The organism is Stenotrophomonas sp. MYb238 (assembly GCF_009496535.1).
Classification (GTDB): domain Bacteria; phylum Pseudomonadota; class Gammaproteobacteria; order Xanthomonadales; family Xanthomonadaceae; genus Stenotrophomonas.
The window spans coordinates 1-56,560 of the sequence record NZ_WIDL01000012.1; the positions used below are offsets into that span (position 1 = coordinate 1).

Here is a 56,560-nt window from a genome sequence, read left to right on the forward strand (position 1 = left end):
CAGGTAACAACGTCGCCAGCAGCGAAGCCAGAAGAGGGAGCGGGCGAGGACAGATCCTTTGTTTGCTCATGTCCTGGATCCTTCAGGGAGATGGGGCGCTGGACTGCGTGACATTTATCGGACGGGCTAAACTGTCGAAGTTCTGATTAAGTGTCCGGAAGATCACGCCATCACGCGAAGTAGTTGTCTCGACGACGGGGCGAAGGTACTCCGCGATATAACCAGCAGCACGCGGTTGCTGCGTACTACCCAGGCGAGTGGCAAACTGGGTTCCGGGCAGGGGCCACTGGTACCGATGCCGGGTAGTTTGCAGGATTTGCTGCGGGCCGCTTCCCTTCTCCACAGTGAGCAGCTTGCCTTCGTTATAACGGTAGCTGTTGCCATAGGTGTATCGCGTCCAGCGGCCTTCCGGCTCTGTGATAGTGGCAACTGCAATGCCGGCACAGTTGTCGTCCAGACAGATGGGTGCCGCACAGTCACCACTGGTGCACACCGGACCAGTTCCCGGCGCCCAGGAAATCGTACCGCCATAGCTGTAGTTCCACTCGGCCGGTTCCATGCCAGGGCCAGAAAGCACTTTCTTACGTAGTACCACGCTATGGTAGGCCAGTGGATACTGCGCAACGTCGTCGTTCGGGTTGTTATAAGGCGTGGTATAGCCGCTGCACACCTTGGGCACGTTGCTTCTGCCCCGCAGACCATAACCCACGGTGAATTGCCCCACTGCACCGGACGGATGCACAAGGCGGGCCGTCGCGCCGGGTTCGTTCACCATTGGGCCGGGATATCCGCAGGTGCGCAGAACGTCCTCGGGGCCGGATGAGCGTTCATACTGGAACTCAATATGGCTCATCGCATAGGCATCGATAGACCAGCTGCTTCCATCGGGCAAATCCACGCCGATCAAAGTGCCCTTCCCAGCAGCCGGATAGGCATAACGATACCGCCATGTTCGTGTGCCGTTGCTGATCTGTGTGACATGCCCTTGAGTGTTGTAGCTGAAAGACAGCGATCTGCCATCGCTGGCCGTGATCGCCTCCAGTCGCACTGGCATGTTGGCTGCATTGCTGTAGCGGTAGGCAATCCAGTTTCCAAAGTGATCTTCGACGCGAGTGGCATACAGTTCGGCTCGGCGTCGGGGCTCGGTTATGGTATCCAGCGTGTTGGACCAAGCTACCGCGGGCTCGAAGAAGCCAGCCTCCCAGTCGAAGGTGTAGCGCTTGCCGTCCGGCGCATGTGCTACGAATCCTTCGCCGGTGCTGTTCTGTCGCGATGACTTACAGGAGAACCAGGTCAGATCCTGGGTCAGCCATGGATAGGGGCCACCTGTACCAGGCCTTGGTACGTTATTGGCTTCCGCCACCAGCATGTCCTGACTTCCACTGCCGGGCAGGATCATTCGATTGCCTTGCCAATAGTCAGAAGATCGGAAGGTATGTCCACTGACGACAACCGGTGGCGGCGCACCCAACCCATTGTTGTTGCAGGTGCTGGCCCAGCCTGTACTGGCCAAGAAAATACCCGACAGGCGAGGTAATTCCAAATTCCAGTCGGCCATGGGCAGGTCGTCGTAGCGGTATTCGGCCCTGTTGCCAACCGACATCGTGCGCGACAACTCAATGGACATGCCAATGCCGGGCAAAATGATGTCGGCAGTGGAAAACCCAGGGGCTCCGGTATACAAATCCACACTATCACCGAACAGGTCCGCATCCATGGCGGTGAGATCAACCTGCCGCTTGATGAGTTTGTCGTACTCCTCCCAGGGATAGCGAAATGTTTGGGAGTTGCACACTACAGGCATCAACATGGTGAAAAGAACAAAGATCCGCAAGAACATGTTCACTCCATTGATAGCGGGCAGATCATAGGCCCCGCAATGCCGAAAGCAACGAGGCCATACTCATGGAAACGCTTTTTTCGCAAGAAGCCAAAAACCGGGAATCTCTTCAACTCCCGTTCTACGGCATGCCATTTCCCCCAGAGGCATGCCTTGTTGAGTATCGCCATATGATCTGGCCCCCGTCAATTCTTTAGCTCAATGATTCGTAGAGCGCCGATCTGGCCCGTCGAAGGCCAAACAGGCTTGCGCTTGCGGCAACGGTCATACTGCTCCGCGAAACACATGAAGCCGGGCACAGGTCTGGGGCATTCAAAATCGAAAGCTCGCTGCATCGCACGCTGTAGCGACCAACCTGAGCCACATCAAGTTGGGATTGTCCAATTTCTTCATCAAGTGGATATCTCCAATAGCAACCGATGAGGAGGTGGCGATGGAACTTGATCGGAGCTTGCTCCGCGCCCAGACCTACTGACTGGATCGAACGGTGATGCAGCTTGAAGAGGCAGGCCATCACTTCGACGCCATTAGCGGGCCCACTCGACAACTTCGCCAGATGCTAAAGATCAACAACGGGTTCGACCTTATTCTACGGATTAGGGCCTGAAGCTGTCCGTTCCCACCAGATGCCTTAGCTTCGAGGTGAAAGCAGGTGGCATCACACAACGTCAGGAGGGAATGGGGAGTCAGCGTACTAAGTAGCGGCAGGCGTGGGCGTCGGCTCCCTGATCATGTGCTCGAGGCTCTCAGGCTTCCGCCAGGCAGCGCGAAGAGTTAAGTGCGCACTCCGGTTTGATGCCGCTCATACAGGCCACGATCTCTTAGCCGTCGTTGAAAATCTTAGTTAAAAAAGAATAGCGAATCTATTTGATATGAAATCAATAACACGCATGGGATCGTTGACTGAAGATCATCCCAAACATGGACGTAATGGGTCAATTTCTATCCGGTTCGATCAGGCAGCCACAAGCACACGCCTGCCGCACCTTGAATAGCTAAGACCTTGGACAAGAATCTTCCCTGACAGTTTCCATTTTGAGTGTCAGCAAGGATGGCACGAACTGCTGGACATGTTTTTTGACCGCCCACACACACGGACTGATCTGCACGGAGACCCACAGGTCACCGCTCAGCAAATGAAGGAGAAGTACGGCACGCTGCGGTTCTACATGGGCGCAGCCAACGATGAGCAATTCGCCTTGATTAACAAAGCGGAAGAAAACTCAGTTCGGGCCTGCGATGTCTGCGGCGTACGAGGCAATTGCACCGTTTCAATGGCGACCGACGCCATGGTATGGCACCGCTCGCTGAATAATCCGTCTGCCGCGACGAGGCGTGAAAACTCAGCGCCTGCCGAACAACTGCCCCCGCTCCTCCTCGCTCAACGGCTTGCCCGCATCCGGGTTGACGGTCGGGCCCAGCGCGTAGGCGCGCTGGGTGGCCGGGCGCATGGCGATGGCCTGGTGCCAGCGGTGCAGGTGCGGGAAGGCGTCGAAGTCGGCCGGCAGCTTGCTGTAGGCGCCGATCCACGGGTAGCTGGCCATGTCGGCGATGCCGTATTCGTCGCCGGCCAGGTACTGCGATTCGGACAGGCGCTTGTCCATCACCCGGTGCAGGCGCCGCACCTCGCTGTCGTAGCGCTCGATGGCGTAGGGGATGCGCTCGGGCGCGTAGACGTTGAAGTGGCCCATCTGCCCGCTCATCGGCCCCAGCCCGCCCATCTGCCAGAACAGCCACTCCAGCGTGGCGGCGCGGCCGCGCAGGTCGGCGGGCAGGAAGCGGCCGGTCTTCTCGGCCAGGTACAGCAGGATCGCGCCGGACTCGAACACGCTCAGCGGCGCGCCGCCGTCGGCCGGGGCGTGGTCGACGATGGCCGGCATCTTGTTGTTGGGCGAGATGGCCAGGAAATCGGGCTGGAACTGGTCGCCCTTGCCGATGTTGACCGGATGGATGCGGTACGCCAGCTCCGCCTCCTCCAGGAACAGGGTGATCTTGTGGCCGTTGGGGGTGGGCCAGTAGTAGAGGTCGATCATGAATGCGTCTCCGTGGGGACCGTCACCGGGGACCGATACGGTAGCGCTTGGCAGCCTACCGGACGACCGTTAACCTGCCGCCTTTCCGCAACGCAGCATCCCTGCCATGTCCGAACACAAACCGCTCAGCCCCCTCCCGGCCCTGATCTTCGCCTCGCGCTGGCTGCAGTTGCCGCTCTACCTGGGGCTGATCGTCGCCCAGGGCGTCTACGTCTATCTGTTCGGCCACGAGCTGTGGCACCTGATCACCCATGCCGCCAGCTGGACCGAGCAGCAGATCATGCTGATCGTGCTCGGCCTGATCGACGTGGTGATGATCTCCAACCTCCTGGTGATGGTCATCGTCGGCGGCTACGAGACCTTCGTCTCGCGCCTGGGCCTGCAGGGCCACCCGGACCAGCCGGAGTGGCTCAGCCACGTCAATGCCTCGGTGCTGAAGGTGAAGCTGGCGATGGCGATCATCGGCATCTCCTCGATCCACCTGCTCAAGACCTTCATCGAGGCCGGCCAGCTGGGGCTGCCGCTGTGCGGGCCGGACGTGGCCGCGGGCGCGACCTGCACCAAGTTCACCTCCACCGGCGTGATGTGGCAGACCATCATCCACTGCGTGTTCATCCTGTCGGCGGTCGGCATCGCCTGGACCGACAAGCTGATGTCCAACGGCCATTCGAAGCCGAACGCGCATTGACCCGGCCGATGGCCGCCGTACCCCGGCGGCCATCGGCTTTCGCCGCCGCCCTCGCCCCGACCTCGTGCTGGCGCGGCGGCAATGCTAGATTCGCCCTTCGCCCCGGGTCCGGCCGGCGTCGGGAAACGCCGCGCATCATGACGGCCCGGGCGAGCAACCATTCGCGTTCGTCGATTCAAGGGGAAGATTGATGTCGTACGTCACGATCCACGGCAAGACACGCCTGCTGGCGCCCGCCCTGCTGGCCGTCGCGCTGGCCGCCTGTTCGGGCAAGGACGATTCCGCCCCGGCCGCCGCCGGCACCCCGGCCACGCCCGCGGCGCAGGCGCCGGCTCCCGCGGTTTCGGCCAAGGTGCAGTCGATGGGCACCGACCAGCTGCGCGATTCGGCCAGCACCGCGCTGCGCGAGAACCGCATGTACGCGCCGGCCGGCGACAACGCCATGGAGTACTACCTGGCCCTGCGCGACAAGCTGCCCGACGACGCGGCGGTCAAGAGCGCGCTGACCGACCTGCAGCCCTACACGCTGATCGCCGCCGAGCAGAGCCTGGCGCGCGAGGACTTCCCCGAGGCCCAGCGCCTGGTCGCGCTGATCGAGAAGGTGGACCCGACGGCGCCGGCGCTGCCGCGGCTCAAGCAGGGCATCTCCCGCGGCATGGAAGTGGCGGTCAAGCGCACCCAGGAGGAGACCGACAAGGTCAAGAAGGACGCCGAGAACCGCGCCAAGCAGCTGGTCGAACAGCAGCGCCTGGCCCAGCAGCAGGCGGCCGAGGCCACCGCCGCGCAGCAGCTGGCCGCGCGCCAGGAAGCGGCGCGCAAGGAAAGCGAGCGCCTGGAGGCCGAGCGCCAAGCCGCCGCCAAGCGCGAGGCCGACGCCCGCGCCGCCGCGCAGCAGGTCGCCGCTGCGCCGAAGCCGGCCGCGGCCGCGCCGACCCTGCGCGCGGTGAGCACGCCCGCCCCGCGCTACCCGGCCGACGCGCTGCGTTCGGGCACCTCCGGCGAGGTACTGGTGGAACTGACCGTCGGCACCGACGGTTCGGTCACCGAGGCCCGCGTACTGCGCGCCAACCCGCCCCGCGTGTTCGACCGCGAGGCATTGAACGCAGTCAGGCGCTGGCGCTTCGAGCCGATCTCCAGCCCGACCACTACGCGCCGCACGCTGGCGTTCCAGCCGAACCAGTAGATGCGGGGCTAGGCCGGCGAAAGCGTGCGCGGCAAGCCGCGCACCTGCGACGACGGAAGGCCCGGAGCGCTCCGGGCCTTTGTTTTTGTTGCAGCTGCGGGTTTTTCCCCTCTGAAGCCATGTTGACGGGGTCCTGCGCCGGGCAAGCCCGGCACCTGCGGATGCATTGGCCCAGTCCGACCAATATCTGCCGCACGCTGGCGCTCCAGCCGAATCCGTAGCGGCGAGGCTCGCCTCGCAGAGGGCTTGTCGGCGAAAGTGTGTCCGGCGAAGCGTGCGCAGCACGCTACGCATCTGCAAAGACGAAAGGCCCGGATCGCTCCGGGCCTTCGTTTCCCATGCGGCAATGCGAGCTCAGCCCGAGATCGCCAGCTTCTCCTGCCTGTAGCGCCACACCGCCACCGCCCACAGCAGCACCGCCAGCAGCAGCGACGCCGCCAGGTAGACGCCCCATTGCTCGGCACCCGGCATCTCGCCGCGGGTCACCTTCACCAGCATCTGGTTCTGCGACAGGAACGGCACCGCGTACTGCCACAGCTGGGTGTCCTTCAGCGGGTAGGCCATCAGCGCGTAGCCGGGCATCATCGCCAGCATCATCAGCCAGACGATGTGGCTCTGTGCCTCCTTCATGCTCCTGGCGCCGGCCGCCAGGCAGGTCAGCAGCGCGGTGCCGAGCAGCACCAGCGGCAGCAGCACCAGCAGCAGCTTGCCCATCGCCATGAAGCTCACGTCCAGCGAAGCGCCCACGCCACGGCCGATGCTGGCGCTGAACTTGAACGACAGCAGGATCAGCAGGATCGCCGTCAGCCCGACCAGCGTCGACGCCAGCATCTTGCCGCTGACCAGGGCGCCGCGCGGGGCCGGGGTGGCCAGCAGCGGTTCCAGCGACTGCCGCTCGCGCTCGCCGGCGGTGGTGTCCATGACCAGGTGCGAACCGCCGATGAAGGCGAACATCATCAGCAGCATCGGCAGGATGACGGACAGGAAGATGCCGCGTTTGGCTTCGGCGGTGGCCAGGTCGCGCGTGCCCACGCTCACCGGCGCGGCCACCATCGGGTTGACCCCGCGCGCCAGCAGCCGCAGCGCACCCACCGACTGCCCGTAGGCCGTCAGCACCGAACGCACGCGCGCCACCTGCACGTCGCTGGTGCGGCGCGTGGTGTCGGCGACGATCTCGACCTTGGCCGGCTTGCCGGCATGCCAGGCATCGGCGAAGTCCGGCGCGATCACCAGCGCCACGTCCTCGCGCTGGGCGCGGATGCGGGCCTCGTAGTCGTCCGGCGCGGCGCTGGCGGTGATGCCGTGGCTGGCCAGGAACGCCACCAGGTTGGGCGCGCGCTCGATGCCCACCACCGGCAGCGCCATGTCCTTCTCCAGCTGGTTCTCCACCCGCAGGTTGCTGAGCTTGTCGATGCCCAGGAACAGCAGCGGGTACAGCAGCGGCGCGGTGAACAGGGTCAGCAGGAAGGTGCGGCGGTCGCGGGCGAAGTCGCGCAGCTCCTTGCGCATCACCGTGAGCATGCTGCCAATGAATCCGGTCTTGTTCATGCGTGCAGGCCCTCCTCGCTGCCGATCAGCTTGACGAACGCGTCTTCCAGGTTGGTTTCTCCGGCGTGTGCGCGCAGTTCGTCGGGCGTGCCCTGCGCCACCACGCGGCCGTGCGCGACGATGACGATGCGGTCGCACAGCGCCGCCACCTCCTGCATGATGTGGCTGGAGAAGATCACGCAGCGGCCTTCGGCGCGCAGTTCCTTGAGGAAGCCGCGCAGGCCGCGGGTGGTCATCACGTCCAGGCCGTTGGTGGGCTCGTCGAGGATCACGTTCTTCGGGTCGTGCACCAGCGCGCGGGCGATGGCGGTCTTGGTGCGCTGGCCCTGGCTGAAGCCTTCGGTCGGGCGGTCGAGGAAATCCTCCATCTGCAGCGCCGCGGCCAGGCGCGCGATGCGCGCGGCGATCGTCGCCGCGTCCATGCCGTGCAGCTGGCCGAAGTACTCGATGTTCTCGCGCGCGGTCAGGCGCTTGTACACGCCACGCGCGTCGGGCAGCACGCCCAGGCTGCGGCGGACCGTGTCGGGGTCGGCCGCGGCGTCCACGCCATCGACCAGGACCTTGCCGGTCTCGGGCGTCATCAGCGTGTAGAGCATGCGCAGCGTGGTGGTCTTGCCGGCACCGTTGGGGCCGAGCAGACCGGTGATCTGGCTGTCGTGGGCGGTGAAGCCCACTTCGTCCACGGCGATCACCGGCGTCTTGTCCCTGCCCTTGCCGGGAAAGGTCTTGCGGAGTCGTTCTGCGACGATCATGGAAGCGGATTCCTCAGTGATGCGTGGACGGTCACGGTTCCCAGCCATTGAAGCTGGTGAACGGCGGCACGTAGTTCAGTTTTTCCAGGCAGGCGCCGTCGAGCTTGGCGGCGTCGGTGTTGTCGATGAACTGGGCGAACAGCTTGGGCATGCAGCCGGCGCCGATCACCGCGTGGCCCTGGCCGCGCAGCACGAACAGGCGGCCGTTGCGCAGGCCCTTGACCACTTCCTCGCCGTAGCGCGGCGGCGTGACCGGGTCGAACTCGCCTTCCAGCACCAGCGCCGGCACGGCGCTGGACAGCGCGGCGTGGAAGTCGGCCGGCACCTGGCCCTTCGGCCATGCCCTGCACATCGCCGCCAGCCCCTCGGCCATGCGGTTGCCGAGCACGGTGCCCTCGTCCTCGTCGCGCGCGGTCATGCCGGTGTCGTCCTCGCTGCAGATCACCGACAGCTGCATGCCCATGGCCATGGCGTCCTTCATGTCGCCCTGCATCATCCGCGCCAGCGCCATCAGGTCGCCGTAGCGTCCGTTGCGCGCCTCGTGGATCAGCTTGGGTAGCAGCGCCGCGGCCTGCGGCATGTAGGCGTACATGCGCACCAGGCCGGCGACGGTGTCGGCGCGCAGCACGTCCTCGCGCTCCTGCCCGGTGTTGGCGTCGCGGTAGCGCACCGTCACCGGGTTGGCGCGCAGCGTGGCCAGCAGCGCGTCCAGCTCGGCGCGCGGATCGCCCAGCGCCGCCTTGCATGCGGCGTTGCCGGTGCACTGGGCGAACTGCAGCGCCAGCGCGTCGTCCAGGTTGCGGGCGAAGATGTTGCCCAGCTGCAGGGTGTTGGGCACCACCGAGTCGAGCACGATGCTGCGCGTGCTCTGCGGATGGCGCATGGCGTACTGCTGCGCCACGCGGGTGCCGTAGCTGACCCCGAGCAGGTTGATCTTCTCCGCGCCGATGGCCTGGCGCACGGCATCCAGGTCGGCGACGGCATCGGTGGTGGTGTAGTGGCGCAGGTCGGCCTTCTTGGACAGCGTCGCCGCGCAGGCGGCGGCCGCGGCCTCCATCGCCTCGACGCCGGCCTCCTCGCCCTCGGGCGCCTCGCAGGACAGCAGGTTCGATTTGCCGGTGCCGCGCTGGTCCAGGAGGATCACGTTGCGGCGCTTGCGCACGTCGGCGAAGGCGGCGTCGATCTGCGGATAGCTTTCCACCGCCGACTGGCCGGGGCCGCCGGCGAGGAAGAACACCGGATCGGGCAGCACGCCGTCGGGCTTGTCCGGCGCCAGCAGCGCGATGTTCAGCGCGATCTTGCGGCCCTGCGGGTTGCCGCGGTCCTCGGGCACCTCGAAGGTGGTGCACTGCGCTTCCAGGCTGTCACGGCTGAACGGCGAGTCCAGCGAGCACGGGCGGAACGCCAGGCTGCCGAGCATCAGCGGCCTGGCCTGCACGGCGGTCGCCGGAACGGGGGCCGTGTCGGCCTTGGCCTCGTCGGGCGCGGGCTTGAATGCGCGGTAGCCGAGCACCGCGACGAGCGCGGCCACCGCCAGGAGGGTACGGGTCTTGCGGGACATCATCGGAACAGCCCCTTGTGGTTGATGGAACGGATCTGGATCTGCCAACCCATGACGCGGCTGGCGGCGTTATGTGACGTCGGGAAAGAAGATGTCCTCGATCCTGGCGTCGAACAGGCGGGCGATGCGGAACGCCAGCGGCAGGCTGGGATCGTACTTGCCGGTCTCCAGCGCGTTGACGGTCTGCCGGGAGACTTCCAGCCGTTCGGCCAGTTCCCCCTGCGACCAGCCCCGGGCTTCGCGCAGATCGCGCAGGCGGTTGTCCATGCGTGCGCGCTCAGCTGTAGCGGCGCGAAACGACGGTCTTGGCCAGGCCGTAGGCCAGGCATACCAGCGGGAAGACCCAGATCATCGCCGCGCTGGCCGGTACGTCCAGCACCTTGGCGGCCTGCAGCAGGCCGGCGGTGAGGTAGAGCAGCGACACGAAGGCCGCGGCGAAACTGACCGCCTGCAGTTCGATGCGCTGCTGCAGCTCGTCCACGTCGCGGATGTAGCGGATCATCGCGCGCAGGGTCATCGCGATCGGCGGCACCGGCAGCAGGGCGATGCAGGCGCGCAGCGCGGTGCCGTCCACGCGCTTGAGCAGCGTGATCGACAGCACCAGCAGCACCACGTAGGCGCCCATCGCGATCATCATTTCGCGGCTGTAGCGCCGGCGCAGCGCCAACGGCGCGGTATCGCAGGCGTTGGGCAGCTGCCGGCGCAGCAGCGACACGAACGACAGGCCGATGGCCACCCCGATGCAGATGCCGCCCAGCATTCCGGCGCTGTCGCCCGGCATCAGCCGCAGCAGCGCCAGCCCGGTCGCGCCGCTGGCGAGGACGCCGCCGACGATCCAGCGGTCCAGTGCGCGCGCCATGGCTCAGGAACCCCTGCGCGAACGCGCCAGGGAGACGCGGCCCGGCGCGGGGAAGGCCGCGTCCGCGCCGGCTGCCCTGCAGTCGGCACCGTTACCCGGCCGGGCGGTGCCGGCACGGAGCTGGTTTCGCGCTTCGTTCATGACTCTCCCCTGTCAAGCAAGCTTTACAGGAGGATGCAGCGGCCGACCACCAGCTGTCAAGCGAGCTTTACAGCCATGCGCCGTCCGGGAGCCACGGCGTGCATCCCGGCCCTGATGGGCGGAACGCCACCGGCCATTCAGGCAACCGGTCCCGGCTCCACCGCCAGGTCGCAGGCGACGCGGTTGCGGCCAGCGGCCTTGGCCCGGTACAGCGCCGCATCGGCGTGTGCCAGCAGGCGCTCCAGGTCCGGCGTGGCATCGGCGATGGCCACGCCGATGCTGGTGGTGATGACGATCGCGCCGCCGTCCCGATCCAGCGGGCTGGCCTCCAGCGCGGCGCGCAGGCGTTCGGCCAGGGCCAGCGCCTGCTCCATGCCGACGCCCGGCAGCAGCAGCACGAACTCCTCGCCGCCGTAGCGCCCAAGCAGCCAGTCGCGCCCGCGCAGGTTGCGCTGCAGGGTGCGCGCGGTGTGGTGCAACACCTCGTCGCCGGCCTGGTGGCCGCGGGTGTCGTTGATCCGCTTGAAGTGGTCCAGGTCCAGCAGCATCGCCGCGAACGGCTGCTGCAGGCGCACGCACTGCTCCAGCTGCTGGCCGCCGTCGCCAAGCAGCGCGGTGCGGTTGAGCAGGCCGGTCAGGCCGTCGCGGCGCGCCAGCCGGCGCAGGTCCACCATCTGCCGTTCGACGATCAGCAGCACCAGCGCGAAGGTGTGGCCGAGCATCACGAACATGCCGCCGATGTAAGTGACGCTCATCGGCAGGCCGGCACGCAGGATGTCGCCGCCGGCGACCGGCGCGACCGGGAGCAGCGCCCGCACCAGGAACAGCGCCGCATCCAGCAGGAACACCGTGGCCGCCAGCCGGCAGCTGCGGCGGACGTCGGCCGGGGCATGGCGCAGCAGCAGCCAGGCCTCCCAGATCTTCCAGATGATGATCAGCACGCTGTACAGCGCCAGCCGGATGCCGAGGTCAGGCCTGGCGATGGCGAACCAGGCGATGGCCAGCAGGTAGGCGACAGCCAGCGCGGACGCGGGCCGTACCGGCGCGCGGCGGCCCACATGCAGGGCCACGCCGGACAGCAGCAATATGCTGCCCAGCACGGCGAAGGCGTTGCGTACCAGGATGCCCACCGGCTCGGGCAGCGGCAGCGGCACGCTGACCAGCACCGTGCTCACCGCGCCGGCCCACAGGCTGGCGGCCCACAGCCGGGGCACGGGCTGGCTGCGCAGCACCAGCAGGATCAGCGAGAAACCGACCGCCAGCCCGATGTGCAGCAACAGGCCGATGACGGCGATGGTGGGGAAGTCCAGCGAAGCCAAGCCCGGGGGTCCTTGCGTCGAGCGGCGCCGCCACGCGCGGGACGCCTGGCCGAATCATGCAGCATGCGGGGCCGCCCGCGTATGCGCCGTGGGTTTACTTGCTGCTGACGTACTTCTCGCGGCGCACCTGCGGCGGCGCCAGGCCGGCGGCCTTCAGCGCCTCGAAGCAGGCATCGACCATGACCGGGTTGCCGCACAGGTAGGCGATGTCGCGCGCCGGGTCCGGCGCGATCTCGGCCAGCTGCTGCTGCACGTAACCGCTGCGCACGTCCGGATGCGGATCGGCCGGCAGTTCGCGCGACAGGCAGGGCATGTAGCGGAAGCCGGGGTGGGCATCGGCGAAGGCGCGGAAATCGTCGGCGTACAGCAGCTCGGCCGGGGTGCGCGCGCCCTGCAGCAGCACCACCTCGACGCCTCGTTCTTCCATGGCCGTGGCCAGCAACGGCAGCATCGAGCGGTACGGGGTGACGCCGGTGCCGGTGGCGATCAGCAGGTAACGGCCGTTGCGGTCGCCCGGCTGCAGGCAGAAGCGCCCGAACGGGCCGCTGCCGGTGACGTGCTGGCCGATCTCCAGCCCCTCGAACAGCGCGGTGGCGGCGCCGCCGGGCACGAAGCTGACCGCGATCTCCACCGCATCGCCCGGGCCGAGCACGTGGTCGTGGATGGTCGCCAGCGAATAGCTGCGCTTGGCGGCGGTGCCGTCGGCGTACGCGAAGTGCACCTGGATGAACTGCCCGGGCTGGAAATCCAGCGGCTGGCCGTCGTCGCGGACGAACTGGTAGTGGCCGACGGTGGGCGCCAGCATGCGGCGACCGGCCAGTCTGAGGGGGAATTGTGCAGGCACGAGCAACAGTGTGTAACCGGGCCGGGGCCGCGGGGGCACCTATAATACCGGCTCGCACTCATCCGGCGCCGTCACCCCGGCGCGAAGGCCCCGAGCTTGGACTCCCGAATCACTCCCGTCGCGCCCGCGCTGCGCGTGCACGACCTCCGCAAGACCTACGACAACGGCGTGGAAGCGCTCAAGGGCGTCTCGCTCGAGGTCGCCCCCGGCGACTTCTTCGCCCTGCTCGGCCCCAACGGCGCCGGCAAATCCACCCTGATCGGCATCGTCTCCTCGCTGGTGAACCTGAGCGATGGCCAGGTGCAGGTGTTCGGCTCGGACCTGGTGGCCGAGCGCAGCGCGACCATGCGCCTGATCGGCCTGGTGCCGCAGGAGATCAACTTCAACCTGTTCGAGAAGCCCTTCGACATCCTGGTCAACTACGCCGGCTTCTACGGCATCCCGCGCGCCGAGGCCGAGGCCCGCGCCGAGGAGGAACTCAAGCGCGCGCACCTGTGGAACAAGGCGCAGATGATGAGCCGCACGCTGTCCGGCGGCATGAAGCGGCGGCTGATGATCGCCCGCGCGATGATGACCCGCCCGCGCCTGCTGATCCTGGACGAGCCCACCGCCGGCGTGGACATCGAGATCCGCCGCGACATGTGGAAGACGCTGCAGGAGATCAACGCCGCCGGCACCACCATCATCCTGACCACGCACTACCTGGAAGAAGCCGAGCAGCTGTGCCGCAACCTGGCCATCATCAACCATGGCCGCATCGTCGAGCGCGGGCCGATGCGCACGCTGCTGGCCAAGCTCGACGTCGAGGGCTTCCTGCTCGACATCGACGGCGAACTGCCGCCGCAGCTGCCGCGCATCGAGGGCGCGCAGCTGGCCGCGGTCGACGCGCACACCCTGGACCTGGACATGCCGCGCGCGATGGACCTGAACCGCGTGTTCGACACGCTGGGCGCCGCCGGCATCCGCGTGCGCTCGATGCGCACCAAGAGCAACCGCCTGGAGGAGCTGTTCGTGCGCCTCACCGGCAACCTGGAGAACACCGCCGCATGAGCACGCCCGCGCCCGTGAACAACGTCCCCATGACCGACGGCGCCCGCAACCGGGTGGCGCTGGGCACCATCGTCCGCCGCGAGGTCAACCGCATCCTGCGCATCTGGGGCCAGACCCTGGTGCCGCCGGCGATCACCATGACCCTGTACTTCCTGATCTTCGGCGGCCTGATCGGCTCGAAGATCGGCGACATGGGCGGCTACAGCTACATGCAGTTCATCGTGCCCGGGCTGGTGATGATGAGCGTGATCCAGAACAGCTACGGCAACATCAGCTCCTCGTTCTTCGGCGCCAAGTTCGGCCGCCACGTCGAGGAGTTGCTGGTCAGCCCGATGCCGAACTGGGTGATCCTGTGGGGCTACGTCGCCGGCGCGGTGCTGCGCGGGCTGATGGTCGGCGCCATCGTGCTGCTGATCGCGCTGTTCTTCACCCGCGTGCACGTGCCGCACCCGCTGGTGACGCTGAGCACGGTGCTGCTGGGCTCGACGATCTTCTCGCTGGCCGGCTTCATCAACGCGGTGTACGCCAAGAAGTTCGACGATGTCGCCATCGTGCCGACCTTCATCCTGACCCCGCTGACCTACCTGGGCGGCGTGTTCTACTCGGTCACGTTGCTGCCGGCGTGGGCGCAGGCGCTGACCAAGGCCAACCCGATCTTCTACATGGTCAACGCGTTCCGCTACGGCCTGCTCGGCAGCAGCGACGTGCCGCTGTGGGTGTCCTACGCGCTGATGCTGGGCTTCGTCGCCGCGCTCACCGCGCTGTCGCTGTGGCTGCTGCGGCGTGGCGTCGGCCTGCGCAGCTGATGGCGGGCGCGACCCTGCCCCCTTGAGATAAATGGAGCCGGCAACATGCGCATCCTGATCCTCGGCGCCGGCGGTACCGGCGGCTATTTCGGCGGACGCCTGGCGCAGGCCGGCGTCGACGTGACCTTCCTGGTGCGGCCGGCGCGCGCGGCGCAGCTGCAGCGCGATGGCCTGGTGATCCGCAGCCCGCTCGGCGACGCCGCGTTCCCGGTGGCGCACGTCACCGCCGACGCGCTGCCGGCGCTGGCCGCGGCGCGGCCGTTCGACCTGGCGATGCTCAGCTGCAAGGCCTACGACCTGGACGGCTCGATCGACGCCATCGCGCCGGCGGTGGGACCAGGCACGACAGTGCTGCCGATCCTCAACGGCCTGCGCCACTATGGCGCGCTGGATACGCGCTTCGGCCGCGACGCGGTGCTCGGCGGGCTGTGCTTCATCAGCGCGACCAAGGCCGACGACGGCGCCGTCGTGCATCTGGACAAGCCCGCGCGCCTCACCTTCGGCGAACGCTACGGCGCCGCCAGCGCGCGCGTCGCCGCGCTCGCCGCTGCCTGCGAAACCGCGGGCATCGACCACGTCGCCTCGGACGACATCGCCGGCGAGCAGTGGATCAAGTACACCTTCCTGGCCACGCTGGCGGCGGGTACCTGCCTGATGCGCGCCGATGTCGGCCACATCGTCGCCACTGACCATGGCATAGCGCTCATGCGCGCGCTGTACGACGAATGCCTGGCCGCTGCCGCGCACGCCGGCCAGCCGATCCCGGCGAAGGCGCAGGACATCGCCCTGTCCGCGCTGACCAGGGCCGGCTCGCCGATCAAGGCCTCGATGCTGCGCGACCTGGAAGCCGGGCAGCGCGTGGAGGCGGAGCATATCGTCGGCGACATGCTCGAGCGCGCGCAGGCCGCCGGCCAGGCGGCGCCGCTGCTGCGCGCCGCGTACTGCCACCTGCAGGCCTACGAAGCGCAACGCGGCGCATGACCGCCGCCGGCGTCCTGCCGCGGCGGGTGCTGATACTGGGGCTGGGCTACGCCGGACGCGCACTTGCGCTGCACCTCCGGTCGCTGGGCGTCGTCGTGGAGGGCAGCGTGCGCGATCCCGCGGCCACGCCCGGCGACGGCATCGCACGCCATCGCCTGCACCCCGACCATGCCCCCGATGCGGCACTGCTGGCCGCCATCGCGGAGGCCGACGCCGTGCTGTGCAGCGTGCCGCCCGATGCCGACGGCGATCCCGCGTTGCGCCTGCTCGCGCCTGCCCTGCGCGCCAGCCCGGCGCTGCGCTGGGTCGGCTACCTGTCCTCGACCGCCATATACGGCGACCGCGATGGCGGATGGATCGACGAACGCTCCAATGCCGATGCCACCGGCGACACCGCGGTGCGGCGGCTCCTGGCCGAAACCCGGTGGCGCGCGCTGGCGCGCGAACGCGGCATCGCCGCGGCCGTGTTCCGCCTGCCCGGCCTGTACGGGCGCGGCCGCAATGCGCTGGTGCAGCTGGCGCAGGGCCGCGCGCGCCACATCGTGCGGCCCGGCCTGATGTTCAACCGCCTGCATGTCGCGGACCTGGCCACGGCAGTGGCCGCGGCGATGCGCCTGCCCACGCGCGACGCCCTGTACCTGCCCGCCGACGACGAGCCCGCGCCGCCCCAGCAGGTATTGGCCCACGCCGCGCACCTCGGCGGGTTCGCGATGCCGCCGGCGATGGCCTGGGACGATCCCGCGCTCGCGCCGTCGCTGCGGCGCTTCTACGCGGCCAGCAAGCGCATCGACAGCCGCGGTACACGCGCGGCACTGCAATGGCAGCCGCGTTTCCGCACCTATCGCGAAGGACTGGCCGACGCCTGGGCCGCGGGCGACGGCGCGGCACACCCCCGCTAGCGCGCCGGCGGCCCGGAGCGGGCGATGCGACGGAGCGCACGGCGACGCAACGCGTCTCCGTTATGCTCGGCGCTCCCCGACCCAGGAGATCAGCGTGCGCAGGAACTGCAAGGTATTGGGCTACGGCATGGCAGCGCTGCTGCTGGCCGGATGTGGCGCGGCGCCCGAGGGTGGCGAAGCCTCTTCCGCCGCCGGCAATGCGCCGGAGGCCGCCACGCCGGCCGGCGACACCGCGCCGGCAGCGACGGCAACACCGCAGGATGCAGGCGCCATCCACGACCGCGACGGCAAGCCGGTGGCGGTGCTGCCGTTCGACATCGCCGGCGTCCCGCCCAGCCAGGCCACGCTCGGCGCGATGCCGTTCTTCGGCCTGCCGCAGGGCTACGCGCCGCAGAACACCCCGCATCCGCGCGCATGGGCGCGCTTTCCGTTCCGCATCGGCGACGGCATCCACTGGGTGGAAGGCCCGAGCTGGTCGGCGCACATCGTCGCCGAGGGCGACAAGAGCTTTTCCGCGCTGGAACTGCAGCGCAACCTGGAAAACCTGATCGACGCGGCCGGTGGGAAAAAGGTGTTCGAGGGGCCGCTGCACCGCGACATCTACTACGGCCCGCAGCTGGAGGACGAGATCGGCGGCGGCTTCATCGACGCGGTGAACATGGAGCAGGACGCGCCGACCACGGTGTACGTGGTGCGCCAGGCGCAGCGCAACGTCTGGGTGCAGCTGACGATCGACGCCGGCGGCGCGGGCCTGGCGGTGCTGGAGGAAGTGCCGTTCCAGCCCAGCGCGCGCTGGAGCGACGCGTTCCCGCACCTGTCCCTGCCGGCCGGCTACCGCGACCGCAACAAGCCGCAGCAGCGCGACTTCGACCGTTTCCCGTTCTGGACCGGCAACGGCTTCGAGCAGGTCGAAGGCCGCACCTGGGCCGCCGACTTCGGCAAGGACGAGCGCGAGTACTCGATGCACGAGGTGCGCCGCAATCTCGAAGCGATGATGGCCACGGTCAACGCCACCAAGGTGTTCGAGGGCCGCATCCCGAAGGAGCAGGCGGAAACCGTGCCCAAGGCGCTGCTTTCGGCCTATTCGCAGGCGGCCGGCTTCAGCTGGGACGATGCCGACCTGGTCGTCTACCGCGCCGATCTGCCCGATGGCCGCCAGGTCTGGGTACACGCGCGGCTGGAATATCTCAGCGCCGGCTGGGTGGTGGCCGAGCGCACCGGCTTCGTGCAGACCGCCACGCTGCTGCCGGCCGCGGCATTGAAGCAGAAGCTGGACAGCGACGGCCGCGTCGCCATCCAGGTCAACTTCGCCACCGACAAGGCCGACATCCTGCCCAGCTCCGAGCCGCAGCTGGCGCAGGTGCTCGACCTGCTGCGCGCCGATCCGGCATTGAAGCTGTCGGTCGAGGGCCACACCGACAACACCGGCGACACCGCGCACAACCGCACGCTGTCCGAAGCGCGCGCACGCGCCGTGGTCGCGGCGCTGGCCGGCAAGGGCATCGATGCCGCGCGCCTGCAATCGGCCGGCTTCGGTGCCGACAGGCCGGTGGCCGACAACGCCGGCGAGGAAGGCCGCGCGCGCAACCGCCGGGTGGAACTGGTCAAGCGCTGATGCGTTGCCCGCGGCCCGGCCCGGGCCGGGCCGCGACGGCGCCGCCGCTCAGGCGGCGGGATCGGGCAGGCCGAAGAACGCGCGCGTGGCGGCGGTGGCGTTGGCGGCGGTGAGCGCCACCTCCTCGCCGCGGTCGCGCGCCAGCTCTTCGACGATGTGCGACAGGAACGCCGGTTCGTTGCGGCGGTCCCTGGGCAGCGGCCGCAACGTGCGCGGCAGCAGGTAGGGCGCGTCGGTCTCGATCATCAGCCGCCCGGCCGGGATGTGCTTCACCAGCTCGCGCAGGTGCGCGCCGCGGCGCTCGTCGCACAGCCAGCCGGTGATGCCGATGTGCCAGTCGCGGTCCAGGTAGTCGAACAGCTCGCGGCGCTCGGCGGTGAAGCAATGCACCACCGCCGGGCCCAGCCGGCCGTCGAAGTTCTTCATCATCGCCAGGAAGTCGTCGTGCGCGTCGCGCTGGTGCAGGAACAGCGGCTTGCCCACGCCGTCGACGGCGAGATCGGCGGCGATCTGCAGCTGGCGCTCGAACGCCCTGCGCTGCGCCGGGCGCGGCGAGAAATCGCGGTTGTAGTCCAGCCCGCACTCGCCCACCGCCACCACTTCCGGGTGGGCATGCAGCGCGCGCATTTCCGCGTCGCACTCGTCGGTGTATTCGACCGCGTGGTGCGGATGCACGCCGGCGGTGGCGTACAGGAAGCCGGGATGGCGCCGCGCCAGCTCCAGCGCCAGCGGCGAGTGTTCGCGGCTGGCGCCGGTCACCACCATCTGCGCCACGCCGGCGGCGCGGGCGCGTTCCAGCACCGCGTCCAGGTCGCGCGCGAAGGATTCGTGGGTGAGGTTGGCGCCGATGTCGATCAGTTGCATGGTGCGGGGAACGAGGAACGGGGAGGCGGGAATTGTAGGAGTGGCGCGAGCGGCGACCAAATGCGGGGTCGGGCGCGCCGGCTGGCAGCCGTGCCGGACGGCCCCGCACCTACAATGTCGCGATGCGAACCGCCTTTCCCATCACCCCGCTGCTGCCGGCCATCGCCGACAGCCTGGCCGCGCATCCGCGCCTGGTGCTCGAAGCCCCGCCCGGCGCCGGCAAGACCACCCAGGTGCCGCTGGCGCTGCTCGACGCGCCGTGGCTGCAGGGCGGCAGGATCGTGATGCTGGAACCGCGCCGGGTCGCCGCGCGCAGCGCCGCGCAGTTCATGGCCCGGCAGCTGGGCGAACCGGTCGGCGAGACCGTCGGCTACCGCATCCGCTTCGAGAACAGGGTTTCCGCCCGCACCCGCATCGAGGTCGTCACCGAAGGCATCCTCACCCGCATGCTGCAGGACGACCCCTTGCTCGAAGGCGTGGGCGCGCTGCTGTTCGACGAATTCCACGAGCGCCACCTGTCGGCCGACCTCGGCCTGGCGCTGGCGCTGGATGTACAGGCGGGACTGCGCGAGGACCTGCGCATCGTGGTGATGTCGGCCACGCTCGACGGCGAGCGGCTGGCGGGCTTCCTCGATGCGCCGCGCCTGTCCAGCGAGGGCCGCAGCTTCCCGGTGGACGTGAGCCATTTCCCGGCACGGCGCGACGAGGCGCTGGAGGCGCAGGCGCGGCGCGCGGTCGAACTTGCGCTGGCGACGCATCCGGGCGACGTGCTGGTGTTCCTGCCGGGGCAGCGCGAGATCGCGCGCGTGCAGGCCGCGCTGGAGCCGGTGCTTCCCGCCGACACCGATGTCCTGCCGCTGCACGGCGAACTCCCCGTCGAACAGCAGTCGCGCGTGCTGCAGCCCGATCCGGACGGCCGCCGCCGCGTGGTGCTGGCCACCAACGTGGCCGAATCCTCGGTGACCCTGCCCGGGGTGCGCGTGGTGGTCGACGCCGGCCTGGCGCGCGAGCCGCGCTATGACCCCAACAGCGGTTTCTCGCGGCTGGACGCGGTGGCGATCTCGCAGGCCTCGGCCGACCAGCGCGCCGGCCGCGCCGGCCGCGTGGCCGCCGGCTGGGCACTGCGGCTGTGGCAGCAATCGCAGCGGCTGGAACCGCAGCGGCGACCGGAAATGGCGCAGGTGGAACTGGCCGCGCTGGCGCTGGAACTGGCCGCCTGGGGCAGCGACGACCTGCGTTTCGTCGACCCGCCGCCGGCCGGCGCGCTGGCCGCCGCGCGCGAACTGCTGCAGCGGCTCGGCGCGCTCGACGGCAACACGATCACCGCCACCGGCCGGCGCATGCTCGCGCTGGGCACGCACCCACGGCTGGCGGCGATGCTGATCGCCGCGGCCAGCACGCGCGAACAGGCCCTGGCCGCCGACCTGGCCGCCCTGCTGGAAGCGCGCGATCCGCTGCGCCAGGGCGGCGATGCGCTGGCCGCGCGCTGGCGTGCCCTGGCCGCCTTCCGCAACGGGCGCGCGCCGCACGATGCCAGCCGCAGCGCGCTGGCCGCCATCGACGCGGCCGCCCGGCAGTGGCGGCGGCGCCTGCGCTGCGATGCGGCGCCGCCGGCCGACATCGAGGCGCACGAACTCGGCGACCTGCTCGCCCACGCCTTTCCCGACCGCATCGCCGCGCGCCATCCAACCGACCTCCTCCGCTACCAGCTGGCCAATGGCCGCAGCGCGCGCCTGTTCGACACCAGCGACCTGCGCGGCGAACCCTGGCTGGTGGTCAGCGAACTGCGCTTCGAGGCGCGCGACGCCCTGCTGCTGCGCGCCGCGCCGGTGGACGAGGCGCGCCTGCGCGCCGATTTCCCGCGGCGTTTCCACCAGCGCGACGTGGTGCGCTGGAACGGCGAGCGCCGCGCGCTGGAAGCGCGCCGCGAATCCAGCTTCGACCGCATCGTGCTGGACAGCCGCCCGGCCGGGAAGGTCGATCCGGCGCAGGCCGCGCGCGCGCTCACCGATGCCGTGCGCGAACTGGGCCTGGACGCGCTGCCCTGGACCGACGCGCTGCGGCAATGGCGCCACCGCGTGCAGGGCCTGCGCCACTGGATGCCGGAACTGGAGCTGCCCGACCTGTCCGAGGCGGCGCTGCTGGCCGCGCTCGACGACTGGCTGCTGCCGGCCTTCGCCGGCAAGACCCGCCTCGACGCCTTGGGCGAACAGGAACTGGGCGAGGCGTTGAAGTCGGGCATCGACTGGAGCGCGCGCCAGCTGGTCGACCGCCACGCGCCGGTGCGCATCGGCGTGCCCTCCGGCCTGGACCGGGCCATCGACTACGCGATGGACGACGACGGCATCACCCCGCGCCCACCGGTGCTGGCGGTGAAGCTGCAGGAACTGTTCGGCCTGGCCGACACCCCGCGCATCGCCGACGGCCGCGTGCCGCTGCTGCTGCACCTGCTCTCCCCCGGCGGCAAGCCGCTGCAGGTCACTGGCGACCTGCGCAACTTCTGGGAGAACACCTATGCGGAGGTGAAGAAGGAGATGAAGGGCAGGTATCCCCGGCATCCGTGGCCGGACGATCCTTGGAGCGCGACCGCCACGCATCGCGCGAAACCACGAGGGACGTAAATGCCCCGCATCCGCGGGTGAGGGCTGGCTGGACCGCGCCGTGATGCATGGCGTGGCCCGGCAACCCGCAGCATCGTGGCCAGATATCGGCCCGGACCGTGCGGGGCCAGAAGCAGGTGGAACCGTGCGGACCGAAGTCTCCCAGCCGCGATCCGTCCGGCGTGGCGGCCCAATGCCGCGCAGGCATACGAGCGCCCCTGCATCGCAGGGACACGGAGCACCTGCGCCCAGGCAGCCTCATGGCCCGGGATCGTTCTTCAGAAAAGGAGGAGGCTCCCCGCCCGCGAGTAGCGCGGCAAGCGCCTGGTCCGCTTCCACCCGGGGAATGCCTCGTTCCTGGTACCAGCCGGGGTTGTAGTAGCTGTGTGTATAGCGATCGCCGGTATCGCAAAGGATCGTGACGATCGATCCGCGCAGGCCTTCGACCCGCATCCGGTGGGCAGCAGCCAGCACCCCGATGAAGTTGGTGCCGGTCGAGCCGCCGACACGGCGCCCCAGGACCCCGCCGACGTGGCGCATGGCCGCGAACGAGAGTGCATCGGGCACCTTGATCATCGCGTCGATGCAATCGGGCAAGAAGCTGGATTCGACCCGTGGCCTGCCGATGCCCTCCACCCGGCTGCCGCCGCAGGCGGTGACGTCGCGATAGCTTCCGCCGGCCATCGCGGCGCGGTAGCCATCGAAGAACGCGGAAATTTCCGGATCGGCGCACAGGATGCGCGTATCGTGCCCCCGGTAGCGGACGTATCGCCCCAAGGTCGCGGCGGTGCCGCCGGTCCCCGGGCTGCAGACTATCCAGGCCGGTATCGGATACGGCTCCGCTTCCATCTGGCGGAAGATGGATTCGGCGATGTTGTTGTTCGCCCGCCAATCCGTGGCCCGCTCCGCATAGGTGAACTGGTCCATGAAGTGACCGCCCGTCTGGCGCGCCAGCAATACCGAAGTGGCATGAAGATCGGAGGCGTTTTCCACAAGGTGGCAGCGGCCGCCGTGGAACTGGATGGCGGCGATCTTCTCGGGCGATGTGCCGCTGGGCATCACCGCGATGAACGGCAGCCCCAGCAGGCGGGCGAAGTACGCCTCCGAAATCGCCGTCGAACCGCTGGACGCCTCGATGACCGTGCAGCCTTCGTGGAGCCAGCCGTTGGCCAGCGCATACAGGAACAGCGAGCGCGCCAGCCGGTGCTTGAGGCTGCCGGTGGGATGGCTGGATTCATCCTTGAGATACAGATCGACGCCCGGGAAGCCTGGCAGCGGCAACGGGATCAGATGGGTATCGGCCGACCGGTTGAAATCGGCCTCGACGACCATAACCGCATGCTTCGTCCATTCGCGCCTGCTCGATTTCATGCTCTTGCCTCCCGGCATGGCGGGGCACCACGTTGCACGGCGGGCCGTTCCCGGCCATCGCGCCCCGGTGGCGATGGCGCGTCATGGAGCCACGGAACGACTTCCGCCCGGTCGGGCGATCCTTCGGATGCGGCTCCGGCAACCGCCGATGCGGGGCGCGCATGAAGCCCTCCGTTCCCACCGGACCGACGTCCCGCAGCAGCACGTATCAACGCAACTGCCGCTCCAGCTGGTGCAACACGCGATAGCACGGCATCACCTGCGCCACGCTCCCGCTGGGCTCCCTGCCTTCGGCGATTGCGGCGAAGAACTCGCGGTCCTGCAGCTCGATGCCGTTCATCGACACCGCGACCCTGCTCACGTCCACCGCCGTTTCCGGCGCGTTGGCATGGGTGCGCACCAGGTCGTCGTAGCGGGCCAGGTAGGTGCCGGTGTCGCCGATGTAGCGGAAGAACGTGCCCAGCGGGCCATCGTTGTTGAACGACAGCGACAGCGTGCAGATCGCGCCGTTGGCAGCCTGCAGCTGAATGCTCATGTCCATGGCGATGCCCAGTTCCGGGTGCGGCGGCCCCTGCACCGCGTTGGCCTTCACGATCGGGCTGCCGGTCTGCCAGGCGAACAGGTCGACCGTGTGCGCGGCGTGGTGCCACAGCAGGTGGTCGGTCCATGAGCGCGGCTGGCCCAGTGCGTTGATGTTGCTGCGACGGAAGAAATAGGTCTGCACGTCCATCTGCTGGATATTGAATCGGCCGGCGGCGATCTTTTCGTGCAGGTACTGGTGGCTGGGGTTGAAACGGCGGGTATGGCCGACCATTGCCACCTTGCCGGTCCGCCGTTGCAGCGCCAGCACGTCCTCGCCGTCGGCGAGCAGGTCGCACAGCGGGATTTCCACCTGCACGTGCTTGCCCGCCAGTAGGCAGGCCTTGGCCTGCGCGGCGTGCATCTGCGTGGGCGTGCACAGGATGACCGCGTCCACTTCGGGCAGCGCCAGCGTCTGCTCCAGGTCGGTGGTGACATGCCCGATGCCATATCGCACGGCCACCTCGCGGGTCGCCTCCAGTTCGCGCCCGACCAGCGAGACGACCTCGACCCCGGGGATGTTCCTGATGCCGTCCAGATGCTTGATGCCGAAAGCGCCGGCTCCGGCAAGCGCGATTTTCAGGGTCATTGCGGGTTCTCCAGAATGAGGTGGCCGACGGCGGTGTTGGACGCCGGTACGTGATGGAAACGGTGCGCCACCGTGGGCGCGGGGCCGCCGGCGACGTCGGCCATCGCGCCGCGCGCGATCAGCCACATCACCAGCTCGATGCCCTCGCTGCCGGCTTCGCGCACGTAGTCGATGTGCGGCAGGTCGGCCAGCCCGGCCGGGTCGGCGATCAGACGGTCGAGGAAGCGGTTGTCCCACTCGGCATTGATCAGGCCGGCGCGTGCGCCCTGCAACTGGTGGCTCATGCCGCCGGTGCCCCAGATCTGCACGTTCAAGTCCTCGTCGAAGCTCTCCACCGCCTTGCGGATGGCCTGCCCCAGCTGGAAGCAACGCCGGCCGCTGGGTACCGGGTACTGCACCACGTTGACCGCGAACGGAATCACCAGACATGGCCACGCACCCGCCTGCGGGTCCTTCTCACCGCACATCAGCGACAGCGGCACGGTCAGGCCGTGGTCCACGTCCATCCTGTTGACGATGGTCAGGTCGAAATCCTGCTGGATCACGCTGTGCGCAATGTGGCTGGCCAAAGCCGGATGGCCGACCACGCCCGGTACCGGGCGCGGCCCCCAGCCTTCGTCGGCTACCTGGTACCCGGCGGCAGTGCCGATGGCGAAGGTGGGAATCATCTCCAGGCTGAAGGCGGTGGCGTGGTCGTTGAACACCAGAAAGACCACGTCCGGGGTGTTGTCCCGCATCCACTGCCGGGAGAATTCGTAGCCGGCGAACACCGGCTTCCAGTAGTCGTCCTGCGTTCTGCCCGTATCCATCGCCACGCCGATGGCCGGCACGTGCGAGGTATAGACCGATGCGGTGATGCGGGCCATCTTCAATCCTCCTTCCCGTGCGCGGGGCGCGCACCCTGCGGTTGCCGGTGCGGCTGCGCGTCGCCTTCCTCGCCCAGATGGCGGTTGCCGTCGATGCGGCGCCCGCCGGCCAGCATCATGTCGCGGTACTCCTGCTCGCTCATGCCGGTCATGCTGCCGGCCATCTGCTGGAAGCTGCGGCCATCGGTGGCGCCTATCTTGGCGAGGAAATAGATGTTGCCGCCGGCGCGGATGCAGCGGTTCAGGTCACGCGCCAGCACCGCCTGCTTCTGTTCCTCGTCCATCGGCCACCGGTCGAGGTAAGCGCGCTCGTCGGCCTTGAAGCGCTCGCGGTTTTCCGCGCGCATCAGGCTCATGCAGAACTGGTTGAGCCAATAGCCCTTGCGGCTCTGTTCGGCATCGAAAATGGTCGTTCCGGGGATGTCGAGATAGGGTTTTTCCAGCGCCATGGCGTTACCTGCTTACCTTGTTTCCTCAGGCCAATACAGCCGCATCGGGTTGTCCACCAGCAGCTTCCGCTGCAGCTCGGCGGTGGGCGCGATGTGCGGGATGAAATCCACCAGCAGGCCGTCGTCGGGCATGTGGTCCTTCAGGTTCGGGTGCGGCCAGTCGCTTCCCCACAGCACGCGGTCGGGGAACGCCTCGACGATGCGCCGCGCGAACGGCACCACGTCGCGGTAGGCGCGCTGCTCGCCCGCCAACGCGGGGGGGCCGGACAAGGACAGGCGCTCGGGGCAACTGACCTTGCTCCAGACGTTCGGGTGCTCGTGCATGAAACGCTCGAACAGCGCGAACTCCGCGCCCCCCAGCGGTTTGCCCACGTCGGGCCGGCCCATGTGGTCCACCACCACCGTGGTCGGCAGCGCGGTGAAGAAATCCCACAGTTCAGGCAGGTCGGCCGCCTCGAAGTAGATCACCACGTGCCACCCCAGCACGGCGATGCGGCCGGCGATCTCCAGCAACTCGTCCTTCGGGGTGAAGTCCACCAGGCGCTTGACGAAATTGAAGCGCACGCCACGCACGCCGGCCTCGTGCAAGGCCCGCAACTGCGCATCGGTGATGCCGCGCCTGACCGTGGCCACGCCGCGCGCCTTGCCGGCCGCAGCGTGCAGGGCATCGACCAGCGCGCGGTTGTCGTCGCCGTGGCAGGTGGCCTGCACGATCACGTTGCAGGCAAAGCCCAGGTGGTCGCGCAGGGCGAACAACTGCGCCTTACCCGCGTCGCACGGTGTGTACTTGCGTTCGGGCGCATACGGGAACTGCGCGCCGGGGCCGAATACGTGGCAATGCGCATCCACTGCGCCGGCGGGTGGCGTGAAGCGCGGCACGCTGGGGCCTTCGTACCAGTCCAGCCAGCCGGCCGTTTTCATGAAATCGCCTGTCGTCGGCTTGCCCATGTGCGGCCTCAATCGACGTAGCGCAGGCCGGCGACGGCCAGCGGTTCGCGCATGCCATACATGTCCAGCCCCAGCTCGCCGCTGGCGAAGCGTTCGCGCTTGGCTTCCTCGTTGGCCTCGCGCTTCCGCGCCGTTTCCAGCACTTGTGCGGCGCGCGCACGCGGCACGCAAGCTACGCCGTCGTCGTCGGCAACGATCACATCACCCGGCGTCACCCACATGCCGGCGCACACCACCGGAATGTTGACCGAGCCCAGCGTGGCCTTGATGCAGCCCTTGCTGCTGATCGCCTTGCTCCAGACCGGGAAGCCCATCGCGTGCAGGCTGCGCACGTCGCGCACGCCGCCGTCTATCACCAGCGCACGCGCACCGCGCGCCTGGAAACTGGTGGCCAGCAGATCGCCGAAATAGCCATCGCTACATTCGGCGGTGACCGCCGCCACCACGATGTCGCCCGGCTGAATCTGCTCGGCCACCACGTGCATCATCCAGTTGTCGCCCGGATGCAGCAGCACGGTGACGGCGCTGCCGGACACCTGCGCGCCGGGGTAGATCGGGCGCATCCAGGGCTTGAGCAGCCCCACCCGGCCCATCGCCTCGTGCACGGTAGCCGAGCCCAGCGCTGCCATTGCGTCGGCAACGGCGCGGTCGACGCGCTCGATGTTGCGGTGGACCACTCCCAATTCGTACATCGTCATACTCCGGTGTCGTTGCCTGCGGCAGGAAGAAGCTCACCGCCCCTGCGCTTTCAATGCCGCGTCCAGGCGCGGGTACACGCGCCGCGCATTGGCTTCGAAAATCCTGTGCCGGTCGCTCTGGCTGAAGCGCGGGGAGGCATCGACGTACCGCCTGGTGTCGTCGAAGGGATGGCCGCTGTCCGGGTCGATGCCGCGCACCGCGCCGATCATTTCCGAGGCGAAAAGAATGTTGTCCACCGGAATCACCGTGCCCAGCAGGTCGATACCCGGCTGGTGATAGACGCAGGTGTCGAAGAACACGTTGTGCAGCAGCGCCTGGCGCGGCTCGGGCTTGTCCAGCATTTGCGCCAGGCCCCGGAAACGGCCCCAGTGGTACGGCACCGCGCCACCGCCATGCGGTATCACCATGCGCAGTGTCGGGAAATCCTTGAACAGGTCGCCGGTCAGCAACTGCATGAACGCGGTGGTGTCGGCGTTGAGGTAGTGCGCGCCGGTGGTGTGGAAGCAGGCATTGCAACTGGTGGATACATGCACCATCGCCGGGATGTCGTACTCCACCAGCGTTTCGTAGATGGGGTACCAGTGGCGGTCGGTCAGCGGCGGCTCGCGCCAGTGGCCGCCGGACGGGTCCGGGTTGAGGTTCACCGCGACGAAGCCGTATTCCTCCACGCAGCGGCGGATTTCCGGGATGCAGCTGGCCGGGGCCACGCCCGGCGACTGCGGCAGCATCGCCGCACCGATGAAGTTCTGCGGGTACAAGCGCGCCACCCGGTGGCACAACTCGTTGCAGATTGCCGCCCAGGTACTGCTGACCTGGAAATCGCCGATGTGGTGGGCCATGAAGCTGGCGCGCGGGCTGAACACGGTCAGGTCCAGGCCGCGTTCGCGCATCAACCGCAGCTGGTTGTTCTCGATCGACTCGCGCAACTCGTCGTCGCCGATCTTCAGCTCGGACGCCTTCGGCATCAGTGCCGGGTTGGCGATGCCGGCGATCTGGCGGTTGCGCCAGGCCTCGAGCGCGGCGGGCGCGGTGGTGTAGTGGCCGTGGATGTCGATGATCATGTCGTCTCCGATGCGTTCAGGCCGGTTCCATGCCGTGCCCGCGTTTCACCGCGTCATTGGCCGACAGGGCCATGAATGCCAGCAGTGCGCGCGCATGCGCCGGCTGGCGGCTGCACGCGCACACCGCGCCAGCGAACGTCGTCGTCTTGGCGATGGCCGCCGGCAATGGGCCAGCCGCGTCGACGCCTTCGATGCCCTCGATTTCGCTGCGCTGCTGGAACCCCAGTTCAATCTCGCCGCGCGCGATCAACGTCGCCACCGGCATGCCCGGCGGCGCTTGCACGATGCGCGGGGCCACGTGTCCGGCGATGCCCCAACGCTCCAGCAGGGCGTTGATGTGCGCGCCGCTCGGCCCGGTCGAATGGCCCAGCGTCTTTGCACGCAACACGGCCTCGCGCACGGCTGCCTCACTGCCGATATCTGGTCGCGCCGCGCCTTTGCGCACGGCGACCCATGTTTCCGAACGCAATAGCTCCACACGGCTGTCGGCGATGATGCGGCCGGAAGCGGCCAGCTTTTCCAGCGCATCGCTGGCCAGCCACACCACATCGAACGCCTCGCCGGCAGCCACGCGTCTGGCCGCCTCGACGCCGCCGCACGATTCGACCTCGACGTGGATGCCGGTTTCATGCGCGCAGCGCGCAGCCAGCGCGGCCAGCACCTGCCGCGTGGCCATAGACGAGATGCCGGTCAGCATCGGGGCCTGCGTCATCGCATGGCCTCCGTATCTCCTTCGTGACCCGGCCGCTGAAGGTTCATGGCCGCACCGTGCAATAGCCGGTGGTATCCGTGGCGGGAAACGCCTGCGCGCGATCAAGCAGGCGCATCAGGTTGCCGCCCCAGATGCCGGCGATCTGCGCCTCGCTGTAGCCAGCCTGCATCAGCCGTTCGGTGATGCGCGGCAACTGCGCCACGTCCTCCACCCCGACCACCCCACCGCCGCCATCCCAGTCCGAACCGATGCCGACGTGCTCGGGGCCGACCAGTTCCAGCACGTGCAGCAGATGCGTCGTGAAATCGTCGAGGCTGGCCTTGGCCTTGGGATAGCGCCGCTCGACCTCGCCGATCTGCGCGGCCAGCGCCTTGTATTCTTCGGGTTGCAGCGCGGCCATGCGGCGCAGCGGCACGTACAGCGGTTGCAAGGCCGCGGCGCGGCGCGGGTCGTCCTTCTCGAGCGAGAGGTAGCTGCTGTAGAGCGTCACGTTCACCACCCCGCCCTTGCGCGCCAGGCGCAGCAGGCGCTCGTCGTCGAGGTTGCGGGGGTGGTTGGTGATCGCGCGACTGGAAGTATGCGAGAGCACGATCGGCACCGGCGAAATTTCCAGCAACTGGTCGAACACTTCATCCGACGCATGCGAGGCATCGACCAGCACGCCCAGGCAGTTGGCCCGATGCACCAGCTGCCGGCCGGCCGGGCTCAGGCCATGCCATTGGGGCGTATCGGTGGACGAATCGGCCAGGTCGTTGTTGCGCGCATGCACCAGCCCGAGCATGCGCAGGCCTTGGCGCTGGTATGTGTCCAGCAACGCCAGATCGGATGCCAGCGGTTCGGCGTTTTCCATGCTGATGAACACCGCATGGCGTCCTTCCGCGGCCAGGTGCCGGGCGTCCTCGCTGCCCAGGGCCAGACCCAATTGCCGCGGGTGACGCGCCACCATGTCGCGCAGGCGCATCAACTGCGCCAACCCATGTTCGACGGCAGCCGCGCGCCCTTCCAGATCGCGGCTGCCCTGCGGGGTGTAGATCGCCCAGAACGCGCCATCCAGGCCGCCTTCGCGCAGGCGTGGCCAATCCAGTTGCGACAGGTCGCGGGCCGCGTCGTGGCGTTCCAGGACGTTCCAGCCGGGCTGTTCCAGGAACCGCGCGGTATCGATGTGGCTATCCAGCACCAGCACGCGCCGATGCAGCGCCATTGCGGCCTCGGACACTGGCGCGGCGTGCGACGGCATGCCCGCCAGCACCCCAATCGCCACCACGACGGCGCGCAGGTTCATGGTGTTTCTCCGGGTGTGGCAGGTGCGTGCGCCGATGCGGTGTCGATACCGAAGAAATCACGCATCAAGGGAAGTTGATGCGCGGCGATCGTATTGCCGTCGAGCGTCGCGTGACCGGCCTTGCGGCACGCCGCGACCCAGCGCGTCGCGCTCGCGGAGGTCACCGCATCCACGACGATGGCCTGCGGCTGCAGCTGTTCGACCGGCACGGGCAAGGCGTCCTCGGCGCCCATGCCCAGCGGGGAAGCGTTGATTACGACATCGCAGCCGCGCGCGTCCGCCCCAAGTTCGATCTGGCAATCGGCAAAACGCAGGCGCAGCGCGGCGGCCAGTTGCCGGGCGGATTCGGGCCGCACGTCATGCAGGCGCAGGCGGCGCACGCCCTCGCCGCAGGCGCTGAAGGCCATTGCCGAACCCGCACCGCCGCAGCCGGTCAGGTAGACGCTGCGGCCTGCCAGCACAACGCCCATCGTGTGCAGGCCCTGCACCATCGCTGCGCCGTCCAGCATGTCGCCGAACAACTGGCCGTCGGCACAGCGTTTCACGACATTGACGGTCTGCAGCGCGGCGGCCACCGGCGAGGCCGCATGCACGAACGGATAGAGCTTGGCCTTCAGCGGAATGGTCACCACGCAGCCCAGCACATTGCCGGCCTCGCCGAGCAGGCGCGCGAGCGCTGGCACGGCGCTGTCGGGCAGTTCCAGCGGCACGAGCGCGAGGTTCTTGCCGTGTTCACCGAACCATGCATTCAGCAGCGCCGGCGTCCTGGTCTGCGCGACCGGGCGGCCGACCATGAAGATCACCTGCGTGGCGGCATCGACCTTCATGCGCGGCGCTCGTCCTGCTCGCTGGCGATCAGCTCCTGTTCGGCCAACGCCGTGGTGGTCAATGCGCCGCAGACTTCGGCCACGTAGTCCAGGGTGATCTCATGGTCGCGCAGCGAGTAGTCGGCGACGGCGTCCACCACCAGGCTGACCTTGATGTTGCGCATGTAGGCATCGGCGGCGGTCAGCAACACGCCGTGGTGTCCGAAAACACCGGTCAGCAGGATGTGCTTGCGGTTGGTGCGCTGGAGGATGTCGTCCAGGTCCGTCTTGAAAAAGCCGCTGTAGCGGGGCTTGCGGACGACGTAGTCGTCCTCGGCCGGTGCCAGCGCGCTGCAGATGGCGCGGTCATCGTCGCTCAGATGGCCGGCGGCCATGCCCGGTCCCCACATCTCCAGCCCCAACGCCCGTTCGGCCAGTGCCTTGGGCTTTTCGGCCTGGGTGTAGACGACCGGCATGCCGTATTGCTTGCACAGCGCACGCAGCCGCGCCACGTTGGCCAGCAGGATCGAGCAGTCTTCGTAGAAGCCCAGCCAGAAGTTCTGCATGTCGTGGATCACCAGCGCGCAGTCCTGCGCCCGTACCGGCCAGTTGACCTTGTTGCGGGCCAGCGCGCTGGCATCGGGCAGCGCATAACGGGCAATGCGGCGCTTGGTGAGGCGATCTTCCGCGTTCATGTTCATGGTGAAATCCGTCAGCTCTGGAACAACAGGGAAGCGCCGCGCTCCGGCTCGCGCACGAACGCCAGCAGCCGCGCGACCAAGGGCGGTGGACACAGCGCGCCGAGCTTGGCCTCGAACAACGCCTGGCGACCCGCCGCATCCAACCCGTCCTGCGGGCCTTCGCAGGCTTGGGCATCGATTTCGCGGTCGCCCTGGAACAGCCGGACCACGGCGGGAAAACCGCCGGTGGCCCGTTGCTGCGCGCTCAGTTCGGGGCTGGCGTACAACTCCACGCGCTGCATGCAGGCCTGCACCGCCGGGTCGCCCAGCGCCGGCATTTCGAAATCGGCCAGGCCCGAGCGGGCACGCACCAGCGCGCCGCTCACCGCATAAGGCAGGCTGAAGCGCGCGGCCAGCGAGTTGCCGACGTTGCGCGTGGAAAGCGAACTGGCGCTGCCTTGGTTTACCTCGACACGAATCCTGTCGATCTGCGCCAGCGGCACCCGCTCGGCCAGCATCAAGGCGGCGCGGATCGCCGACTGGCAGCCGAAGCAGGCCGGATACGGTTTGATCGCATAGCTGCCCAGGTCGGCCGCGAAGGCGTCGCCGAGCAAGGCCTGCGGCTGCTCGCCGCCGAAGCCGAAGCTGGCCAGCCAGCCATGCTCGCCGGTCAGCGATTGCCGTGGCCCATCGGCACCGGCTTCGGCCAGTTGCAGGGCCTGCACGGCATGGCGCGCGGCGAAGCCGACGGCCAGGTCCTTGTCTATGCTGTAGCTGCCCACCTGCGGCGACAGCCCCGCCAGCAAGCCGGCGTTCAACGCGCTGGCGCAAAGCGCCACGCTGTTCAATGCCAATTCGGCCTCGTCGCTGACCAGTGCCGCCGCACCCAACGCGGCGGCAACCGGCGCGACCACCGAGGTGGTGCGGAAACCGGGGTTCCCGGCGCGATGCCCGCGGCCCAGCGCTTCAGCCAGGCGGATGTTGCCGGCGAAGGCCACCCACAGCGCATGCAGCAAGCGTTCGCCGCCGATGGCGCGTTGCTCGGCCAGTGCCAGCAGCGCCGGCACGATCACCACCGCGGCATGGCCATTGTTGCGCGGATTTATCAGCACTTCCTGAAAATCCAGCGCCTCGGCGGCGCAGCCGTTGAGAAACGCCGCATCGGCCGGAGCGGCGCGGTAGTCCGCGCCCCATACCGCACAACCGCGCGGCTGCGCGGCGACCAGCACGCGGTCGACCTGGGTGCCGCCGATGCCTTCGCGACGGGCATGGCTGGCGATGGCCAGGGTATCGGCGACCAGTATGCCGAGCACCTCGCGCACGCTTTCGGGGAGAGGGGCCCGCAGCAAGGCCAGGTGGTTGTCGATCCACTGCCGTTCCAGCGTCGTCATCACTCCACCCCGTTGGCCATGATGCCGCCGTCGATCACGAAGTCGCAGCCATTGGCGTAGCCCAGCGCCGGCTCGGCCAGCGTGCGGATCGCCCGGCCGATCTCCGACGGTTCTGCCAGGCGCCGTGCCGGTATGCGCGCCAGCAGGCGCTGCTCGTCCAGGCGCCCGGCCTGCAACGCCCGCTCCACCATCGCGGTGCGGGTATAGCCGGGGCTTACCGAGATGGCGCGCACGCCGTGCTCGGCGAAGTCCAGCGCCAGCACCTCGGTCAGCGCCACCACGCCGGCCTTGCTCGCCACGTAGCTGGCGCGGCCGGGGCCGGAACGATGGGCGACGAAGGAGGCGACATTGATGATCAGCCCCGCGCCGGAAGCCTTCAGCGCCGGGAACGCGGCCTGGCAACAGTAGAAGGTGCCGCTGAGGTTGGTGTCGATCACCGCGCGCCAGTCCTCCGCCGCCAGGCTGGCGGCATGGCCGCGGCGGGCGATGCCGGCGCAGTTGACCAGCAGGTCCAGCGGCGGCAACTGCGCGGCGACGGCGTGCACCGCGGCCGGGTCGCGGATGTCCACCGCATGGATGGGGAACGCCTGCCCGGCATCGGCGTGCAGGTCCCAGCCGATTACCCGGTCGCCGCTTTCGTGGAACGCCTGCGCCACGGCCTGGCCGATGCCGCTGGCGGCGCCGGTGACCAGGACGCACCGGGGCGGCGGAGGGGAAGAAGGGGGATTCACAGCAAGGCTCCCTGTTCGATCAAGGTGTGTTGCACCGCCTGCAACGGTGCGCGGCGGCCGGGGGACGACAGCGCGGCGGCCACGCCGGCGGCATGGCCGGTGGCGAAGGCGCAGCCCATTACCCGGACCGACCCGAAGGCGACGTCGTCGGCACCGATGCTGCTGCCGGCCAGCCAGAGGTTGCCGTCGGCGTCGGGTTGCAACGCGCCGTAGGGCACGTGGAACCAGTCGTCGCCGGCGATCGGGTGGTATTCGGTGACGCCCGCGCGCGGATGCAGTTCGCCGGGCCAGCCGGAGCGGGCGATGCCGTCGGCGTGGCGGCGCGCCTGCAACACGTCGTCGATGACGGCATCGCGCTGCGAAACGATGTGCTGGGTGGCGCGTATGCCCAGCGCCGGCCCGGTGGTTTCCAGCTGCACGCGGGCGAAGCCGGGCACGCAGCGGCGCAGCGACAGCAGGTAGTCGTGGGCGATCCCCCGCGCCTGCATTTCGGCGCGCGCCAGGCTGGGGCTGGTGCAGTCTGGCAACTCGACGTCGACCATCATCGCCCAGCAGGCATCGCTCCATGGCAGGGGCACGAAATAGCCGCCATTGCCGCGGGCCAAGGGCATGCCGGTGCGCTGCTGGTAGTCGGCAGCCGCCCGGCGCAGATCGTCCCGGCCATAGGCGCGAGCCGGGTCCAGCCCGGACAGGCGCGCCGTCAGTGTCGCCGCCTGCCGCCGCGGGCGCATGCGCCCGGGCCAGGCCAGCGCAGCCAGGTTGGCGTTGCCGGTGGCATCCACCATCTGCGCCGCATGCACTTCGAACATCCCCTGCGGATCGACGCAAAGCAGGCGGTCGAAGCGATTGCCCCGCCCTTCCACCGCGGCCACCCGGCAATGCAGCAGCGGCTGCACGCCAGCGGCCGACACCAGCCCATCGAGCGCGCGCTTGAGCAGCTCCGGGTCGAGCAGGATGATCCAGTTGCCCGAGCTCTGCGCGATGGGCACCACGTCGTGGCCTAGTGCCTGCAAGGCATCGAGCACGCGCTGGCCGACGCCGGCGACCACCTGGCGCGGCTGCTCGCCGCGCGTATGAAAGCCGCAGTAGGACTGGACGCCCGCCACCGTGGCGGTACCGCCGAAAAAGCCGTAAGCCTCTATCAGCGCCACCCGCGCGCCACACGCGGCAGCGCCCAGCGCGGCGGCCACGCCGGCCGCGCCGCCGCCGACCACCGCCACGTCCACATGCAGCGGTGGACGCCCGATGCTCACAGCACCTTCTCCAGAAAGGCGCGCGTGCGCGCATCGGCCGGCGCATCGAACACCTGTCCGGCGATACCGTGCTCGACCACTTTGCCGTGGTCCATGAAATACAGGTAGTCGGCCGCCTCGCGGGCGAAGCGCATCTCGTGGGTGACCAGCAGGCAGGTCATGCCTTCGGCGGCGATCTCCTGGATCACACCCAGCACTTCCTTGACCGTTTCCGGGTCCAGCGCCGCGGTCACCTCGTCGAACAGCATCACCTCCGGCTGCATGCACAGGCTGCGGGCGATGGCCACGCGCTGCTGCTGGCCGCCGGAAAGCTCGCCCGGGTACGCATGCTCCTTGCCGGCCAGATGCACCTTGGCCAGCAGCGCGCGGGCCTGCACCTCGACCTCGTCGCGCGGCCGGCGCAGCACCTGGATCGGCGCCATCATCACGTTCTGCAACACAGTGCAGTGCGGGAACAGGTTGTAGCCCTGGAACACGATGCCTACCCGGCGGTGCAGCGCCTGCGCGTCCAGGCGCGGGTCGTCGACGCGGGTATCGCCCACCCGCACGCTGCCGCCGTCGATGCGGGTCAGCGCGTTGATGCAGCGCAGGACCGTGCTCTTGCCGGAACCGGAGGGGCCGATGATGCAGGCAACCTCCGAGCGCGCCACGGTCAGGTCCACGCCATTGAGCACGGCGGTATTGCCAAAGGACTTGCGCACGTCCTTGAGTTCGATGAAAGGTGATTTCAGATCGCGGATGCTCACGGGCTACCTACCTGACTGCCCAGCGGCGCTCGAGGGCGCGCGCCAGCAGGGAAATGGGGAAGATGTAGAAGAAGAACGCCAGCAGCACGAAGCCATGCACGGGCAGCAGCAGGTCGGTGCGCGCCTCGGCGGCCAGCACCTCGCGGGCCACGCTCAGGCCCTCGCTGACGCCGACCAGACTGGCCAGCGCGGTCGACATGGTGACCACGCAGTACAGCCCGATCGTCAGCGGCAGCATCAGCCGCGCCGCCTGCGGCAGGATCACCCGCCGCAGCCGCGCCAGCGGGCCGTAGCCCAGCGCGGTGGCCGCCTCCCATTGCGCCAGCGGCACCGCGCGCAGGCCGCCGCGCACGATCTCCGAGAAATTGCCGGCGGCCGGCAAGGTCAACGCCAACACCGCCTTGAACCAGGCCGGCAGCGGCCAGCCCGCGCCAATGGGCAACTCGTAGGGCAGCAGTTGCATGACGAAGAACATCACCACCAGCCACGGCGCATTGCGCAGCAACTGGGTCAGCCAGTACGCCGGCCGGTTCAGCAGCCTGGACGGGGCCAGTTGCGCAGCGCCCAGCACGGTGCCGAACAGACAGGCCAGCAGCATCGCCAGCGCGCCCATGCCCAGGTTGACCAGCAAGCCGCGGCCGAGCAGCGGCAGCCACGGCCAGAGAACGTCGATGCCGCTCACAGGCTCACCCCCGGCAGCCGCAGGCGACGCTCCAGGCGCGCCAGGCCCGCGGCCAGCACGGCCATCAGCGCGAGGTAGGTCAGCAGGACCAGCACCATCATCTCCACCACGTTGTTGAGCTCGCTCCAGATTTCCTGGGAGCTGTAGAGCACCTCCGGCACCGCTACCGCATAGGCGATGGACGTGCCCTTGATCAGTTGCACGAGGTTGTTGCCCAGCGCCGGCAGGCTGGCGCGCAGCGCCAGCGGCAACTCGACGTGGCGCAACCGGCCCCAGCGCCCGTAGCCCAGCGCCAGCGCGGCCTCGCGGGTGGCCTTGGGCACCGCCTGGAAGCCGGCGCGGAACACTTCCACGGCAAATGCGCCGTAATGCAAGCTGATGCACATCGCGGCGATGAAGAACGCATCGGTGTACCAGGGCGCGGCATCCGGACCGGTGTTGAGCAACAGCGAGCCGATGCCGAAATACAGGAAGTACAGCTGCGCCAGGCTCGGGGTGTTGCGCAGCAACTCGACATAACCCAGCACCAGCCAGCGCAGCGGGCGCGGCCCGCGGGTGGCGAGCGCGCCGGCCAAGCCGATGACGCAAGACACGACCATGCACAACACCGCCAGGCGCAGCGTGGTCAGCACGCCCTCGAAGAACAGACGGGCGGACCAGCCATCGTGGAACACGCTGAAGTTCCAGCCGCTGCCTTGCGAGAGCCGCGCGAAGAATCCCGCCACCTGCTTCAGCACGCGCGGCACGCCCGCCTCGTCAAGCCCGCCGCGCGGCGTGGCCGCCACCTCCAGCACCGGCTTGTGCGGCAGTTCGTAGCGCGTCTCCAGACTTTCCAATACGCCTTCGCTGCGCCATTGCCGCGAATAGCGCTCGAGCAACGCGCGCAGTTCCGGGTCGCCGTGGGCGATCGCGATGCTCCACGGCGCCTCGAAGATCGGGGGCAGCACGATGTCGAAGTCGGCCCACTGCGCCGAATCCTTCAACCGCAGGCGCGCCACCGCCTCGTCCATCAGCTGCCCCACGCAACGGCCATCGCGCAGCGCCTGCGCGCTCTCGGTGAGCCCGGCGAAGGCGAGGATGCGCACGCCATAGCGCTCGGCGACGGCGTGGTTGTAGGTGGAACCGTGGCTGCTGCACAACGCCTTGCCGCGCAGGCCGTCCCAGCTGTCCGGCGGATTGTCGCGGCGGGCCAGCAGCACTGCGCCGGAGCTGTAAAAATTGGGCGAGATGAAGTCCACCAGGCGCTGGCGCTCGGGGGTGACGCTGAACCCGGTGATGATCAGGTCGCACTTGCCCTGGTCGAGGAACACCACGCGGTTGGCGCCGCTGGTGGCAATGGTCTGCCGCCGCAGCGGCTGGCCGAGTTCGCCCGACAGACGGCGGCGGATGTCCTCGGCCAGGTCGATGTTGAAGCCGACCGCCTCGCCGTTCGGGCTGAGGTAGGCGAACGGCCGGTTCTCGACGTTGGTGCAGACGTTGAGCACGCCCTTGGCGGCGATGCGCTGCAACACCGGCCCGGCCTCGGCGCTGCCGCCAGCGGCCAGCGCGACGATGCCCGCCAAGGCCAGCAGCCAGTTTCTCACCACCGGAAGGTCGCCTTCAGGTAGTAGAAGGCGCCGTTCATGCCGAACGGCGAATAGGAAATGTATTTGACGTTCTGGTACCCCGGGTTGTTCAGGCTGTTGCGCTTGTCCGGGTAGACGTTGCCGACGTTGTCGCCGCCGGCGGTGAACTCCCAGCTCCCCAGCCGGTAGCTGGCGGACAGGTCGAGCAGCCATTTGCCGTCGTAGCGCTGGTCGTAGTCCGGGCCGGTGTTGCTGACGGCGACGAAGCTTCCGTAGCGCACCAGGTTGCCGTGCAGTCCCCAGTTGCCGACGTTGTAGTCGGTGCCCAGCGACAGCTTCGAACGCGGCGTGCTGTCGGTGAGCACGCCGTACTGGTCGCGGCGGTCGATGCGCTGCAGCGTCAGCCCGTTCTGGTCGAGCACCGCCGGGTTGGGCTTCACGTCGGTGACCCGGGTGTGCGCGTAGGAATAGCCGACGGAACTGTTCAAGCGGCTGCCATTGCCGAAGCGGTGGTGGTACTGGGCCACCGCGTCGATGCCGGTGGTGGTGGTATCCACCGCGTTGGTGAAATAGCGCACCGACTGGTAAAGCCCGCTGGGGATGCCGTTGGCCGCCAGGTAAGCCTGCGCCGCGGGGGTCTGGACGTTGAGCGTGCTGGACAGGGTGATGCGGTCGTCGATATGGATGCGGTACGCGTCGATGGTCGTGCTGAAGGAATCGCTGGGCTGCAACACCAGGCCGGCGCTGATGTTCTGCGACTTCTCGGCCTTCAGGTCCTCCGCACCGAGCAGGCGCGCCACCGGGTCGTCCACCGGCGCGGTGCGCTGATCCTGGAAGACATTGATGGTCGTGTTCAACGCGCTGGCGGTGGCCGCGTAATGCTGCTGCGCCAGCGCGGGGGCGCGGAAGCCCGTGGAGACGCTGCCGCGCACCGCCACCTTCGGCGTGAAGTCATAACGGCTGGAGAAAGAGCCGGTGGTGGCGCCGCCGAAATCGCTGTAGCGGTCATGGCGCAGCGCCAGCGAAGAACGCCACTTGTCGGTGAAGTTGGTTTCCATGTCCAGGTACAGGCCGTACAGGTCGCGCCGGAAGCTGCCGCTGTCGCCCGCCTTGAAACCGGAGAATCCCTCGACGCCGGTGCCGTAGTAGGAATTCGCCTCGCCGGCGCTTTCCTCGTAGGTCTGGTGCTGGTATTCCACGCCCGTGGCCAGCGACACCGGGTTGGCCAAACCGGGCACGTCCAGCGAGTTGCTCAGGGCGAACTGGTACACCGCCAGCCCGCTCTTGAGCGTGCCGTCGTAGAAGTTCGGCTGCCGGTTGCCGGTGTCGCGGAACAGATAACGGTTGAGCGAGTCGCGGGTGAAGAAGTCGATCTCGTTCTGCCCGTAATCGACGCTGGCGTCCCACATCCAGCCACCGGAGAAATCGCCCTTCAGGCCCAGCACGATGGAACGGTCCTGGCTTTCGGCGTGCAGCCGCGGCCGATAGCCGTCGGGGTAGGCCTGGGCGTCGTAGGTGGAGGCGCGACCATTGCGGAACGCATCCCAGGTATCGCCGTCGGCGCGGTTCCAGGAGACGAAGCCATAGGCGCTGACGCGGTCGCCGAGGGCATAGTCGCCGTTCACCAGCACCTTGGCGTTCTTCACCTGCGGGTCGCCCAGGCGATAGGTGACCTCGCCGTAACCCGGCGCGCCGACATTGCGCAGGTCCAGGCCGGCGCGGTTGGTGAAGTCGTTGGCGTTGCCCTCGAAGCTCACGTGCACCGCACCGTTTTCGCCCAGCGCAAAACCGGCATCGCTGTCGAGGTGGCGCTGGATGCCGTCGCCCTTGCCGTATTGGCCCAGGCTCAGGGTGACCTGGCCGCTCTCGGCGTCGCCCTTCAGGATGATGTTGATCACCCCGGCGATGGCATCCGAGCCATAGCGCGCCGAGGCGCCGTCGCTGAGCACTTCGACGTGGTCGATGGCGGAGATGGGAATGGTGTTCAGGTCCACCGGCGCCGAACCGCGGCCCTGGGTCACGTTGGTGTTGAGGAAGGCGCTGGTATGGCGGCGCTTGCCGTTGACCAGCACCAGCACCTGGTCCGGCCCCAAGCCGCGCATCTGCGCCGGGCGGATGATGCCGGTGAAGCCGGAACTGGCCGGCCGCGGGAAATTCAGCGACGGCACCACGCGCGAGAGCGCCTCGCCCAGTTCGCTGCTGCCGCTGCCTTCGAGGGCTTGCGCCGAAACCACCTGGATCGGTTGCAGCGACTCGGCCGCCGTGCGGTTCTCGGCACGGGTGCCGGTGACCACCACCGGGCTGAGCGTCTTGGCCGCATCGTCCTCCTGGGCGGCCCATGCGCCGCCGGCGCAGATGACGTTGAAGATGGCGAAAGCGAGCTGCCGCACCGCGAACCTGTTGCCTGACTGCATGGGAAAACCCCTACGAGACGCGGCTTGCTCACGGGCGACCGGCCATGGGTGAGCAGTCCGGGAGTTGACGATGACGACGGGCTGCATGCCTCGCCGAGCGTGGATTCCCGGCCTGTCGCACAACGCAATCAGCCCGGCAGGAACAAGCTAATTGCAATCCCCGCCGATGAACATTGAATTTTTCAAGGCGAACCTTCACTTTTCGTCATGTCGTCATGAGCGCCGATGCAGGCGGTCTCCGGCGCCGCGAAAAGCGGTGTTTGGCGAGCATCGCAACCCGATGCCACGCCATGCCGTTACGGCCAGCCGCGGCAGCGGTGACGATCGTCCACGACACGGGCGGAAGGCGCTCCCGTCGGCACCGGAGGAAAATTTACCTGTACAGGCAATCGACGTAGGCTACGAATTCCTGCACCTCGCCCGGACAGACCTCATGAATCTTCGCCAGATGGAAGTCTTCCGCGCGATCATGCTCACCGGCAGCGTCACCGGCGCAGCCGAGCTCCTGCACCTGTCCCAGTCGGCGGTCAGCAAGATGCTCAGCCATACCCAGCAGCGCAGCGGGTTGAAACTCTTCGAACTGGTCAAGGGCCGGCTGGTGCCCACCAGTGCGGCAAAGCAGTTGTACGAGGAAGTAGAGCGGCTGTGGCGCAACGTCGAGAAGGTGCACACCTTGTCGAAGGAACTGGCCGACCCGACCCGCGGCAACCTGTACGTTGCCGCCTCGCTGAGCCTGGGAACGACCGTGGTGCCCTTGAGCGTGGCCGACACGATCAAGGAGCATTCGGAGCTCCAGGTCAAGGTGATCCTGCCGCTGCCCAACCAGCTGATCGACGTCGTCGCCGACAAGATCGTGGATATCGGCATCAGCACTTTCGCGGCGAATCATCCGAGCATCGATGTCCATGCCCGCTTCACCTGCCCGCTGGTGTGCATCATGGCGCCCAACCACCCACTGGCCACGCTCAGGCGGATCCGTCCCCGCGACCTGGTCGGCCATCGGCTGATTTCCGTTCCTTTCCAGGAGTTGTATGGCCTGAGCGAGGAGAAGGTCTATGGCGAGGCACTGGAAGACCTGAACAAGGGTCTGGAAGTGCGTTCGAGCTTGATCGCAAGCCTGTTCAGCCGCGCCACGGGCGAAGTGGCCGTGGTGGATGCGCTCGCCATTTCCGACACTCTGGTTCCACCACTGGAAATCCGTCCATTGGTTACCGACGAGAGCATCGACATCAACGTCATCCATAACCGTTACAAGCCGCTGTCCCCGCAGGCGCTTTTGTTCCAGGAACTGCTTGTCTTCCGCCTTCAGCAATACTGCGGCGGCATGCAGGGACAGATGGCTTGAGCCGCTTCGGCCCGATGCATGGATCGCGCGGCGAGCGTGACCGGACGGGCCCGCAGGAGGCGCTCATGGCCGGTGCCACCCGGATGCCCCTTCAACGCGCATCCGCATCGGTCTCCGCCCGGCCAGGGTCATGAAAACGGGGCCTCGTATCCTGGCTAACATTTCCTGCACGCCGCTGCACCGACACTTGGCATCTCCCCCCGCGGACCTTTGAGGACTTCCCCATGAGCAAGTTCAGCGACATCACCGGATCGGCCCTGGAACGGGCCATGGAACTGGCCAGCCACGCTGGCGACAGCCTCAAGAGCGGAGGTTCCAACGCCGCCGACTGGCTCAAGGCCGGCGCCGCGATCGGTGCGATGAAGACCGGCAGCCGCGCAGTGGGCCGCGTGGCGCGGCGCAATCCCACCGCCACCATCGCCATGGCGGCGGTCGGCCTGGGCCTGATCGGCTACGCGGTCTACCGCAGGAACAAGCGCGACAACGCCGCCCTGGAAGCGAAATCGCAGCAGATCGCCCAACGCCGCCGCGCCGAGACCACGGTGGACGAGACCAGCGACATCGGCAGCGACGCCTGATGTCCACGGGAGCGCACCCTGGTGCGCTCCTACCCCTGCACCACCCGCCACTGCCCGGGTTGCAGGCCGTCCAGTGCATGCGCGCCCATCGAGGCCCGCACCAGCCGCAGCGTCGGCAGGCCCACCGCGGCGGTCATGCGCCGCACCTGGCGGTTGCGCCCCTCGCGCAGGGTGATCGCCAGCCAAGCATCGGGCACGGTCTTGCGGAACCGCACCGGCGGATCACGCGGCCACAGCGCCGGCGCCGTTTCCAGCAGCTGCACGCACGCCGGAAGGGTCGGTCCGTCGTTGAGCAGCACGCCGTCGCGCAGCGCCTGCAGCTTCTCCGCGGCCGGCACGCCTTCCACCTGTACCCAATAGGTCTTGTCCTGCTTGTGGCGCGGATCGGTCAGCCGGTGCGCCAGGCCGCCATCGTCGGTGAGCAGCAGCAGGCCTTCGCTGTCGTAGTCCAGGCGGCCTGCCGCGTACACATCCCTGGGCAGGCCGAACCCGGCCAGCGTCGCCCGCGGCGGCTGGCTGCGGTCGGTGAACTGGCACAGGACGTTGAAGGGTTTGTTGAAGGCTACGAGCATGGGAACGGGGAAAAGGAAAAGGGGAAACGGCCGTAGGCGCGGACGTCATGCACCTGCGCTTGGGTGCGGCAGGAACGGTAGACCACGCGATCCGCCGGCACCGCGCACCGCACGACCCTCCCCGTTCCCGGTTCCCCCTTCCCCGCCTTTCAAGGCTTCACGAAGCGCAGCGTCATGCGGTCGCTTTCGCCGATCGCCTTGTATTTGGCCGCGTCGGCGGCGTCGTGGTTGTTGGACGGCGGCAGCGTCCACACGCCGTTGGGATGATCCTTGGTGTCGCGCGGGTTGGCGTTGACCTCGCTGCTGTCCTGCAGCTTGAAGCCTGCCGCCTCGGCCATGGCGATCACCTGCGCCTGGCCGACGTAGCCGCTCTTGTCCTCGGCCGGGACATCGACCTTGGCGCGGTGTTCCACCACACCCAGCGTGCCGCCCGGCTTGAGCACCGCGAAGAACGCGCGGAACATGCCTTCGGCCTGGCCGGCGGCGCGCCAGTTGTGCACGTTGCGGAAGGTCAGCACCACGTCGGCCGAACCCGGCTTGCCGAGCACCGGCGCGGCCGGGTCGTAGGCGACGACGGTGGCCTTGTCGAACAATGCCGGCGCTGCGGCGAACTTCTTTTCCAGGCCGTCGCGGGCGCGCTGCTGGTAGTCGCGGCCGCCGCCGGCCGGCAGCGCCATCGGGTCGACCACCGCGGCCACGTAATGGCCCTGGCCGCGCAGGTAGGGCGCGAGGATCTCGGCGTACCAGCCGCCGCCCGGGGTGATCTCGACCACGGTCTGCTGCGGCTGCAGGCCGAAGAACTCCAGCGTCTGCTGCGGATGCCGGTAGGCATCGCGCGCGGTGTTGGCGGCGCTGCGCCAGTCGCCGGACACGGCGGCCTGCAGCGGGGCCGGAGCGGCGGCGCCATGCATGGCGGCGTGATCGTGGCCGGCATGCGCAGGGTCCTGCGCGGCGGCAGGCAGGGCGGCGAACAGCAGGCAGGCGGCAACCAGCGGGGCGGACGTCTTCATCGGGAGGTTCCACGGTTGGAGTGAGGCGAGCCTAGCATGCGCGCACGGCGCCTTCGCCCCGCACGCAGGCCGGGGCGCGCCGGCTTCCGGATCCGCGCGGAACGCTGTTTTCACCCCGGTGCAACGGAAACGGCATATGCGGCGTCTATGCTGTCGTGCCGATTCCAAGGAGGTGCGCATGACCCGGTTACGCGAACTCGGCCGTTCCGGCCTGCAGGTCGGCCCCATCGCGTTGGGCGGCAACGTCTTCGGCTGGAGCGTGGACGAGAAGACCGCCTTCGCCCTGCTCGACGCCTTCGTCGAGGCCGGCTTCAACCTGGTCGACACCGCCGACGTATATCCGGCGTGGGTGCCCGGCAACAAGGGCGGCGAGTCGGAAACCCTCATCGGGCGCTGGCTCGGGCAAGGCGGCAGGCGCGACAAGGTGGTGCTCGCCACCAAGGTCGCCAAGTGGGCCGAGCGCCCCGGCCTGTCGGCCGACAACATCGACGCCGCCGTCGACGATTCGCTGCGGCGCCTGCGCACCGACGTGATCGACCTGTACCAGGCGCACGAGGACGACGAGTCGGTGCCGCTGGAGGAAACCCTGGGCGCCTTCGCGCGGCTGATCGAAGCGGGCAAAGTGCGCGCGATCGGCGCGTCCAACTACAGCGCCGCGCGCCTGCGCGACGCGCTGAAGGTATCGGCCGACTACCACCTGCCGCGCTACGAGAGCCTGCAGCCGGAGTACAACCTCTACGACCGCGCCGGCTACGAGGCCGAACTGGAGCCGCTGGCGCGTGAGCAGGGCCTGGGCGTGATCGGCTACTACGCGCTGGCCAGCGGCTTCCTCAGCGGCAAGTACCGCAGCGCCGCGGATGCCGGCAAGAGCGGCGCGCGCGGCGCCAAGGTGGTGGAGCGGTACCTCAATCCGCGCGGGCTGCGCATCCTCGCCGCGCTCGACGATGTCGCCGCCGCGCACGCGGCGACGCCGGCGCAGGTCGCGCTGGCCTGGCTGATCGCGCGTCCCGGCATCACCGCACCGATCGTCAGCGCCACCGGCGTGGCGCAGCTGCACGAGGTGCTCGCCGCCGCGCGGCTGTCGCTGTCGGCGCAGGACGTCGCCCAGCTCGACGACGCCAGCGCCGAAGCCTGAATACGGCGCGGGTTGAACCCCGCGCCGTCCCGGTCGTAGCATCCGGCCTACAGGGGGCGGACCGCGAACGGAGACCGCTCATGCAGAACCCGCACACTGCAAGCCGTCGCACTCTCGACCTGGACGCCGAAATGGCCTACTGGCGCAGCGTCCACGCCATCGGCCGCCTCGGCCATCACGACTTCGACCAGTACCGGCGCCTGCTGCGGATGGGCTTCGAGGTCTACATGGCATGGCCGCGGGCCAGCGAGGAACAGCTCTACCGCGTGCTGCAGGACAGCTACCACCGGCATGCGCCGGCGCTGGCCGTGCCGTGGGACGAGGCGCGCTGGCTGGTACGCCATGCCTGGCACCACGCCGAGCAGGCGCAGTCCATGCATTGAGGCGCGCGATGGTTCAGGCCGGCGCCTGCAGCCACGCGCGCAGCGCCGCGCTGACCTCGGCCGGCTTTTCCATCGGCGCCAGGTGACCGCAGCCGGGCAGCGCCACCAGCCGCGAATGCGGCGCCAGCGCATGCATTTCCTCGCTGACCGCCAGCGGGGTGATGCGGTCGTTGGCGCCGCATACGATCAGCAGCGGATCGTGGCAGGCGGCCAGCACCGCATGGCCGTCGGGCCGCTCCAGCGCGCTCTGCCGCAGGAAGACGTCGGCGCCCAGGCGCGCGGTCATCGCGCGCACGCGCTGCACGAGATCGTGGTCGTCCAGGCGCGAGGCATCGATGTAGCTGCGCATCAGCCTGTCGCCGAAACCGTGGAAGGCGCCGGGCAGGCGCGCGCTGACCCGCTGCGCGTGGCGCAGCGCGGCGCGTTCGGGCGAATCGGGATGGATCGAGGTGCCGATCAACGCCAGCCGCCGCACCCGCTCCGGGGCGACGCGCAGGATCTGCTGGGCGACTAAGCCGCCCAGCGAGAAGCCGGCCAGCGCGAACCGCGGCGGCGCCTGCGCCAGCACGTCCAGGGCTACCGCCTCCAGGGTGTCGCCGCGGGTCTGGTCGCCGACGATGCAGTCGGCGATGTCGGACAGGTCGGCGATCTGCGCGCGCCACAACTCCGCATCGTTGAGCAGGCCGGGCAGCAACAGCAGCGGAATCTTTGCGGGCGCGTTCCCGGCGGCAGCGGTGTGCATGGCGCCATTGTCGCGCCCGCGGGCAGCGACCGGTAGCGGCTGCGGAGGGTATCAGGCGCTTCCGGCGTCCGTGGCGTCCAGCGCCAGCAGGCCCAGGCAGATCTCCAGTTCGCCGTCGCCCACGCTGGCGCCCAGCACCAGCAGGGCGAGCCTGTCGCCGTGCCGCCAGCAGGCGATGCGGTGGCGTTCGAACGCATTCAGCAGCGCGTCCGGCACGCCGCTGCCGGCAGGCGCGCAATCCTCGACGCAGCACGACGGCACGCCCAGGGTGCCGGTCAACGACCGCATCATCGTGTCCTGGCTGCCGCGATAGTCGTTCCAGAGGGTTTCCAGTTCCTGGTGCAGGTCGCCGCCACCGGCATCGCAGTCCGCGTAGTCGATGCCGATCACCGCGGCGAGCCGGCCGGGCGCCTGGCCCAGCCACAGCGCGTGCTGCTCGAACGCGCAGCCGTCCTCGGGGACCTCGTCGCGCGGGAACGGCTGCGCCAGCAGCGCCGCGAGGGTGTCGGGCGCGGCATGCACGCGCTCCTGGAAACTAGACATCTGGATTCCTTCGTTCGGATCAGGCCGCGCCCGCCGGCTGCACCGGCAGGGTGACGTTCATGATGGTCGGGTCGTCCGGGTCGGGCTTGACCTTGAAGCCCAGCGTGCGGCACATCGCCAGCATGGTGATGTTCTCGCGCAGCACCTGGCCCTCGACCACGTTCAGGCCCTGCCAGCCGGCGTACTCGATCATGATCTGCATCAGCTTCCAGCCGATGCCGTGGCCCTTGAGGTCGGAGCGGATCAGGATGCCGTACTCGCCGCGGTCGTAGTCGGCGTCGGCATGCAGGCGCACCGCGCCGAGCATCTCGCCGTTCCTGGGGTCGATGGCGACCAGCGCGATCGACCGCGCGTAGTCGAGCTGGGTCAGGCGCGCGATGAACTCGTGGCTGAAATGCTTGACCGACTGGAAGAAGCGCAGGCGCAGGTCGTCGTCGCTGACGCGGGCGAAGAACGCGCGGAACAGCGCGTCGTCCTCCGGCCGCACCGGGCGCACGAAGGCCTTGCCGCCGTCGGACAGCACGATGCTGCGTTCCCATTCGGTCGGATACGGGAAGATCGCGAAGCGCGGGTGGCCGCGGCCCTTGTGCAGGCGCCGCACCGGGGCGATGGCGATGCGCGCGTCCAGCGCCATCACCCCGTCGCGGTCGGCCAGCAGCGGGTTGAGGTCCAGGCCGCGGATCTCGGGAATGTCGGCGGCCAGCTGCGCCAGCTTGACCAGCACCAGCGCCACCGCGCGCTCGTCGGCGGCCGGCACGTCGCCATAGGCCTTGAGGATGCGCGCCACGCGGGTGCGGCCGATCACCTCGTGCGCCAAGCGCAGGTCCAGCGGCGGCAGCGCCAGGGTCTTGTCGTCGATCACCTCTACCGCGGTGCCGCCGCGGCCGAACACCAGCACCGGACCAAACACGGGGTCGTCGGCGATGCCGGCGATCAGCTCGCGCGCCTTGGGCCGCACCAGCGTCGGCTGCACCAGCACGCCCTCGATGCGCGCCTGCGGGCGCAGCTCGCGCGCGCGCTGCAGGATCGAGGTCGCCGCCATGTGCACCGCCTGCAGCGTGCCCAGGTTCAGGCGCACGCCATCGACGTCGGACTTGTGCGGGATGTCCGGCGAGAACACCTTCACCGCCACCGTGGCGCCCTGTTCCAGCAGCGGCTGCGCCAGTTCCATCGCCTCGTGCGCGTCGCCCGCGACCATCACCGCCAGCGAGGGAATGCCGTAGGCCTGCAGCAGCGCGTGCGTGGCCACCGGGTCCAGCCACTGCTGGCCATCGGCCAGCGCCGCCTCCACCAGCGCGCGCGCGGCCGTCGCGTCCACCACGAAATCGGCGGGCAGGCTCGGCGGGGTCTCCATCAACGCGGCCTGCGCCTGGCGGTAGCGCACCAGGTGCTGGAAGCCGCGCACCGCCTCGGCCTCGCTGGGATAGGTCGGCACCCGCGCGGTGTTGAGCGTGGCCGTGGCCTGTTCGTCGTTGCCCAGCCACACCGCGAACACCGGCTTGTCGCGCAGCTGCCGCGGGCGCAGCCCGAGCGTGCGGGTCAGCGCCTGCGCCGCGTCGGCCGAGGAGGTGAAGGCGGTCGGCACGTTGACCACCAGCAGCGCGTCGTTGGCCTCGTCGGCCAGCAGCGCCTCCACCGCGGTGGCGTAGCGCTCGCCGCCGGCGTCGACCACGATGTCCACCGGGTTGTCGCGCGACCAGCCGCTCGGCAGCGCCTGGTCCAGCCGTTCCAGGGTGGCCGGCGACAGCGCCGCCAGCGTGCCGCCCAGCGCCTGCAGCTGGTCCACCGCCAGCCGGCCGATGCCGCCGCCGTTGCTGAGGATCGCCAGCCGGTGGCCGGGGAACGTGCCGAGCCGGCCCAGCGTCTCGGCGGCGGTGAACAGCTCGTCCAGCGCGTTGACCCGCAGCAGGCCGGCGCGGTTGAACGCCGCGCCATACACCGCGTCGGCCGCGGCCAGCGTCTGCGAATGGGTTTCGGCGCGCGCCCCGGCGGTGCGCGGCTGGCGCCCGGACTTGACCACCACCACCGGCTTGGCGCGGGCGGCCGCGCGCGCAGCGGACATGAACTTGCGCGCGTCGCTGATCTGGTCGACATAGAGCAGGATCGCGCGGGTGCGGTAGTCGGCGGCGAAGTAATCGAGCAGGTCGCCGAAATCCACGTCCAGCGCGTCGCCCAGCGACACCACCGCGGAGAAGCCGATCGAGCGCGCCACGCCCCATTCCACCAGCGCGGCCGCTATCGCGCTGGATTCGGAGATCAGCGCCAGGTCGCCGGCCTGCGGCGTGTGCGCGGCGATGGAGGCGTTGAGCCGCGCATGCGGGGCGATCACGCCCAGACAGTGCGGGCCGAGGATGCGCATGCCCTTGGGCCGCGCCGCCGCTTCCACCTGCGCGAGCAGCGAACCGGGCCCCTGCCCCAGCCCGGCGGTGAGCAGGATGGCCGCGGCCACGCCCAGTTCGGCGGCGGCGGCCACCACCTGCGGCACCATCGCCGCCGGCGTGGTGACGACCACCAGGTCCGGTATCCACGGCAGGTCCTTGAGCCGCTTGACCGTGCGCATGCCGTCGATCTCGCCGTGGCGCGGGTTGACCCAGCCGATCTGCCCGGCGAAACCGGCCGCGCGCAGGTTGCGCACCACCGCGCGCCCGGCCGAGCGCTCGCGCGGGCTGCCGCCGATGACGGCCACGGAACGGGGACGGAACACCGTCTGCAGGTGATAGATGCTCATCGCGACGCCGACAACGGGAACGCGATCAAAGGTACACGCCTGCGGGCGCCGGTGGCATGAGCAGGATCAAGCGCCACCGGCGGCGGACCGCAACGCCGATCACTTCCTGAGCGAATACCCCAGCACGCCGATGGACACCAGCACGATCGCGCCATAGTCCACGATCCGCGGCGCGCCCAGCGTGGTGCCGGCGGCGAACGCCAGCACGCCGGCAAGGACCGGCAGCATCCATGGATTCCAGCGGACCGCGGCGGTCGGCCCGGGACCGCCCTCCATGATCGCGCTGACGTCGGTGTCCAGCGCCGCCGCCAGGCAGACCCGCGTCTCGCGCGAGGCGGCGCCTTCGGTTTCCACCCGCTGCACGGTCCGCAGGCTCAGGCCGGCGGCGGCGGCCAGCTGTTCCTGCGACCAGTGCCTGGCCTCACGCAGGCGGCGGATGACCGTCGGGTTCAACTTCATGTCCTGCTCCATGCGGCGGCTCCTGTATGGGGAGTCACCACGATAGGTTCCGCCGCCGATCATGCCACGCCAGGCCGGCGACAGCGGCCCGCCAACCGGCCGCCACCGCCGCTACAGCAGCGTCCCGCCGAGGATCGCCGCGGCAATGCTGAAGTAGATGACCAGGCCGGTCACGTCCACCAGCGTGGCCACGAACGGCGCCGACGCGCTGGCCGGGTCGAAGCCCAGGCGCTTGAGCACGAACGGCAGCATCGAACCGGACAGCGAGCCGAAGGTGACGATGCCCACCAGCGCCGCGCCGATGGTCGCCGCCAGCAGCTTCCAGTGCGCGCCGTAGTCGTGCAGCCCGGCCAGCTGCCAGATGGTGATGCGCACCACGGCCAGCAGGCCGAGGATGCCGCCCAGCACCACGCCGGTGGGCAGCTCGCGCAGCGCCACCTTCCACCAGTCGCGCAGGCGCAGCTCCTGCAGCGCCAGCGAGCGGATCAGCAGCGAGGTCGCCTGCGAGCCGGAATTGCCGCCCGAGCTCATGATCAGCGGGATGAACAGCGTCAGCACCACCGCGCGCGCCAGTTCATCCTCGTAGTGCTGCATGGCGCTGGCGGTGAGCATCTCGCCCAGGAACAGCACGCTCAGCCAGCCGGCGCGCTTCCTGATCATGGCGAAAAAGCCGATCTGCATGTACGGCCGGTCCAGCGCCTCGACGCCGCCGAACTTGTGCACGTCCTCGGTGGATTCGTCGATCAGCGCGTCGAGGATGTCGTCCACGGTGACGATGCCGAGCATGCGCTGCTGCGCGTCCACCACCGGGATCGCCAGCAGGTCGTGGCGGCGGATCAGCTGCGCCACCTCCTCCTGGTCCAGCAGCGGGCCGACGCTGACCGGCGGGTTGACCTGGGCCACGTCGAGGATCGAGTCCTCCGGCGCGCCGGTGATCAGCCGGCGCATGGTCACCACCTGCCGCAGCTGCCGGGTCTGCGGGTCGAGCACGTAGATCGCGTAGACCGTCTCGCGGGTGCGCTCGACCTCGCGGATGTGCTGCAGGGTCCGGGCGACGCTCCAGTCGGCCGGGACGCTGACGAACTCGGTGGTCATCAGCGCGCCGGCGGTGTGCGCCGGGTAGCCGAGCAGCAGTTGGATCGAGCGCCGCGCTCCCGGCTCGAGCAGCGGGATCAGCCGCGCGCGCTCGTCCTCGTCCAGTTCGTGCACGATGTCGGTGGCGCGGTCGTCGGCCATCAGCCCGAGCAGCGCGGCGGCGCGGGCCGGCGGCAACGCGGCGACCAGTTCGCCGGCCCGCTGCAGTTCCGGCGCTTCCAGCAGCTTGACCGCGCGCGGCAACGGCAGCGCGGCCAGCACCGTGGCGGCCTGGGCGCGGTCGAGCTGATTGAGGTGGACCACCGCGTCGGCGGTGTTGAACTGCGCCAGCGGCGCGCCGAGGGTGCTGGCGTCCGCGGCCGGACGCAGGAGCTGTTTCTGGTTCATCGTGGTTCGCCTTGCCGGCCCCGTGGCCGGCTGCAGGGTTGCGAGCGCAACGCCGGCGGCGGCGAACCGGCCCGCTAGGCGTTCACCGTCTCCGGCGTCGAACGAGGTCGACGTCTACTGTCGCTGGACATGGTGTGGGACTCCGAAGGATTGCCGCGCGGCACGGCCGGCGGCTGCGCGAGTCTGCGTCCGTCGCGCAGCGGGGTCAAGCGCGCGCGGCGGGATTTTCCAAGCCGGCGGGCGCGCGCTACTCTTTCCGGCGGCACGCACGTGCGCCCGATCCGGCTGCCGCGCGGCCCTTCCTTCTCTTCCTTCGAGCGTGAACCCCGATGCATGGCGGCGGTCTGGAGCTGGCCCTGGTACTGCTGCTCGCGGCGGTGATCGCCGTGCCCGTGTTCAAGCGTTTCGGGCTGGGCGCGGTGCTGGGCTACCTCGCCGCCGGCGTGGCGCTGGGGCCGCACGTGCTGGCCTTCGTGCAGGATGCCGACCGCATCCTCAACGCCGCCGAGATCGGCGTGGTGATGCTGCTGTTCCTGATCGGGCTGGAACTGTCGCCGGCGCGGCTGATGGTGATGCGGCGCCCGGTGTTCGGCGGCGGCACGGCGCAGGTGCTGCTCACCGCCGGCGTGCTCGGCGGACTGTTGCTGCTGTACCACTTCCACTGGAAGAGCGCGCTGGTGGTCGGCACCGCGCTGGCGCTGTCCTCCACCGCGGTCGGGCTGCAGCTGCTGTCCGAGCACAAGGCGCTCAACAGCGACTACGGCCGCTTCGGCTTCGCCATCCTGCTGTTCCAGGACCTGGTCGCCATCCCGCTGCTGGCGGCGATCCCGCTGCTGGGCGGCATCCGCAACGAGACCCTGACCTGGCACAACGTGGCCACCGCGGTGGGCACGCTGGCGGTGGTGATCCTGCTCGGCCGGCCGCTGCTGCGCTACCTGTTCGGCATGGTCGCACGCACGCGCATGCCGGAGGTGTTCACCGCCAGCGCGCTGCTGGTGGTGCTGGGCACGGCCTGGCTGATGCAGCAGGCCGGGCTGAGCCCCAGCCTGGGCGCGTTCCTGGCCGGCGTGCTGCTGGCCGACTCGGAATTCCGCCACGAGATCGAATCGCAGATCGAGCCGTTCAAGAGCCTGCTGCTGGGACTGTTCTTCATCGCCGTGGGCATGAGCATCGACCTGGCGCGCATCGCCGCCGAACCGACGGTGATCGCCGTCGGCGTCGCCGCGCTGCTGGCGGTCAAGTTCGGCCTGCTGGTGCTGATCGGCCTGGGCGCGCGCATGCCGCTGCGCAGCGCGCTGATGCTCGGCAGCGTGCTGTGGCTGGGCGGCGAGTTCGCCTTCGTCGTGTTCAACGAAGCCGAACGCGCCGGCCTGCTCGGGCGCATCAACCACGACCGCCTGGTCGCCATCGTCAGCCTGTCGATGGCGTTGACGCCGCTGCTGATGATCGGCCTGAAGCATCTGCTGAAGACGCATGCGCCCGCCAAGGGGCCCGAGCGCGCGCCGGACAGCCTGAGCGACGCCCAGGCCCAGCACCCGCAGGTGCTGATCGCCGGCATGGGCCGCTTCGGCCAGATCGTCGCGCGCCTGCTGACCGCGCAGCGCATCCCGTTCGTAGCGCTGGAGGCCGACCCGGACACGGTGGAAGACCTGCGCCGCTTCGGCAACCACCTCTACTACGGCGATCCCACCCGGCCGGACCTGCTGCGCGCGGCCGGCAGCGACCAGATCGGCGTGTTCGTGATGGCCATGGACGACCCGGACACCAACCTGCGCGCGGTGCGGCTGGTGCGGCGCCTGTACCCGCAGGCGCGGGTGCTGGCGCGCGCGCGCAACCGCCAGCATGCGTGGAAGCTGATGGACATGTCGGCCGAACCGTTCCGCGAGGTCTTCGGCTCCAGCCTGGAGATCGGCGAACGCGTGCTGACCTCGCTGGGCATCGCCGAGGCCACCGCGCGCGAACACGTGCGCCGCTTCCGCGAGCACGACGAGAAGCTGCTCAAGGCCCAGCACCTGGTCTACGACGACGAGGCGGCGGTGATCCAGACCTCGCGCGACGCCCGCGCCGACCTGATGCACCTGTTCGAGGCCGACGTCGGCGACGCCGAGGTCGCACCCGAAAGGCCGGTATCGGGCGGCGAGTAACCCGCGACCCCGGCGCTCCGTAGGAGCGGCTTCAGCCGCGAAGAGGCTCTACCGGGGAATGCCCCATCGCGGCTGAAGCCGCTCCTACGCAAGCGCGGTGTTCGGCTGTAGGGCGTTGCTGTCGAAAAACTGCCGCCGCAGGGAACATTCGCTCCCAGCCATTCCCGCATTCCCTCGCAGGAGCGGAGACGCGGCTGCGCTCAGCCGCGGTCGCGCAGGAACCGCGCCATCGACGAGACGCCCGGCACCGCCGGTTCGAACTCGCCGGCCACGTCGATGAAGCCGCGCATGACCGCGATCTCGCGCGGGCTGCGGCCCAGCGCGTCGCGCAGGTCGGGGTCGGCGCCGGCGCGCAGCAGGCGCTGCACCAGCAGCGGCAGGCCGTGCAGCGCGGCCAGGTGCAGCGGGCCGAAGCCGCGCGGGTCGCGCACGTCCAGCGCCACGTCCTCGTCGAGCAGGCGTTCGACCGCGGCCAGCACTACCTGTTCGTCGCAGGCGGTCCCCGGTTCGGCGCGCGCGCCCAGCAGCAACAGCAGCGGGGTGACGGTGCCGGCCGAGGGCTGGTCGGCTTCGGCGCCGGCCAGCAGCAGGGTGTCCAGCAGCGCCAGCAGGCGCGACCGGTCGCGCGCGGTGAAGCCGTAGAGCGCGGCGCAGTGCAGCGGCGCCAGCTGCTGGTCGTCACCGGCGTGCACGTCGGCGCCGGCGGTCAGCAGCCTGGCGACGATGTCCGGCAGGCCCAGTGCCGCGGCCAGCATCAGCACGGTGACGCCGCCGGGCAGGCGGTGGTCGATGCGCGCGCCGGCGTCGAGCAGGGCGGTGACGATGCCGGCCTGGCGCATGCTCACCGCCGCCGACAACGGCGTGGCGCCGCTGGCGGCCGCGTGCTGCGGATCGGCGCCGCGCGCCAGCAGCAGGTCCACGGCCGCGACATGGCCGCCACCGGCCGCGCGCAGCAGGCCGGTGCAGCCCTGCGCGTCGACCGCGTCCACCGGCAGCCCCAGGTCGATCAGGCGGCGCACCGCGTCGGCGTCGCCGGCCATCGCCGCGGCGGGCACGTCGGCCTCGCGCAGCGCACGCAGCGGCAGCGGCCAGCCGCGCCAGTCCAGCCAGTCGGCCAGGTCGCGGCGGCCGCTGGACAGGGCCACGCCGAGCGGCGTCTGCCCGTCGGCGGCGCGCGCGTCGGGGCAGGCGCCCTGCATCACCAGCAGTTTCAGCGAGGCCTCGCGCGCCAGCGCGGTGGCCAGGTGCAGCGCGGTCATGCCGTGGCTGTCGCGCGCCTCGCGGTCCACGCCGTGCGCCAGCAGCCAGTGCTGCACCTTCAGCCAGCCCAGGCGCACCGCCAGCGCCAGCGGCGGATCGCCGGCCGGCGACGCGCCGAACGGGTCGGCGCCGCGTTCGAGCAGTTCCAGCACGAACTGTTCGGTGCCGCGCGAGCCCTGGTCGTGCTGCGCGCAGGCGGCGAGCAGGCGGCCCAGGCCGCCGCGGCCGGCCGGCGACACGCCATGCCGCAGCAGCACCTGCAGGGTCGGGATGGCGTCCACCCCGCGCGCCAGCAGCGCGAACATCGGCGTGTCGCCGCAGGCGTCCGCCACTTCGGTGTCGGCGCCGTGCGCCAGCAGCCAGTCCACCACGCGCGGCTGCAGCGCCAGTTCCACGTCGTGCAGCAGGCCGCCCAGTTCCGGCGCCGCGCACAGCCGCGCCAGCGGCGCCATGCCGTCGGTGTTGCCGAAAACCAGCGCCTCGCGCAGCAGCGCCAGCGGCGCGCGGTCGTTGAGCTGGGCCGGCGTCGCGCCGGCGTCGCCGGCATCGCCGCCGGCGAGCGCGTCGCTGACCGCCGCCGGCAGCGGATAGGCCGGGTCCAGCAGCGAGACGATGCTCCAGCGGCCGGCGGCGGCGGCGTGGTCGATGGCGCGGCGGCCGTCGCTGGCGGCGGCATCGGCGGCGATGCCCAGGTCCAGCAGGCGCCGGACCAGCGCCGCGGTCACGGTGTCGGCGCGGCAGGCCAGCAGCACGGCGTTGCAGCCTTCGCCGTCCACCGCCTCGACGTCGGGCTTGTGCGCGAGCAGGCGTTCCAGCACCCCGGCATGGGCCTGCGCGGCCGCGTCCAGCCACGGCGTGCGGCCGTCGGCGTCGCGCGGTTCGATGTTGGCGCCGGCGGCGAGCAGCGCCTCGACGATGTCCACGTGCCCGGCTGCGGCGGCTTCGTGCAGCGCGCTGCGCCGGCGGCGGTCGCGCGCGTCCAGCCGCGCCTTGTGCTTGAGCAGCAGCTGCACGCCGGCCGGATCGTCGTCCTCGGTCGCGGCGGCGGGAATCAATACCGGCACGCCGTCGGCCGGTTCGACCTTGGCGCCGCGCTCGAGCAGGAACCGCGCCAGCCGCCAGTTGCCGGCCTGGCAGGCCACCGCCAGCGGGCTGTGGCCCTCCTGGTTGAGCGCGTCGATCTGCGCGGCGGCGTCGCGCAGCAGCGCGGCCACGCCCGGGTCGGAACTGCGCGCGGCGTGGTGCAGCGGGGTGTTGCCGTCGGCGTCGGTGGCGCGCGGGTCGGCGCCGTTGGCCAGCAGGGTCATCACCGCCTCGGGACGGCCGTGCCAGCTGTCGCGGGTGGCGGCCAGCAGCGGGGTCATGCCGCGGTGGGCCAGGTTCACGTCCACGCCGCGGCCGATCAGCGCGCGCAGCAGGCGCAGGTCGGGCAGCACCGCGGCCAGCACCGCCAGGCTGCGCTGGTCGCGCGAGTCCGCCGGCGGCAGCGCATGCGGGTCGGCGCCGGCGTCGAGCAGTTGCAGCGCGCGGTCGACGCGACCCACGCGCGCGGCCTCGTACAGCTGCGGCGCCAGTTCGTGCGGCGCCAGCGGCTCCAACGGCGCCGGTTCGGCCTGCGCCTCGGCGAACGGATCGAACGTCGGTGCGGCCGGTACCGCGGCCGCGGCCTGCGCGGCGGCGGGCAATGCCTGCAGCGCAACGTGCAGCAGCGGCGAAAGCAGCGCGGTGGCGATCGCCAGCGGCCAGCGCAGGCCGTCGCCGACCAGGCCGGG

At 69.5% G+C, this 56,560-nt stretch carries 49 protein-coding genes (1 of these 49 cut by a window edge); 13 read left to right on the forward strand and 36 right to left on the reverse strand.

Going from position 1 to position 56,560, the window contains the following annotated elements; all coding sequences use genetic code 11:
* Positions 1-82: 82 nt before the first annotated feature.
* Both CQ393_RS09545 and CQ393_RS09550 read right to left on the reverse strand, forming a co-directional pair.
* Entirely contained in the window at positions 83-1,840 is a 1,758-nt protein-coding gene (locus tag CQ393_RS09545) for a hypothetical protein (protein WP_153191329.1), read from the reverse strand.
* 1,343 nt (positions 1,841-3,183) lie between these two features.
* Positions 3,184-3,873, reverse strand: a complete 690-nt coding sequence (locus CQ393_RS09550; protein WP_153191330.1) for a glutathione binding-like protein — start codon at positions 3,871-3,873, stop codon at positions 3,184-3,186.
* 106 nt (positions 3,874-3,979) lie between these two features.
* Here CQ393_RS09550 and CQ393_RS09555 point away from each other — a divergent pair, with 106 nt between their 5' ends.
* Positions 3,980-4,561 (forward strand): TIGR00645 family protein, encoded by a 582-nt coding sequence (locus CQ393_RS09555; RefSeq protein WP_153191331.1) that lies wholly within the window; start codon positions 3,980-3,982, stop codon positions 4,559-4,561.
* 190 nt (positions 4,562-4,751) lie between these two features.
* Entirely contained in the window at positions 4,752-5,744 is a 993-nt protein-coding gene (locus tag CQ393_RS09560; RefSeq protein WP_153191332.1) for an energy transducer TonB, read from the forward strand.
* 354 nt (positions 5,745-6,098) lie between these two features.
* On the opposite strand, the gene CQ393_RS09565 is transcribed toward CQ393_RS09560, so the two are convergent.
* The 7 genes from CQ393_RS09565 to CQ393_RS09595 form a co-directional block, all read right to left on the reverse strand.
* A complete protein-coding gene (locus CQ393_RS09565; RefSeq protein WP_153191333.1) occupies positions 6,099-7,292 on the reverse strand; it encodes an ABC transporter permease in 1,194 nt (397 codons plus the stop codon).
* Positions 7,289-8,044 (reverse strand): ATP-binding cassette domain-containing protein, encoded by a 756-nt coding sequence (locus CQ393_RS09570; RefSeq protein WP_153191334.1) that lies wholly within the window; start codon positions 8,042-8,044, stop codon positions 7,289-7,291. Before CQ393_RS09570 ends, CQ393_RS09565 begins: the two co-directional genes overlap by 4 nt.
* Before the next feature lie 31 nt (positions 8,045-8,075).
* Positions 8,076-9,605, reverse strand: coding sequence for an alpha/beta hydrolase (locus tag CQ393_RS09575; RefSeq protein WP_153191335.1), 1,530 nt, complete (start codon positions 9,603-9,605; stop codon positions 8,076-8,078).
* Positions 9,606-9,674: 69 nt separating this feature from the next.
* The gene (locus tag CQ393_RS09580) at positions 9,675-9,872 is read right to left on the reverse strand and encodes a helix-turn-helix transcriptional regulator (RefSeq protein ID WP_153191336.1); all 198 of its coding nucleotides are present in this window, start codon (positions 9,870-9,872) and stop codon (positions 9,675-9,677) included.
* Between the two features lie 10 nt (positions 9,873-9,882).
* On the reverse strand, positions 9,883-10,464 hold the full coding sequence (locus CQ393_RS09585) for a hypothetical protein (RefSeq protein ID WP_153191337.1): 582 nt from the start codon (positions 10,462-10,464) through the stop codon (positions 9,883-9,885).
* Positions 10,465-10,742: 278 nt separating this feature from the next.
* The gene (locus CQ393_RS09590; protein ID WP_153191338.1) at positions 10,743-11,924 is read right to left on the reverse strand and encodes a GGDEF domain-containing protein; all 1,182 of its coding nucleotides are present in this window, start codon (positions 11,922-11,924) and stop codon (positions 10,743-10,745) included.
* Between the two features lie 94 nt (positions 11,925-12,018).
* Complete coding sequence (locus tag CQ393_RS09595; RefSeq protein ID WP_343199913.1) at positions 12,019-12,768, reverse strand: ferredoxin--NADP reductase; 750 nt, start codon at positions 12,766-12,768, stop codon at positions 12,019-12,021.
* A 96-nt stretch (positions 12,769-12,864) separates the two neighbouring features.
* Between CQ393_RS09595 and CQ393_RS09600 the strand changes: the two genes are divergently transcribed.
* The 5 genes from CQ393_RS09600 to CQ393_RS09620 all read left to right on the forward strand — a co-directional run bounded on the left by CQ393_RS09600 (position 12,865) and on the right by CQ393_RS09620 (position 18,119).
* Complete coding sequence (locus CQ393_RS09600) at positions 12,865-13,818, forward strand: ABC transporter ATP-binding protein (protein ID WP_153191340.1); 954 nt, start codon at positions 12,865-12,867, stop codon at positions 13,816-13,818.
* On the forward strand, positions 13,815-14,624 hold the full coding sequence (locus CQ393_RS09605; RefSeq protein ID WP_153191341.1) for an ABC transporter permease: 810 nt from the start codon (positions 13,815-13,817) through the stop codon (positions 14,622-14,624). Before CQ393_RS09600 ends, CQ393_RS09605 begins: the two co-directional genes overlap by 4 nt.
* 45 nt (positions 14,625-14,669) lie before the next feature.
* On the forward strand, positions 14,670-15,605 hold the full coding sequence (gene panE, locus CQ393_RS09610) for a 2-dehydropantoate 2-reductase (RefSeq protein WP_153191342.1): 936 nt from the start codon (positions 14,670-14,672) through the stop codon (positions 15,603-15,605).
* A complete protein-coding gene (locus CQ393_RS09615) occupies positions 15,602-16,504 on the forward strand; it encodes an NAD-dependent epimerase/dehydratase family protein (RefSeq protein ID WP_153191343.1) in 903 nt (300 codons plus the stop codon). Before panE ends, CQ393_RS09615 begins: the two co-directional genes overlap by 4 nt.
* Before the next feature lie 94 nt (positions 16,505-16,598).
* Entirely contained in the window at positions 16,599-18,119 is a 1,521-nt protein-coding gene (locus tag CQ393_RS09620; RefSeq protein ID WP_343199914.1) for an OmpA family protein, read from the forward strand.
* Between the two features lie 48 nt (positions 18,120-18,167).
* Here the strand turns inward: CQ393_RS09620 and CQ393_RS09625 are convergent, their stop codons facing one another.
* Entirely contained in the window at positions 18,168-18,983 is an 816-nt protein-coding gene (locus tag CQ393_RS09625; protein WP_153191344.1) for a TatD family hydrolase, read from the reverse strand.
* Positions 18,984-19,105: 122 nt separating this feature from the next.
* On the opposite strand from CQ393_RS09625, the gene hrpB reads away from it, so the two are divergent.
* A complete protein-coding gene (hrpB, locus tag CQ393_RS09630; RefSeq protein ID WP_153191345.1) occupies positions 19,106-21,604 on the forward strand; it encodes an ATP-dependent helicase HrpB in 2,499 nt (832 codons plus the stop codon).
* Positions 21,605-21,841: 237 nt separating this feature from the next.
* Here the strand turns inward: hrpB and CQ393_RS09635 are convergent, their stop codons facing one another.
* The 18 genes from CQ393_RS09635 to CQ393_RS09720 form a co-directional block, all read right to left on the reverse strand.
* On the reverse strand, positions 21,842-22,954 hold the full coding sequence (locus CQ393_RS09635; RefSeq protein ID WP_153191346.1) for a PLP-dependent cysteine synthase family protein: 1,113 nt from the start codon (positions 22,952-22,954) through the stop codon (positions 21,842-21,844).
* A 208-nt stretch (positions 22,955-23,162) separates the two neighbouring features.
* A complete protein-coding gene (locus CQ393_RS09640; RefSeq protein ID WP_153191347.1) occupies positions 23,163-24,122 on the reverse strand; it encodes a Gfo/Idh/MocA family oxidoreductase in 960 nt (319 codons plus the stop codon).
* The gene (locus CQ393_RS09645; protein WP_153191348.1) at positions 24,119-24,988 is read right to left on the reverse strand and encodes a class III extradiol dioxygenase subunit beta; all 870 of its coding nucleotides are present in this window, start codon (positions 24,986-24,988) and stop codon (positions 24,119-24,121) included. The genes CQ393_RS09640 and CQ393_RS09645 overlap by 4 nt, the downstream gene beginning before the upstream one ends.
* Positions 24,989-24,990: 2 nt before the next feature.
* Complete coding sequence (ligA, locus tag CQ393_RS09650; RefSeq protein WP_153191349.1) at positions 24,991-25,437, reverse strand: protocatechuate 4,5-dioxygenase subunit alpha; 447 nt, start codon at positions 25,435-25,437, stop codon at positions 24,991-24,993.
* A 12-nt stretch (positions 25,438-25,449) separates the two neighbouring features.
* On the reverse strand, positions 25,450-26,358 hold the full coding sequence (locus tag CQ393_RS09655; protein ID WP_228114408.1) for an amidohydrolase family protein: 909 nt from the start codon (positions 26,356-26,358) through the stop codon (positions 25,450-25,452).
* Between the two features lie 35 nt (positions 26,359-26,393).
* Positions 26,394-27,077 (reverse strand): 4-carboxy-4-hydroxy-2-oxoadipate aldolase/oxaloacetate decarboxylase, encoded by a 684-nt coding sequence (gene ligK / locus CQ393_RS09660; protein WP_153191351.1) that lies wholly within the window; start codon positions 27,075-27,077, stop codon positions 26,394-26,396.
* Between the two features lie 39 nt (positions 27,078-27,116).
* Entirely contained in the window at positions 27,117-28,145 is a 1,029-nt protein-coding gene (locus tag CQ393_RS09665; RefSeq protein ID WP_153191352.1) for an amidohydrolase family protein, read from the reverse strand.
* A gap of 16 nt (positions 28,146-28,161) precedes the next feature.
* A complete protein-coding gene (locus tag CQ393_RS09670; RefSeq protein ID WP_228114410.1) occupies positions 28,162-28,842 on the reverse strand; it encodes a substrate-binding domain-containing protein in 681 nt (226 codons plus the stop codon).
* Between the two features lie 58 nt (positions 28,843-28,900).
* The gene (locus tag CQ393_RS09675; RefSeq protein WP_153191354.1) at positions 28,901-30,139 is read right to left on the reverse strand and encodes a dipeptidase; all 1,239 of its coding nucleotides are present in this window, start codon (positions 30,137-30,139) and stop codon (positions 28,901-28,903) included.
* Entirely contained in the window at positions 30,136-30,966 is an 831-nt protein-coding gene (locus tag CQ393_RS09680) for a hypothetical protein (protein WP_153191355.1), read from the reverse strand. The genes CQ393_RS09675 and CQ393_RS09680 overlap by 4 nt, the downstream gene beginning before the upstream one ends.
* On the reverse strand, positions 30,963-31,646 hold the full coding sequence (locus CQ393_RS09685) for an isochorismatase family protein (protein WP_153191356.1): 684 nt from the start codon (positions 31,644-31,646) through the stop codon (positions 30,963-30,965). Before CQ393_RS09685 ends, CQ393_RS09680 begins: the two co-directional genes overlap by 4 nt.
* Before the next feature lie 11 nt (positions 31,647-31,657).
* Positions 31,658-33,016, reverse strand: coding sequence for an MmgE/PrpD family protein (locus CQ393_RS09690; RefSeq protein WP_153191357.1), 1,359 nt, complete (start codon positions 33,014-33,016; stop codon positions 31,658-31,660).
* Positions 33,016-33,747, reverse strand: coding sequence for an SDR family oxidoreductase (locus CQ393_RS18060; RefSeq protein ID WP_194269637.1), 732 nt, complete (start codon positions 33,745-33,747; stop codon positions 33,016-33,018). The genes CQ393_RS09690 and CQ393_RS18060 overlap by 1 nt, the downstream gene beginning before the upstream one ends.
* Entirely contained in the window at positions 33,744-35,000 is a 1,257-nt protein-coding gene (locus CQ393_RS09700; RefSeq protein WP_153191359.1) for an FAD-dependent oxidoreductase, read from the reverse strand. The genes CQ393_RS18060 and CQ393_RS09700 overlap by 4 nt, the downstream gene beginning before the upstream one ends.
* Complete coding sequence (locus tag CQ393_RS09705) at positions 34,997-35,731, reverse strand: amino acid ABC transporter ATP-binding protein (protein ID WP_153191421.1); 735 nt, start codon at positions 35,729-35,731, stop codon at positions 34,997-34,999. Before CQ393_RS09705 ends, CQ393_RS09700 begins: the two co-directional genes overlap by 4 nt.
* 22 nt (positions 35,732-35,753) lie before the next feature.
* Positions 35,754-36,428, reverse strand: a complete 675-nt coding sequence (locus CQ393_RS09710; protein WP_153191360.1) for an amino acid ABC transporter permease — start codon at positions 36,426-36,428, stop codon at positions 35,754-35,756.
* On the reverse strand, positions 36,425-38,011 hold the full coding sequence (locus tag CQ393_RS09715; RefSeq protein ID WP_153191361.1) for an ABC transporter substrate-binding protein/permease: 1,587 nt from the start codon (positions 38,009-38,011) through the stop codon (positions 36,425-36,427). The genes CQ393_RS09710 and CQ393_RS09715 overlap by 4 nt, the downstream gene beginning before the upstream one ends.
* Positions 38,008-40,407: a TonB-dependent receptor gene (locus tag CQ393_RS09720; protein ID WP_194269638.1), complete on the reverse strand. Its 2,400-nt coding sequence runs from the start codon at positions 40,405-40,407 to the stop codon at positions 38,008-38,010. The genes CQ393_RS09715 and CQ393_RS09720 overlap by 4 nt, the downstream gene beginning before the upstream one ends.
* A gap of 166 nt (positions 40,408-40,573) precedes the next feature.
* Here CQ393_RS09720 and CQ393_RS09725 point away from each other — a divergent pair, with 166 nt between their 5' ends.
* A complete protein-coding gene (locus tag CQ393_RS09725) occupies positions 40,574-41,752 on the forward strand; it encodes a LysR substrate-binding domain-containing protein (protein ID WP_153191363.1) in 1,179 nt (392 codons plus the stop codon).
* A gap of 224 nt (positions 41,753-41,976) precedes the next feature.
* Positions 41,977-42,330: a hypothetical protein gene (locus tag CQ393_RS09730; protein ID WP_153191364.1), complete on the forward strand. Its 354-nt coding sequence runs from the start codon at positions 41,977-41,979 to the stop codon at positions 42,328-42,330.
* Positions 42,331-42,359: 29 nt separating this feature from the next.
* On the opposite strand, the gene CQ393_RS09735 is transcribed toward CQ393_RS09730, so the two are convergent.
* Positions 42,360-42,902 (reverse strand): pseudouridine synthase, encoded by a 543-nt coding sequence (locus tag CQ393_RS09735; RefSeq protein ID WP_153191365.1) that lies wholly within the window; start codon positions 42,900-42,902, stop codon positions 42,360-42,362.
* A 149-nt stretch (positions 42,903-43,051) separates the two neighbouring features.
* Positions 43,052-43,912, reverse strand: a complete 861-nt coding sequence (locus tag CQ393_RS09740) for a class I SAM-dependent methyltransferase (protein ID WP_153191366.1) — start codon at positions 43,910-43,912, stop codon at positions 43,052-43,054.
* Between the two features lie 178 nt (positions 43,913-44,090).
* On the opposite strand from CQ393_RS09740, the gene CQ393_RS09745 reads away from it, so the two are divergent.
* Complete coding sequence (locus CQ393_RS09745; protein ID WP_153191367.1) at positions 44,091-45,047, forward strand: aldo/keto reductase; 957 nt, start codon at positions 44,091-44,093, stop codon at positions 45,045-45,047.
* 80 nt (positions 45,048-45,127) lie between these two features.
* Positions 45,128-45,430, forward strand: coding sequence for a hypothetical protein (locus tag CQ393_RS09750; RefSeq protein ID WP_153191368.1), 303 nt, complete (start codon positions 45,128-45,130; stop codon positions 45,428-45,430).
* Between the two features lie 13 nt (positions 45,431-45,443).
* On the opposite strand, the gene CQ393_RS09755 is transcribed toward CQ393_RS09750, so the two are convergent.
* From CQ393_RS09755 to mgtE, 5 genes are all read right to left on the reverse strand, one after another.
* Positions 45,444-46,172 (reverse strand): alpha/beta fold hydrolase, encoded by a 729-nt coding sequence (locus CQ393_RS09755; RefSeq protein ID WP_153191369.1) that lies wholly within the window; start codon positions 46,170-46,172, stop codon positions 45,444-45,446.
* Between the two features lie 51 nt (positions 46,173-46,223).
* A complete protein-coding gene (locus tag CQ393_RS09760; protein WP_153191370.1) occupies positions 46,224-46,715 on the reverse strand; it encodes a hypothetical protein in 492 nt (163 codons plus the stop codon).
* A gap of 19 nt (positions 46,716-46,734) precedes the next feature.
* On the reverse strand, positions 46,735-49,443 hold the full coding sequence (locus tag CQ393_RS09765; protein WP_153191371.1) for a bifunctional acetate--CoA ligase family protein/GNAT family N-acetyltransferase: 2,709 nt from the start codon (positions 49,441-49,443) through the stop codon (positions 46,735-46,737).
* 99 nt (positions 49,444-49,542) lie between these two features.
* Positions 49,543-49,902, reverse strand: coding sequence for a helix-turn-helix transcriptional regulator (locus tag CQ393_RS09770; RefSeq protein ID WP_153191372.1), 360 nt, complete (start codon positions 49,900-49,902; stop codon positions 49,543-49,545).
* 111 nt (positions 49,903-50,013) lie between these two features.
* Positions 50,014-51,384 carry a magnesium transporter gene (gene mgtE / locus CQ393_RS09775; protein WP_153191373.1) on the reverse strand — a complete coding sequence of 457 codons (1,371 nt, stop codon included), beginning with the start codon at positions 51,382-51,384 and terminating at the stop codon, positions 50,014-50,016.
* A 329-nt stretch (positions 51,385-51,713) separates the two neighbouring features.
* Between mgtE and CQ393_RS09780 the strand changes: the two genes are divergently transcribed.
* Positions 51,714-53,528, forward strand: coding sequence for a monovalent cation:proton antiporter-2 (CPA2) family protein (locus CQ393_RS09780; RefSeq protein WP_153191374.1), 1,815 nt, complete (start codon positions 51,714-51,716; stop codon positions 53,526-53,528).
* Between the two features lie 200 nt (positions 53,529-53,728).
* On the opposite strand, the gene CQ393_RS09785 is transcribed toward CQ393_RS09780, so the two are convergent.
* Positions 53,729-56,560, reverse strand: the 3' portion of a protein-coding gene (locus CQ393_RS09785; protein WP_153191375.1) for an ankyrin repeat domain-containing protein. 498 nt of this gene lie beyond the right edge of the window; 2,832 of the gene's 3,330 nt are visible here — the last part of the coding sequence; its start codon lies beyond the right edge, outside the window; it ends in the stop codon at positions 53,729-53,731.

Excerpts from the sequence above, each read along its gene's own strand:
- ligA (WP_153191349.1), bottom strand. The coding sequence starts at position 25,437 with ATGGCGCTGGAAAAACCCTATCTCGACATCCCCGGAACGACCATTTTC.
- CQ393_RS09725 (WP_153191363.1), top strand. The coding sequence starts at position 40,574 with ATGAACATTGAATTTTTCAAGGCGAACCTTCACTTTTCGTCATGTCGT.
- CQ393_RS09560 (WP_153191332.1), top strand. The coding sequence starts at position 4,752 with ATGTCGTACGTCACGATCCACGGCAAGACACGCCTGCTGGCGCCCGCC.
- CQ393_RS09720 (WP_194269638.1), bottom strand. The coding sequence starts at position 40,407 with ATGCAGTCAGGCAACAGGTTCGCGGTGCGGCAGCTCGCTTTCGCCATC.
- CQ393_RS09755 (WP_153191369.1), bottom strand. The coding sequence starts at position 46,172 with ATGCACACCGCTGCCGCCGGGAACGCGCCCGCAAAGATTCCGCTGCTG.
- CQ393_RS09555 (WP_153191331.1), top strand. The coding sequence starts at position 3,980 with ATGTCCGAACACAAACCGCTCAGCCCCCTCCCGGCCCTGATCTTCGCC.
- CQ393_RS09605 (WP_153191341.1), top strand. The coding sequence starts at position 13,815 with ATGAGCACGCCCGCGCCCGTGAACAACGTCCCCATGACCGACGGCGCC.
- CQ393_RS09545 (WP_153191329.1), bottom strand. The coding sequence starts at position 1,840 with ATGTTCTTGCGGATCTTTGTTCTTTTCACCATGTTGATGCCTGTAGTG.
- CQ393_RS09770 (WP_153191372.1), bottom strand. The coding sequence starts at position 49,902 with ATGAAGTTGAACCCGACGGTCATCCGCCGCCTGCGTGAGGCCAGGCAC.
- CQ393_RS09675 (WP_153191354.1), bottom strand. The coding sequence starts at position 30,139 with ATGAACCTGCGCGCCGTCGTGGTGGCGATTGGGGTGCTGGCGGGCATG.
- CQ393_RS09760 (WP_153191370.1), bottom strand. The coding sequence starts at position 46,715 with ATGTCTAGTTTCCAGGAGCGCGTGCATGCCGCGCCCGACACCCTCGCG.
- CQ393_RS09625 (WP_153191344.1), bottom strand. The coding sequence starts at position 18,983 with ATGCAACTGATCGACATCGGCGCCAACCTCACCCACGAATCCTTCGCG.
- CQ393_RS09580 (WP_153191336.1), bottom strand. The coding sequence starts at position 9,872 with ATGGACAACCGCCTGCGCGATCTGCGCGAAGCCCGGGGCTGGTCGCAG.
- CQ393_RS09575 (WP_153191335.1), bottom strand. The coding sequence starts at position 9,605 with ATGTCCCGCAAGACCCGTACCCTCCTGGCGGTGGCCGCGCTCGTCGCG.
- CQ393_RS09765 (WP_153191371.1), bottom strand. The coding sequence starts at position 49,443 with ATGAGCATCTATCACCTGCAGACGGTGTTCCGTCCCCGTTCCGTGGCC.
- CQ393_RS09740 (WP_153191366.1), bottom strand. The coding sequence starts at position 43,912 with ATGAAGACGTCCGCCCCGCTGGTTGCCGCCTGCCTGCTGTTCGCCGCC.
- CQ393_RS09780 (WP_153191374.1), top strand. The coding sequence starts at position 51,714 with ATGCATGGCGGCGGTCTGGAGCTGGCCCTGGTACTGCTGCTCGCGGCG.
- CQ393_RS09550 (WP_153191330.1), bottom strand. The coding sequence starts at position 3,873 with ATGATCGACCTCTACTACTGGCCCACCCCCAACGGCCACAAGATCACC.
- CQ393_RS09670 (WP_228114410.1), bottom strand. The coding sequence starts at position 28,842 with ATGCTGACCGGCATCTCGTCTATGGCCACGCGGCAGGTGCTGGCCGCG.
- CQ393_RS09745 (WP_153191367.1), top strand. The coding sequence starts at position 44,091 with ATGACCCGGTTACGCGAACTCGGCCGTTCCGGCCTGCAGGTCGGCCCC.
- CQ393_RS09570 (WP_153191334.1), bottom strand. The coding sequence starts at position 8,044 with ATGATCGTCGCAGAACGACTCCGCAAGACCTTTCCCGGCAAGGGCAGG.
- CQ393_RS09655 (WP_228114408.1), bottom strand. The coding sequence starts at position 26,358 with ATGAAAACGGCCGGCTGGCTGGACTGGTACGAAGGCCCCAGCGTGCCG.
- CQ393_RS09735 (WP_153191365.1), bottom strand. The coding sequence starts at position 42,902 with ATGCTCGTAGCCTTCAACAAACCCTTCAACGTCCTGTGCCAGTTCACC.
- CQ393_RS09680 (WP_153191355.1), bottom strand. The coding sequence starts at position 30,966 with ATGAAGGTCGATGCCGCCACGCAGGTGATCTTCATGGTCGGCCGCCCG.
- CQ393_RS09730 (WP_153191364.1), top strand. The coding sequence starts at position 41,977 with ATGAGCAAGTTCAGCGACATCACCGGATCGGCCCTGGAACGGGCCATG.
- CQ393_RS09615 (WP_153191343.1), top strand. The coding sequence starts at position 15,602 with ATGACCGCCGCCGGCGTCCTGCCGCGGCGGGTGCTGATACTGGGGCTG.
- CQ393_RS09640 (WP_153191347.1), bottom strand. The coding sequence starts at position 24,122 with ATGACCCTGAAAATCGCGCTTGCCGGAGCCGGCGCTTTCGGCATCAAG.
- panE (WP_153191342.1), top strand. The coding sequence starts at position 14,670 with ATGCGCATCCTGATCCTCGGCGCCGGCGGTACCGGCGGCTATTTCGGC.
- hrpB (WP_153191345.1), top strand. The coding sequence starts at position 19,106 with ATGCGAACCGCCTTTCCCATCACCCCGCTGCTGCCGGCCATCGCCGAC.
- CQ393_RS09645 (WP_153191348.1), bottom strand. The coding sequence starts at position 24,988 with ATGGCCCGCATCACCGCATCGGTCTATACCTCGCACGTGCCGGCCATC.
- ligK (WP_153191351.1), bottom strand. The coding sequence starts at position 27,077 with ATGTACGAATTGGGAGTGGTCCACCGCAACATCGAGCGCGTCGACCGC.
- CQ393_RS09685 (WP_153191356.1), bottom strand. The coding sequence starts at position 31,646 with ATGAACATGAACGCGGAAGATCGCCTCACCAAGCGCCGCATTGCCCGT.
- CQ393_RS09565 (WP_153191333.1), bottom strand. The coding sequence starts at position 7,292 with ATGAACAAGACCGGATTCATTGGCAGCATGCTCACGGTGATGCGCAAG.
- mgtE (WP_153191373.1), bottom strand. The coding sequence starts at position 51,384 with ATGAACCAGAAACAGCTCCTGCGTCCGGCCGCGGACGCCAGCACCCTC.
- CQ393_RS09635 (WP_153191346.1), bottom strand. The coding sequence starts at position 22,954 with ATGAAATCGAGCAGGCGCGAATGGACGAAGCATGCGGTTATGGTCGTC.
- CQ393_RS09690 (WP_153191357.1), bottom strand. The coding sequence starts at position 33,016 with ATGACGACGCTGGAACGGCAGTGGATCGACAACCACCTGGCCTTGCTG.
- CQ393_RS09750 (WP_153191368.1), top strand. The coding sequence starts at position 45,128 with ATGCAGAACCCGCACACTGCAAGCCGTCGCACTCTCGACCTGGACGCC.
- CQ393_RS09665 (WP_153191352.1), bottom strand. The coding sequence starts at position 28,145 with ATGATCATCGACATCCACGGCCACTACACCACCGCGCCCGCCGCGCTC.
- CQ393_RS09585 (WP_153191337.1), bottom strand. The coding sequence starts at position 10,464 with ATGGCGCGCGCACTGGACCGCTGGATCGTCGGCGGCGTCCTCGCCAGC.